We start from the raw sequence: 57,671 nt of genomic DNA, 5'->3' as shown, positions 1-57,671 counted from the left end.
CACCAGTCGCTTACACCAGATCATCCTGAATGGAATTCGTTTTATGAAGCACTGCGCTTGACGTGTGAAGATTTAGCCAAACAAATTGCACGCGACGGTGAAGGAGCAACAAAACTAATTGAAGTAAACGTATCTGGTGCTCATACAAACGAAGAAGCAAATGTGATTGCTAAACAAATTGTGGGCTCGAACCTAGTGAAAACGGCCATGTATGGAGCCGATGCTAATTGGGGACGAATTATTTGTTCAGTTGGATACAGCGGAGTAGCGCTTAATCCAGAAACAGTGAATGTTTCGTTAGGCAATATCCAGATGTTAGAAAACAGTCAGCCTGTTTCATTTAGTGAAGAAGAAGCAAAGGCTTATTTAGAAAATGATACGGTCGAAGTCTATGTGGACTTACAGCAGGGAAGTGGGATCGGCAAAGCGTGGGGCTGCGATTTGACTTACGATTATGTCAAAATCAATGCCAGTTATCGAACGTAAGGAGAGAGTGAAATGAGCAATGAAAAAATCGTCGTTGTAAAATGTGGAGGCAGCATTGTCAACCAGTTAACAAGCGCTTTTTTTGAAAGCATTCAGCAGCTAAAAGCAAATGGATATCAGATCATTGTTGTGCACGGAGGCGGACCTGATATTCAAGATACGCTTACCAAACTTCACATTGAAACGGAATTTGTAGATGGGCTTCGAAAAACGTCCAAAGAAGCATTAGAAGTTGTGACGATGGTATTAGCAGGCAAGGTTAATAAGCAGCTTGTAAAAGATCTACAAAAAGCGAACTTAAAAGCGGTAGGACTATCAGGAATTGATGGATTATTGCTTAAAGCAGAGGCAATTGATGTGGAACGTCTAGGTTACGTTGGAGAAGTAAAAGGCGTAAACGATACATTATTAAAACAACTAACTGACAGTAAGTATATTCCAGTTGTTTCTTCCATTGGAGCAGATGAAGAAGGTAATAGCTATAATATTAATGCTGACGTGGCAGCCGGAGCCGTTGCACAAGCAGTAAATGCTGAAAAGCTGATGTTTGTAACGGATGTAAAAGGTGTGTTAAAGGATGGAGCATTGCTTCCTGAGCTTACAAAGTCAGAGATTGATGCACTTATTGAAGAAAAAGTAATTTATGGCGGAATGATTCCGAAAGTAACATCAGCGGTAAATGCGTTATCTCCTTTGCTTGAAGAAGTTCATATTATTAGCGGAACTGATGGATTTTTAGATAAGGAAGGGAAGCTGATTGGTACAGCAATTAAATATAGTGGAAAAGGTGGAGAAGATAGCGATGAGTTCATTGTTTCCAACATATCAACGGTTTGATATCCATGTGGAAGAGGCGCAAGGAACAAAATTAATAGATAACAAAGGAAATGAGTATTTAGATTTTATTTCAGGTATCGCTGTTTGTAACGTAGGTCATCGTCATCCTGATGTTCAAAAAGCGGTCGAAGAGCAGTTAAATAAAGTGTGGCACGTGTCAAATTTATTTCATCAATCGATTCAAGAAGACGTAGCAGGTAAGCTTGTGGAACACTCAAACGGTGATGCAGTATTTTTCTGTAACAGCGGTGCAGAAGCCAACGAAGCGGCGATTAAATTAGCGCGCAAGTACACACAAAAACACAAAATTATTACGTTTACAAAATCATTTCATGGACGTACATTTGCTACAATGACAGCTACAGGGCAGGCAAAAATTCATGATGGCTTCGGTCCTCTTGTTAATGAGTTTGTTTACGTGCCATACAATGATGAAGAAGCATTAAAACAAGAAGTGGACGACAGCGTAGCAGCCATTATGGTTGAAGTCATTCAAGGAGAAGGCGGAGTGGTTCCAGGAACCGAAGCATTTTTATTAACCATTCAAGAGCTGTGTAAAAAGCACGAAGCACTGTTTATAGTCGATGAAGTGCAAACTGGAATCGGCAGAACAGGAAAACCATTTGCTTATCAGCATTTTAACGTTTCACCAGATATTATTACAGCAGCTAAAGGATTAGGAAGCGGAATGCCGGTTGGTGCGATGATTGGAAAAGGATATCTCAAAGAAGCATTTGGACCTGGTACTCACGGAACAACCTTTGGAGGAAACCCAATTGCACTAGCTTCAGCCAAAGCAACCTTAAACATTATTTTTAATGAAGCATTTTTGGCAGAGGTTACAGAAAAAAGCCTTTATTTTACCAATGCTTTGAAAAATAGCTTAGCAGCTTATTCATTTGTAACCGATGTTCGCGGAAAAGGTTTTATGATTGGAATTGAATGCGGGGAACATCAGTCAGCATTGCTTGCAGCTATGCGTGAAAAAGGATTGCTAGCACTGGGAGCAGGACCGCATGTAGTACGATTGCTGCCGCCTTTAACTGTAACAAAAAAAGAGTTGGACCAAGCGATTCATATCATTGAAGAAGCGTTTAGCCAAACAAAAATTACTTCATAATACAAATTTTTTTGAATATGTTTGTATAAAAATTCTGTTTTATAAATAATTATTCGAAGAGGGATGCACAATGAACGGATATTTACACTTAGCAAACGGCGATTCGTTCGCCGGACACATTGAACATACAGCAACGCACCAGGCAAAAGGAGAAATTGTTTTCTTTACTGGAATGACTGGTTATCAAGAAGTTGTGACTGATCCATCTTACAAAGATCAAATTATCGTCTTTACGTACCCTTTGATTGGGAACTATGGTATCAATGAAAAAGATTATGAAAGCAAAAAGCCTCACGTAGCAGGCGTTGTCGTATACGAATGTTCAGATGAAGGGTTCCATTACGAAGCGATGTACAGCTTTAAACAATATTTAAAGAAATGGAACATTCCGCTTATTACACATGTGGATACGAGAGCGGTCGTAAAACGAATTCGAAAAGAAGGTACGATGCAATCTGCCTTTTCGACATCTGCTGAATCGCCAGCATTTACTGCTGAATGCGATGGATATGTAGTAAAAGAAGTATCAACAAAAGAGCCTGTTACTTACGGAAACGGTGAAAAACACGTTGTATTAATGGACTTTGGGTATAAAAAATCAATTTTACAAGAGCTGTTAAATCGAGAGTGCAAAGTAACAGTTGTTCCTTATTCTACAAGCTCTTCAAAAGTAAAAGAGCTGCAGCCGGATGGCATTGTCTTATCAAACGGACCTGGAGATCCAACTCAAGTGAGCAGTCAGCTGGATGAATTAAAAGAAATTATTTCATCGTATCCAACTTTGGGAATTTGCTTTGGACATCAGTTAATTGGGCTCGCTTTTGGGGCGCAAACCAAAAAGCTGGCGTTCGGTCACCGAGGAGCTAATCAGCCTGTAATTGATTTAACGACTAACAAAGTGTGTATGACTTCTCAAAATCACAGCTATGTCGTAGATGAACAGACGATTACGTCTACGCCATTAAACGTTCGATTTAAAAATGTGAATGACGGATCGGTTGAAGGTTTAATGCATAAAGACCTTCCTGTTATGTCGGTTCAATATCATCCAGAAGCACACCCTGGACCAAGTGACAGCACGTATATCTTTGATGAATTTATGACGAAAGTACAGCAAGTAGGGAGCGGAAAAGTATATGCCTAAAGACCAAACGTTAAAAAAGATTTTAGTAATCGGATCAGGACCAATCGTAATCGGGCAAGCAGCAGAATTTGATTATTCAGGAACTCAGGCATGCTTGTCATTAAAAGAAGAAGGTTATGAAGTTATCTTAATCAATAATAATCCAGCTACAATTATGACGGACACTCACGTAGCAGATCGAATCTATTTTGAACCATTAACAGTAGACTGCGTAGAGAAAATTATTGCAAAAGAAAAGCCCGATGGTTTGTTAGCCACATTAGGCGGACAGACGGGTTTAAACTTAGCCCTTGAGCTTCATGAACAAAACATTTTGCCAAAATATGATGTGAAACTTTTAGGAACGCCGATTGAATCAATTAAAAAAGGTGAAAGCCGTGAAGAGTTCCGCGCATTGATGAATGAACTGAATGAACCGGTGCCGGAAAGTGAAGTTGTTACAAAAGTAGAAGAAGCGTTAGCTTTTGCCAAGAAAATTGGTTTTCCTGTTATTGTACGTCCTGCTTATACGTTAGGCGGAACGGGCGGAGGAATTGCTCATTCTATGGAAGAGCTTGAAAAGCTTTCAGCGTCAGGTTTACGTGAAAGTGCTATTACTCAATGCTTAATTGAAAAAAGCATCGCTGGATTTAAAGAGGTTGAGTACGAGGTTATGCGCGACGTAAACAATACGTGCATCACCATTTGTAATATGGAAAACATTGATCCCGTAGGCGTTCATACTGGAGATTCGGTAGTCGTTGCTCCTTCTCAAACGTTAACAGACGTGGAATATCAAATGCTTCGCTCTGCTTCAGTTAAAATTATTTCATCGCTTGGCATTATTGGCGGTTGCAACATTCAGTTTGCGCTTGATCCAAAAAGCAAGCAGTACTATTTAATTGAAGTAAATCCGCGTGTGAGCCGTTCGTCTGCTCTTGCATCAAAAGCAACTGGCTATCCGATTGCTAAAATTGCTGCAAAGCTATCGGTAGGCTACACGCTTCATGAGTTATTAAATCCTGTGACGGGAGACACGTATGCAAGCTTTGAACCTGCTCTTGACTATGTAGTAGTGAAATTTCCAAGATGGCCGTTTGACAAGTTTTTCTACGCTGAAAGAACGCTTGGCACCCAAATGAAAGCAACTGGAGAAGTAATGGCTATTGACCGTAACTTTACACGTAGCTTCCAAAAGGCATTATCTTCTTTAGAAATTGACTTACAAGGATTAGAAGTAGAAGAACTGCAAGAACTTTCAACAGATGAATTAAAAAGCAAGCTGGGCGAACAAAGCGATGAGCGTATTTTTGTTATCCTTGAGCTTTTACGCCGAGGCACAACGCCTGAGTATATCCATGAAGTAACACAAATTGATTATTTCTATTTAACACACTTTGCACAGCTGATTAAAATGGAAGCCTCTTTAAAAGAAGTGCGTTTTGATTCGATTACAGCTGAACACTTTAAACAAGTAAAGGAGCATGGTTTTACAGATGCGTATCTAGCAAACGTATGGAATGTGCCGGAGCTTGACGTAAGAGCGAAACGTAAAGCACTACATATTACGCCAAGCTATAAAATGGTGGATACATGTGCAGCGGAATTTGAATCTTCAACAGCTTATTTCTACTCTAGTTACTACGGGGAAAGTGAGATTGAACCATCAACGAATAAAAAAGTTGCGATTATCGGTTCTGGACCAATTCGTATCGGGCAAGGAGTAGAGTTCGACTACAGCTCTGTACACGGTGTGCTAGCTCTTGAAAAAGAAGGATACGAAACGATTTTAATTAACAATAATCCAGAAACGGTAAGTACGGATTTTGAAGTAGCAGATCGCTTATATTTCGAACCTGTAACAGTAGAAGACGTATTAAATGTTCTTGATGCTGAAAATGTGACAGATGTAATTGTTCAATACGGAGGTCAAACGGCTATTTCGCTTGTTAAAGGTCTAGAAGAAGCTGGTGTTAATTTATTAGGTATTACAAATGATGTCATTGATGCGCTTGAAGATCGTGACCTGTTTTATAAGCTCTTAGACGACTGCGATATTCCTCATATTCCAGGTGAAATGGCGAAAGACGCGAAAGAACTTGTACAAAAAGCAAAAGATACGGGATTCCCATTACTCATTCGTCCTTCTTACGTGATTGGCGGAAAAGGAATGCTGACAATTCAAAACGAAACGGAGCTTCAGTCTTGTTTACCGGCTATTAAAGCGTCTCATTTCCCAATGCTTATTGATGCTTACTTCCCTGGAAAAGAAGCAGAAGTTGATGTGGTAGCAGACGGAAAAGATGTGTTGATTCCGACAATCGTTGAACATATTGAAAAAGCCGGCGTTCATTCAGGAGACAGCTATGCGCTTTTACCAGCAAAAACAGTAGAAGCAGCACATAAAGAAAAAATGGTGAGCTACGCTCAAAAAATTGTAAACAAACTTCAATATAAAGGGATTATGAATATCCAATATGTTATTTACAACGATGAAGTCTACATGCTGGAAGTTAATCCGCGTGCCAGCCGTACAGTCCCTGTAGTAAGCAAAGTGTGCAACACGCCGCTTGTTTCGCTATCAACTCAAATATTGCTTGGGAAATCATTGTCGGAAATTAGTGAAAAGCTAGGTTTATTGCCGGATCCAGCTTACACAACTATCAAGTTTCCAGTGTTTTCGACAAGTAAATTATCAGGAGTTGATCCACTTGTTGGACCGGAAATGAAGTCAACTGGTGAAGGAATTGCGATTTCTTCAACGATTGAAGAAGCAGCAAAAAAAGTATTCCATCAGTATGTGTTAAGTAAAAAAGGTGCTGCAGAAGTGTATATCAACGGAGAAGCGCAGGGCCTTGAAGAACTTGTGCAAAGCGCGGGCTTAACTCTTGTTAAAGATAAAGAAGTTAGTGAATGGGTGAAAACGAAAGAAGCTTTATTATATGTAAGTTTACAGCCTGAAGATAAAGAAAGCCGTATGTCAGCATTAAAACACGGTTTAATGGTTATGACGGAGGCAGAAACGGCTTCGCTATTTTTCCAATCGTTCCAAGTCGATGAATATCACGTTTCATCACTGCAAGAATGGTTTCAAAAAACTAAAAAGGAAGTGACAGTATCATGAGTACAGTATCGGTAAATACGAATTTAAAAGGAAAAGATTTGCTTACACTTAAAGATTTATCATCAGACGATATTATGTCACTTTTGGAAAGCGCCATTGAGCTGAAAGAAAAGCATAAAAATGGTGAAATCGTAACATCGTTAAAAGGAAAAACGCTGGGGCTCATTTTTGAAAAATCTTCAACAAGAACAAGAGTCTCATTTGAAGCGGGAATGATGCAGCTTGGAGGAAACGCCCTCTTTTTAAGCAGCCAGGATTTACAGATTGGGCGCGGAGAAACGATTGCTGATACAGCACGCGTACTATCTGAATTCATCGATGCTATAATGATTCGTACGTTTGAACACAGCAAGATCGAAGAGCTTGCAGATTACGCATCCATTCCCGTTATTAATGGTTTGACAGATGATTATCATCCTTGTCAGGCTCTAGCTGATTTATTAACGATTTACGAGCACAAGAAATCATTTGAAGGGCTAAAAGTAGCTTATGTTGGAGACGGAAATAATGTAGCGCATTCGTTAATGATTGCCTGTGCAAAAATGGGAATAGATATTTCAATTGGATGCCCTGATGGATATGAGCCAAAAGACTTTGTCACAGCTTATGTTCATGAAATAGCTGCTACAACAGGTGCGAAGGTTACGATTACAAAAGATCCTGTAGAGGCTGTGAAAAATGCCGATGCTATTTATGCAGACGTATGGACAAGTATGGGACAGGAAGAAGAAGCACAGCAGCGTTTGAAAATATTTGCTCCTTATCAAGTAAATGAAGAACTAGCTGCCTATGCTAAGTCAGACTATTTATTTCTGCACTGTTTGCCTGCGCATCGTGAAGAAGAAGTAACAGCAAGCATTATTGACGGACCAAATTCTGTTGTTTTTCAGCAGGCTGGAAATCGTATGCATGTACAAAAAGCTTTGCTGCAAGCCATTTTAGCTTAAGAGAAAAACCCTTTCTGAGAATATCAGAAGGGGTTTTTTGTTTAAAGGGAATTAATTGTGGGAACACCAACTGTATACTAAACAGAACGAAAGGTGATTTATGATGAAAGTATTAGTTGTTGGAGCAAACGGAACAACAGGAAAACAAGTGGTAGAAAAAGTTGCAAACAGCAAGCAGCACGAAGCTTATGCGATGATTCGCGACGAAAAGCAAGCAGACGCGTTAAAGAAGCTGGGTGCCAACGTTGTGCTTGGTGACTTGGAGCAAGATGTTTCAGATGCTTTAAGAGGTATGGACGCTGTCATATTTGCAGCAGGGTCTGGAGGACATACGGGAGACGAAAAAACAATCGCTGTGGATCAAAACGGCGCTAAAAATATCATTGATGAAGCAAAAAATCAAGGTGTAAAGCGCTTTGTTATGTTAAGTTCAATGGGAACAGACGCACCTGAACAAGGACCAGAAGGCTTACAGCTTTACCTGCGTGCAAAAGCGATAGCGGATGAATACTTAAAACAGTCTAATCTACAGTATACAATTGTACGACCAGGAACTTTATCGAATGATCAAGCTACTGGGAAAATTGATATCAATAATGATATTGAAGATAAATCTCAGACGATTCCCCGAGCAGATGTAGCAGCCGTACTTGTAGAATGTCTAAACGAAGAAGCTACGATAGGAAAAACGTTTGAAATGCTAGCTGGAGAAACTGAAATCGAACAAGCTATCAAATTTACTCATTAATATAAAAGGGCGGATCTAAAGGTCTGCTCTTTTTCTCTGCCTAATATGAAAACATCTCCATTATGAAACAGAAATCTTAAGGGAATAGTATAGGAGAACATTTCATTTCAGGAATGAGGAGGCAGGACAATGGGACAAAATCGTCATTTCACACCGGGTCAAAAAGCTCCTAATAACGGAGTGTATATTGAAATTGGTGAAACAGGAAGTAACGTAAATAATCCTCAAAAGGTTAAATTAAAAGCAGGAGAGCGTTTTCCAGAGACGGCCAACGATGATCGCCACTGGACGTACATGCGTAAGCCTTAAATAGTAAAAAATAAAGAAGCCATTCTAAATTGAATGGCTTTACTTGTTTTCCTATTGCTGGGTATAATGAAATAAAGGTCAATAAAGGTCAAATGTATCGAAGGAGGATGTTCAATGGATATAAATAAAATGACCCAAAAATTGCAAGAAGGCGTGATGGAAGCGCAGTCCGAAGCTATTAAACGAAATCAGCAGGAAGTAGATATTGTTCATTTGCTTTATACGCTCATTCATCAGCAAGATGGTATTGCTCCTCGCATACTAGATCATTTACATATCGATCATCAATCTTTTCAGCAGCAGGTAAATCAATTGCTTGCGAAAAAACCAGCCGTTACAGGAAGTGGTGCTGAAGCAGGGAAGGTTTATATTACGAATAAACTTCAGCAGCTGTTTGTTAAAGCTCAAGAAGAAGCATCTCGTTTGCAAGATGATTACGTTTCAGTTGAGCACATCTTTTTAGCATTAGCACAGGAACCGTCTTCTAGTGAATATGGCAAGTTATTTTCAAGTCAAGGTATAACAAAAAAAGCTCTACAAGATGTGCTTACCAGCCTTCGAGGAAATCAGCGAATTACAAGTCAAAATCCCGAAGTCACATATGAAGCGTTAGCTAAATATGGAAGAGACTTAGTAGCAGAAGTACGAGCAGGCAACATTGATCCAGTCATTGGACGAGACGGAGAAATTCGCCGCGTTATCCGCATTTTATCGCGAAAAACAAAAAACAATCCAGTTTTGATCGGAGAACCTGGCGTTGGTAAAACAGCGATTGTTGAAGGTCTAGCACAGCGTATTGTTCGCCGAGATGTGCCTGAAGGATTAAAAGATAAAACCATCTTTTCATTAGATATGGGAGCTTTAGTAGCAGGAGCGAAATTCAGGGGAGAATTTGAAGAGCGTTTAAAAGCTGTTCTTCAAGAAGTTAAGAAAAGCAACGGTCAAATTCTTTTATTCATTGACGAGCTTCATACAATCGTTGGAGCAGGCCGTACGGATGGAGCGATGGATGCAGGGAATATTTTAAAACCAATGCTTGCTAGAGGAGAACTTCACTGTATAGGAGCTACAACTCTTGATGAGTATCGTCAGTATATTGAAAAAGATCCAGCGCTTGAAAGACGCTTTCAACAGGTGCTGGTTGAAGAACCTTCAGTAGAAGATACAATCTCTATTTTACGTGGTTTAAAAGAACGATTTGAAATTCATCACGGGGTGAATATTCACGACCGAGCGATTGTTTCAGCAGCGGTTATGTCTGATCGTTATATCTCAGACCGCTTTTTACCTGATAAAGCAATTGATTTAATTGATGAAGCATGCGCAACTATTCGAACAGAAATTGATTCGATGCCATCAGAATTAGATGAAGTTACACGACGTGTCATGCAGCTTGAAATTGAAGAAGCGGCATTAAGTAAAGAAACAGATCAAGCAAGCATCACAAGGTTAGAGGCAATTCGAAAAGAAGTCTCTGATTTAAGAGAACGTGCAGATATAATGAAGCTGCAGTGGGAAAAAGAAAAGCAGTCGATTCAAACGGTGCAAGATGTCCGGGAGCAGCTTGAAAAAGCGAAGCGAGACCTAGAAGAAGCTGAAGGGAAATATGATTTAAATAAAGCAGCTGAACTTCGCCACGGACGCATTCCAGCTCTTGAAAAAGAACTAAAACAGCTGGAAGAAACAGCTGCTGAAAAAGCACAAGAAAACCGTTTGTTAAGAGAAGAAGTAACAGAAGAAGAAATTGCTGAAATTGTAGGAAGATGGACGGGAATTCCGGTATCAAAACTAGTTGAAGGGGAAAGAGAAAAGCTGTTGAAGCTTGAGTCAATTTTACAGCAGCGTGTGATTGGGCAAGATGAAGCTGTATCCTTAGTGACGGATGCTGTGATTCGCGCACGGGCAGGCATTAAAGACCCGAACCGTCCGATTGGGTCATTTATTTTCCTAGGACCTACCGGAGTAGGAAAAACGGAGCTAGCCAAAACGCTGGCACATTCTTTATTTGACAGTGAAGAACAAATGGTTCGTATTGATATGTCTGAGTACATGGAAAAGCATGCGGTCTCTAGGCTTATAGGAGCGCCTCCTGGCTATGTAGGATACGAAGAAGGCGGCCAGCTAACGGAAGCGGTGAGACGCAAGCCTTATTCAGTCGTTTTGTTAGATGAAATTGAAAAAGCCCATCCCGAAGTATTTAATGTGCTCCTTCAAATACTAGATGATGGAAGAGCAACAGATTCAAAAGGAAAAGTCATTGATTTTAAAAATACAGTTATTATTATGACGTCGAATATCGGTTCTCAATTTTTATTAGACGGTTTAACAAGTGAAGGCGAGATTACTGAAAAAGCCAGAGAGCAAGTGATGGCTCAATTAAGACAGCATTTTCGTCCAGAATTCTTAAATCGAGTAGACGACACGATTTTATTCAAACCGCTAACTGTTCATGAAGTAAAAGGGATTATTGATAAGCTATTGGTTCAGCTTGAAAAGCGTTTATCCGATCGTCATATTTCGTTAACGTTAACAGAAGAAGCAAAAAATTATATTGCAGCCTCCGGATTTGATCCGGTATACGGAGCTCGCCCTTTAAAAAGGTTTATTCAAAAATATATTGAAACAAAAATTGCCAGAGAATTAATTGCAGGGCAAATTGAAGATTATAGTCAAGTGACAGTTGATATAAAAGATGATAAGTTTGTTGTCAGCGTATAAGTTTCCTAAAAAGACCATTCATGATAAATTGAATGGTCTTTTTTTGCTATTAAAAGCAGCTCTTCTTTTAAAATAAATAAAAAGAAATGAAAGAAAATACGTGAGAGCTAAGCGTAAAAACTTATTCAGTTTTAGGTTGTAGAATATATCTAATTCATTTATGATAATACAAAATGGGCAAAGGAGCATGAATGAGCACATGAAGGACCGTATAGAGCTTATATATGACGAAGCATACGATTTTATAGATCAGGCATTAACTAAAATAAGAGCGCTGGATAAAAATGATCTTCAAGCTGAAAATGAAGAAGTGCAGGAAAAGGCAGAACGGACAGAGTTTGCACTTCAAGCTGCACGAGATATTTTAGAAAATATGATTATCCCGGGTAAAAAATTGACTTTTATTTACGAAAAAGGTTCTGTGGTAGTAGAAATTCCCGATAAAAAATAAAAACGACTTCCTTTTATGGAAGTCGTTTTTATTTTGGCAATGCAAAGTGCTCATCAATGGATGCATCACTTTTTCGATACTGCCCGGGTGTCATATTGGTTGTTTTGCGAAATACTTTTGTTAAATAATTGGCATTTGCATAACCGACGTTTTCAGCAATTTCTTCGATTGAGTACTTGGTTTGATGCAATAGCTCGGCCGCTTTTTGAATGCGAAGCTTCGTTAAATATTGAATCGGCGTAATCCCAGTTGTTTGTTTGAATAACCGGCTAAAATGATAGCGAGATAAATGAGCTGCATCTGCCATTTCATCCGGACCGATTTCTTCATGATAATGATTACGGGCAAATAAAATAGAGCTAATGATACTTTCAGGCCAATCTTCTGTAAAACTGTCCATGCTTTTAATATATTGGTACAGCTCCATTACAAAGCGGTAAGATAAGCTTGAGGCATGAAATGGATCTGCTATATGTTTTTCGCTTGCCCGCTTATATATTTGAGCAAGCAGCTGAACAGGTGCTGATTCAGGATGAAACCGTATTACAGGAGAGTGGGTTGACTGAATATAATCCCAGCATTTTTGTACTTCATCTCCGTATAATGTAAGAAAAATAAACTCCCAGTTTTCACTTTCCTTTGGTAAGTAATAGCGATAATTTCCAGGTATATTGACGATGAATGCTTTCCCAGCATCCACTTTATATTCTTGTCCATCTATTTCAATCATTCCGTACCCAGAAACCGTGTATTGAAAAATATATTTCCCTACGTCTTTTCGCTGATTTCCGCTCCAGTTATAAAGGGGAGAGAAAACTTCATCCCACCCAACAGACCATAGCTGCGCAACTTCATTTGTGCGGGATTCTAAAAACCTGTATGCGTACGTTGAATATTCTTGAGCTTGGAAATGTGAGAGCAAATTTTCACCTTCTTTTTGAAATAAAGTAGTACTTAATTCTTACTTTAACGTAATCGCTTTCATTTTTCTATAATTTTTTGAAAATATCGTGATTATTTTTAGGGAATGTCTCTAAATCTATTATTTTCTTATCATTTGCAAGTCAAGGCTCATATAAAGATAACACCTTTTTGGCGCAAGAGTAGTTCATCGTCAATTCAAAAGAATCATTTTTAAAGGGATAAGCAAAAAAGTACCGATTATCGATAGTAATTTTACCATTGAGGCAAGGAAAATTGGACTTTACAATGTACATATGAATCCGTTTCCAAAAAACTACTTAAAATAGGTGATAATAAATGCTGGGAAAATTAATCGAAGAGTTCAAACAAATATTTCATTCGTCAGAAGCTATTCGCTGCTTTTTTGCGCCAGGGCGTGTCAATTTAATTGGAGAACATACTGATTATAATGGAGGGCATGTTTTTCCTTGTTCATTGAGTATAGGAACGTATGCGGTAGTACAAAAACGTCATGATCAAAAAATACGTATGTACTCAAAAAACTTCTCTGAAGCAGGCGTTATTGAATCCTCTTTAGAGCAATTAACGTACAAAACCGAAGATGATTGGGCTAATTATCCAAAAGGAGTAATGGATACCTTTAAAAAGCACGGATATGACCTTCCTTTTGGATTTGATATCTTGTTTTTCGGCAACATTCCTAATGGAGCAGGACTTTCATCGTCGGCATCAATTGAGTTAGTCACATGCGTACTTTTAAATAAAATTCTTGAATTGAATATTGATATGATGGACCTTGTAAAAATGGCGCAGCAAGCTGAAAATGAATTTATCGGCGTAAGCTGCGGGATTATGGATCAGTTTGCAATTGGAATGGGAAAAGAAAATCAAGCCGTATTGTTAAACTGTCAAACTCTTGAATACCAGTATAGCCCGCTGCAGTTAACAGATGCTGTGCTCGTTATTTCTAACACAAATAAGCGAAGAGGGCTGGCAGATTCAAAATATAATGAGCGCCGCATGGAGTGTGAAAGAGCGCTGGCAGATTTACAAACGTCACTTTCCATTAATTCGCTTGGTGATTTAACCAAAGAACAATTTGAAAAGCATAAATTTTTGATACAAAACGAAGTAGATTGTAAGCGCGCTAAACATGCGGTATATGAAAATGAACGCACAAAAGAAGCGGTTGCTAAATTGCAAAACGGTGATTTAGAAGGGTTTGGTCAATTGATGAATGAATCGCACTGCTCACTGCGAGATGACTATGAAGTAAGCGGGAAAGAACTAGATGCTCTTGTAGAAGCAGCTTGGTTGCAAGAAGGTGTGATTGGATCACGCATGACAGGTGCAGGCTTTGGCGGCTGTACAATCAGTATCGTACAAAAAGCACAGGTTGATAGGTTTATTGAGGAAGTAAAAGACGCCTACTATAAGAAAACAAGTTTAGAAGCTGAATTTTATGTGGTTACGGTTGGAGAAGGAGCGCGTGAACTCACATTAGAAGCAGTATAAGAGAAAACAGATAGAGAAAGGAACGAGTGTATGTCAGTCAACATTCATGAAGAAATCACCCGACTTATTCAATATGGTTTACAAAAGAATCTATTAACAAAATGGGATATAGATGTGGTGAGAAATAAACTGCTGGAAGTGTTAAAGCTCGACGAATGTATTATAGTAGAAGTCAAAGAAGAACGTCTAGAACATCCAGCTGCTATTTTAGACAACATGCTTGATTGGGCTGCAGAAAACAATCGAATCGCCGAGAATTCTATCACGTATAGAGATTTATTCGATACCAAAATAATGGGATGCTTTGCAAGCATGCCTTCAGAGGTTAATCGGACATTTTATGATCACTATCAGCAAAGCCCCCAAAAAGCCACAAGCTATTATTATAAGCTGTCAAAAGACATTCACTATATTCGCAGAGATCGAATTGCTAAAAACGAAAGGTGGGTAACAAAAACTGACTTTGGAGAACTTGAAATTACTATCAACTTATCAAAGCCGGAAAAAGATCCAAAAGCAATTGCAGCAAGCAAATCATTGAAGGAAAGCAACTATCCGCTGTGTCTTCTATGTAAAGAAAATGCTGGTTATGCAGGTCGTATTAACCACCCAGCTCGTCAAAATCACCGGATTATTCCTGTGGAATTGCAGGAAGAGCTGTGGTACATGCAGTTTTCACCTTATGTCTATTATAATGAACATGCCATTGTTTTTGCGAGTGAACATACACCCATGCATATTTCAAAGCAAACGTTTAAGCGGCTGCTTGCCTTCGTTGAACAATTTCCACATTATTTTTTAGGGTCAAATGCAGATTTACCCATCGTAGGAGGATCTATTTTAACTCATGACCACTTTCAAGGCGGCTATCATGATTTTCCTATGGCTAAAGCAAAAATAAATAAATTGTTCTCTCTTAAAGCATATCCAAACGTGAAAGCTGGAATTGTTCATTGGCCGATGTCGGTCGTTCGTCTTCAAAGTTCGCACCTTGCACCATTAGTAGAAGCAGCGGATTTCATTTTGAGGAAATGGAAATCGTATAGTGATCAAAGTGCTGATATTTTAGCTTTTACAGATCAAACTCCTCACAACACGGTCACGCCTATTGCTAGGAAAAGAGGGGATTTGTACGAATTAGATTTAGTACTGCGAAACAATCGAACAAACGGCAAACATCCAGATGGCATTTATCATCCCCATGCAGAAGTTCATCATATCAAAAAAGAGAACATAGGTTTAATCGAAGTAATGGGGCTTGCGGTTTTACCCGGTCGTTTGAAAGACGAAATGAGTCTAGTGGCCGAAGGGTTAGTTCAGAATAACCTGAGCGAGTTAGCCAGCAGACATGATCAAGTGCAAAAACACGTGAAGTGGGCGGAACAAATCAAGAAAAAATATCCACATATTGAAGAGCAAAATGTCCAAAGCATTCTCAAACAAGAGCTCGGTTTGGTCTTTGCAACTATTTTAGAACATGCAGGTGTGTTTAAACAAAACACTGAAGGGCAGCTCGCATTCAGTCGTTTTATGAATTCGTTAAATGAAGCGTAAATCATTAATAAAAACAGGCAGCTCGTAATGAGCTGCCTGTTTTTATACAGTTAGGGCATGCTGTTTTAAAAGGGTGTACAGAGCCTGTGTCCCTTTACTATCATCGCCTTGTTTTTCGAGCTGTTCATAAAGCGATTTTGCTAACTTTAGCCCTGGTGTATACAACTCCATTTCTTCAGCTGACTCAATGGCAATTTTCATATCTTTAATAAAGTGTTTAATATAAAAACCTGGTTCGAAGTCTCCTTTAATCATGCGAGGAGCTAAATTGCTTAACGACCAGCTTCCAGCTGCTCCTGTTTCAATACTTTTTAAAACGGTGTTTGGATCTAACCCAGCTCTTTCAGCATAGAGTATCGCTTCACACACGCCCATCATATTAGAGGCAATAGCAATTTGATTGCACATTTTTGTATGTTGACCAGCACCAGCGCTTCCTTGAAGAACGATATTTGTCCCCATTTTTTCAAGTATAGGCGTAACGGCAGAGAATGCTTCAGAATCGCCTCCTACCATAATCGCTAATGTTGCTTTCTGAGCCCCAATATCGCCTCCTGAAACAGGAGCGTCAAGCGCATGAATGTGCTTCTCTTTTGCTGCTTGATAAATCTCACGAGCAAGTATAGGGCTTGATGTCGTCATATCAATTGTATAGCAGCCTTTCTTTGCATTATGTATAATGCCGTCTTTTCCTAAATAAATCTCTTTTACATCGTGAGGGTAGCCTACCATGGTGATAATAACATCAGATTGTTCTGCCACTTCTTGAACGGTTTCTTTCCAGTTGGCCCCTTTTTCAAGTAGTGCTTGAGCACGAGTTTTTGTTCGCGTATAAACAAGGACTTCATATCCTGCGTCAATTAAATGCCCGGCCATGCTTTGACCCATAACGCCTGTTCCGATAAAACCAATTTTTTCTTTAGTCACAGCAGTATTCACTCCTAAAATTAATAGTTTGATTATTCTAAAATTATATAGTTAAAGGTTGGGATAATCAATGATTATGAATGTATATAAATGTAAAAAACAGCTTCAGTCATTTGTTTTGAATACGAGTTAACGAAAGAAATTGCTGAGAAGAGCTTATGCCAAAAGATAAAAAAAGCGCTGGCTTTACAGCCAACACTTTTTAGTGATGATTATTTGCTGGTTTATTCGGTACACCCAGTTCTCCAATCAAAATTACAACTAGCGTGAAAACTACTCCAAGGATGGAAGCGGTTGCGAAACTGTAAGTACCGCCCGTCATTGCAGAGATTACGTACACTGCCATATTCATTAGTAAAAAGCCCCAAACAAAAGCCATTACGACACGCATTCTATTCACCTCGTTTACAGTACAGTTTGATTTCATTTTAGCATATAGCAGTCAAATAAGAAATTGAATTTTTTATGAATAAATAAGGGGCGTGTTCCCATGCAGAAACAAAAGAGCAATAAGTCAGAAATAGGCATTATTCTAGTGCGCTTTTTGATGGTTCTATCATACACTGTATGGAACAACTAGTAAGTTACGGAGGAAGAGCTATGATACATCGACGCTTTTTTAGCTTAGATACGCAATGGAATGTCGTACATGTCCCTGAACGACCGAATGGTTTCGGTGTGTTAGTATTGGGTGATAAAGATCATTTTGTTGAAAGTTCAACTAGCTTATGGATTCAGCATGGCGGAAGGTCACAGCTGTTGCAATGTTTACAAGATGAAGGATACACAGTATTTTATTCCAATTTATATGGGCGGCATTGGGGGTCTCCTGAAGCATATCACCTTGCAAAACAACTTTATCATTTAGTAATGAAACAAGAAATTTTAAATAAACGAATTCATATTTTAGCTGAAGGAATGGGGGCTCTGTTAGCGCTGCAGCTAATGGAAAATGACGGGAATACGTTCGTTCGATCAGCTGGTTTACTAAATCCATGTATTGATCTTCATACGCATGCAGAACATGAAAAAAACAATAAATTCTTTTATAAACAATTCACGAAGGACTTGACTCAAGCTTATAAAGTGGAGCGGAAGCAAGTATCAAAGTTAATTAAGGAGTACCCTTCTGTTACAGAATTAAAATCAGCGCTGCCCGTGAAGATATGGACGGCGCCTAATGCCTCTACTCATTATCCAATTGCACACAGTAAAAAATATGAACTACATCGTGAAGAACTTCACTCTCCGATTATGCTTTCACTTTATTTACCGGAAAAAAACTATTTGTTTGAACGGTCCCTTCTCCAATTTTATAAACAGCATGAAAAAGTGTTATAAGCAAAGCTTCTATGATTATACATATCATAGGGGCTTTTTGTATAAGAGATAAAATGAAAAAAGAGTTCATGATGCTTTTACAGATGAACCTCTTTGAAATAAGGAATGAGTGCCCTCTATAACTATAGGGATTTAAGCTTTTTGTTGAATAAATGATGAATGAAGAATTGGAGGAAGCGATATGGGAAATGTAGTAGTAATAGGGGCAAACCGCTTTATTGGTTTTCATTTATGTATGGCTTTTTTAGACGAAGGTACAGAAGTAAAAGGGTATACGCATTCTGCTCATAAAGAAGAAGATGATTTGCAGGAAGAGATGAAATTTTTCTTAGGGAGAAACGCTAATTATGCATCGACTGAAGTTGGAGAGTCATTAGATATGATTACCTCAGAAACGGATGTTGTCTACTTTACGTATTTCGATGGAGGAGATTTTTATCATCCTGATTTTTTAAGACAAGAAATGCAAAAAGCACAGCAAGTGCTCATTCAAGCGCTTAACAAATGCCGTCAATTCAACATTCGGTTTGTGTTTGTTTCTACCATGCGCGTATTTGGAGACCAGCAGCGAAAAATTGAAGAAACAACGATTCCAGAACCGGACAGTAGTGAAGGAAGGCTATACGTTCATTTTGAGCGAATGATAGAGAAATATAAAGATGATGGATGGCCCATTATAATTGTCAGAACGCCGACTCTTTACGGACCTTGGCAGCCTTTGTCAATGTGCTATTCCAAAAATATTGCCGGGTACGAAGAGGCTTTTGACATTATGGAAGGCACGGATTTTATTATTTATATTGAAGATGCCGTCAGTGCACTTAGACGCTGTAAAACTGCTGCATATTCATATGAAGTCGTTCATTTAGTTGAAGAAAAGTTACAGCCTTGGAGCGCAGGAGCAAACATTACTCATATGGAGGTGAAGGAAGAAGCGGCTCAAGAAAAATATGAAATCAGCAGGAAAGCGAAAGAACTGCTGCATTTTTCTTCAAAAGTAACGGCTAAAGAAGGCATTTATCTGCAAAAAAAACATATGAGAACATTCTTTTTACCTCTTCATTAAAAGGAGAAAGTTGTACTTATAGAATAGATTCGCTAATATAAGGAGGAATAAATGTTTTTAATAAAGGAGATTTCACTATGGAAGAGCAAAATATGCAATTCATGCAAATTGCAATGAAGTACTTGCCAGAAGCAAAACAGATCTTAGATGAAACAGGCGTTGAGTTATCAATGGAACACGTACAGCCGGTATTGACATTACTAACAAAAGTAATGAACGATGCCTATGAGCTTGGCAAGCAAGATGCATTAGCTGAAAATGAAAACAACTAAAGAAAACAGCTCGGTAGAATCCGAGCTGTTATTTTTGTTTGGAAAATAAATCGACTAAAGGGGCAAACTGTTTAAGAAGAGGAGCTAGTTCTTCGACGGCGAGTACAATTTCATCGATTTGTTTAAATAATCGTTCCCACTCCTCTCGCTCTCTTTCTTCTTTTGATTTTCTGCGCCCAGCTCCAAACATAAAATCAGAAAAACCTTCATTTCTTTGTCTTCTTGCCATGATACTCATTCCTTTCACTATTTTAATGGTGGGTAAGTTCTTACCTAATGTCCCATACTAGAGTAAGAGGGTCCCGTATCATTACTATATGTAGCATGATAGATACCTGAGTAGGACGAACACCTATATAGACAAAAAATAAAAAATGAAGTAAAATTAGTACCAACTCATAATAATTGATTATATAATCGATAAATGAAATGACGGATATAGGTTTTATAGGAATATAAGCCTTTTATTTAAAGGAGAGGTTGATATGAACGCTGGTGTTCTAGGAATTGGACGTTATGTACCAGAGAAAGTTGTAACAAATTTAGATCTTGAAAAAGTAATGGATACATCAGATGAGTGGATTCGTACGCGCACAGGTATTCAAGAGCGCCGAATTGCAGCCGATAACGAGGACACATCTGATTTAGCTTATAAAGCAGCAGTTGAAGCTTTACATAAAGCTAACGTCGAGGCAGAAGATATTGACATGATCATTGTTGCTACGGTAACGCCAGATCAACCGTTTCCTACAGTATCATGTATGCTACAAGAAAAATTGGGAGCAAAAAAAGCAGCTTCTTACGATGTGAGTGCCGCATGTGCAGGGTTTATGTACGGCATGATTACAGCTAAGCAATTTATTGAAACCAATGCTTACAAGCATATATTAGTGGTCGGTGTAGAAAAGCTTTCTAAGATTACAGATTGGGACGACCGTAACACGGCTGTTTTATTCGGAGACGGAGCAGGTGCAGTTGTAATGGGACCTGTATCAGAAGGACGAGGTATTTTATCCTTTGAACTAGGGTCCGACGGTACGGGAGGTAAGCACTTGTATCAAAACGAGCTTGATCATATTGTCATGAACGGACGTGAAGTATTTAAGTTTGCTGTTCGACAAATGGGGGAATCTGCTGTTAATGTAATTGAAAAAGCAGGTTTAACAAAAGAGGATGTTGATTTTCTCGTACCTCATCAAGCGAATATTCGTATTATGGAAGCTGCAAGACAGCGATTAGACTTGCCTGAAGAAAAAATGTCTAAAACAATCCAGTACTACGGCAATACATCAGCAGCATCGATTCCAATTTCAATTGTTCATGAGCTTGAAGCAGGGAAAATTCAAGATGATGATTTAATTGTAATGGTTGGCTTCGGAGGCGGCTTAACATGGGGAGCTATTGCTATTAGATGGGGAAAATAACACTACATTTTTAAAGCAACTGAAGGAGATGAATGTACGATGAATAAAAAACGTGTAGTTGTAACAGGACTTGGTGGGCTTACACCAATTGGAAATGACGTAGAAACAGCTTGGAAAAACGCAGTAGCAGGCGTGTCTGGCGTTGGTCCTTTAACAAGACTAGATGCAGATGAATTCCCGGCTAAAGTAGCGGCTGAAGTAAAAGATTTTAACGTGGAAGATTTTATTGACCGCAAAGAGGCTCGTAAGATGGATCGCTTTACTCAATATGCAATGGTAGCTGCATTGGCGGCTGTTAAAGATGCGGATTTGACTATTACAGAAGAAATTGCTCCAAACGTCGGCGTTTGGATTGGTTCTGGAATTGGCGGTATGGAAACGTTTGAAAACCAATATTCAACGTTATTAGAAAAAGGTGCCCGCCGCGTAAGTCCATTCTTCATTCCGATGATGATTCCTGATATGGCAACAGGACAAGTTTCTATTGCTTTAGGGGCCAAAGGCGTGAACTCTTGTACGGTAACGGCATGTGCAACAGGTACAAACTCTATTGGTGATGCGTTTAAAGTCATTCAACGCGGAGATGCAGACGTGATGGTGACGGGCGGTACGGAAGCGCCAATCACGCGTTTATCTATTGCTGGTTTCTGTGCGAATAAAGCACTTTCTACAAATCCAGATCCTGCAACAGCATCTCGTCCGTTTGATAAAGACCGCGACGGCTTCGTTATGGGAGAAGGTGCGGGTGTTATTGTGCTTGAAGAGCTTGAACATGCACTAGCGCGCGGTGCACGTATTTATGCTGAAATTGTGGGTTATGGTTCAACAGGAGATGCTCACCATATCACAGCGCCAGCTCCAGGAGGAGAAGGCGGCGTTCGTGCAATGCGTCATGCCATTGAAGATGCAGGCCTACAGCCAAGTGATATTGATTACATCAATGCTCACGGTACAAGTACAGGATACAATGATAAATTTGAAACAATGGCCATTAAAGAAGTATTTGGCGACCACGCTCAAAAAGTAGCAATTAGTTCAACAAAGTCAATGACTGGACACTTGTTAGGAGCTGCTGGCGGAGTAGAAGCTATTTTTAGTGTGAAGGCAATTCAAGACGGTATTCTTCCTCCAACAATTAACTATCAAACACCTGATGAAGAGTGTGATTTAGACTACATTCCAAACAAAGCGCGTAAGCAAGAAGTAAAAGCGGTGCTAAGCAACTCACTTGGATTTGGCGGTCACAATGCAACAATCATCTTTAAAAAATACGAAGCATAATGAAAAATTCTAGGCTGATGCCTAGAATTTTTTTTATTTTTAATAACCAAAAGAGTAGCTGTGAACATATCATGAAACAAAAGGAAGAAGAAAGTGAGGGGAAAACATGCCGATTGTTTCAACTTCTACTTGGACGGAGCCGAAAGAAATAAGCCGTTATCTTGCGCGCTATTTTAAGAAATTAAAAGAAAAAGAATATATGGAATTACTTTTTAACTATGGAATGTGTCCGCCTTCTTTAATGTTTATAAAAGAATTAGAAGAAATGAAGAAAAGACAGGTTTGGAAGAAAGTTAAAGCACATTATGAGAAGCTTAAAAAAGCATGGAATGGGCCCGATGTAGCGGTGCTAGTGCTTCCAAGCAATCCTAGAAATCGAAAAATGCAGCGTGAATTTAATGGAAGAGCAGGTGTCGCTTTTACCGATAAATTATTTGTGTTTATGACAAGTCATACATCCGATGAAGAAATGTTAGCGGTGCTTACCCATGAATACCATCACGTTTGCAGGCTAAAAGCCATTAATAAATCTGATGAAACGATTACTTTGTTAGACGCTATGATGATGGAAGGGTTAGCTGAAAGAGCTGTAGAGGAGTATTGTGGTAAAAAATATTTAGCTCCGTGGACAAATTATTATACCATTGAAGAAGCTAAAAAAATGTGGGAAAAGCATGTTAAACCTTATTACAATCTCCGCGCCGACGAAAAGAAATATGATCAACTGTTATTCGGCCAAAATTGGTATCCAGAAATGATGGGCTACAATATTGGTTATCACCTTGTTACTTCATGTATGAAGCCTCACACTTTAACTACTACCGAGCTGCTTCCTCTTAGCACCAATACTATCTTAAAAAAATCTGCGTTCCAACTGTAAAAAAACAAGTTCTATATACCTAAAGTTAAAAATAGTAAATTTTATCCTATTTTCAACAAAAAATTAGGAGGTTTATGCGTTAAAGTGCCGAAGAGATATTCAGAAATCATTATTTTAAAAATAAAAAATATAATTAATTTTCAAAATATATTGATTTTGTAATGAAATTGTAATAATATCTTATTCAAATATAACAATTTTTAGAAAAATGAGGTGTGCATTATAAATGGATAAAAAGCCCGTCGAATCAACACCTTTACTAGAAGTGAAAAATTTACAAACTGCTTTTTCCATTAATGATTCCTGGCATAATGCTGTGGACGACGTGTCGTTTCAAGTCGGACGAAAGCGAATTATAGGGGTTGTAGGAGAATCTGGCTGTGGAAAAAGCGTATTGTCTTTATCCGTCATTGGGCTATTACCTAAAGTAAATAGTCAAATTAGAAGCGGAAGCGTTTTATTTAACGGAAAGAATCTTACGCACTTATCAGAAGATGAGATGAATGACGTTCGGGGGAAAGACATCTCAATGATTTTCCAAGAACCGATGACATCCCTTAATCCTGTGTTAACCATTGGGTATCAGCTGCAGGAAGTATTGTTTAACCATATGAATATATCGAAAGCGGAAGCGCGTGAAAAAAGCATTGCGCTTTTAAAAAGCGTTGGTATTTCGAGATCCGAAAAGCTCATCGATGAATATCCGCATCAGCTGTCAGGAGGAATGAGGCAGCGTGTCATGATTGCCATGGCGGTAGCTTGTCAGCCTAAACTTTTAATTGCTGATGAGCCGACAACGGCCCTAGATGTTACGGTTCAAGCTCAAATTTTAGAATTGCTAAAAGAAATTCAAGAAAGCAATGATATGTCTATTATTATGATTACACATGATTTAGGAGTAGTTGCTGAGATGTGTGATGAAGTGATTGTCATGTATGGCGGGAAAATTGTGGAGCATACAGATGTTGATACGTTATTTTATGCGCCAAAACATCCGTACACGAAAGCGCTTCTTCACTCAATTCCACGCATGGAAGATGATGTAGAAGTATTAAATACGATCAAAGGAATTGTGCCTTCTCTTGTAAACATGCCGCGGACAGGCTGTCGTTTCGTTAACCGATGTCCTCATGCAATGGAAGACTGCAGTTCCGTTACGCCTGTTCTTCGCCAGGATTCACAGGGGCATGATGTCGCATGTCTGCTGTATAAAAATAGCTATCCGTCAAAAGGAGTGAAGACAAGCTAATGACTAAAGCAGTGAAAGATGTATTGCTAGAAGTTCAGCATTTAAAAACCTACTATCCTATTCACGGCGGATTTTTCCGAAAGAAAATTGGTGATGTAAAAGCAGTTGACGGTATTTCTTTTGCTATTCGAAAAGGAGAAACGCTCGGTCTAGTAGGAGAATCTGGCTGTGGAAAATCCACGGCAGGAAGAACAATTCTAAGACTGTTGGAACCAACTAGCGGAAAAATTATTTTCGATGGTAAAGATATCACAGAAGCAAAAGGAACTTCTCTCCGTAAAATTAGACAAGATTTTCAAATGGTTTTTCAAGATCCTTATGCTTCCCTCAATCCAATGCAAATGGTTGGAGATGTTATTTCTGAACCAATTCGGAATTTTACAGGAAAATCAACCAATCAATTAAAATCAGAAGTTATGAATCTACTTACAAAAGTAGGGTTACCGGAAGATGCATACTATAAATATCCTCACGAATTTTCCGGTGGACAGCGTCAGCGGATTGGAATTGCACGTGCACTTGCACTTCGTCCAAAACTTATTATTGCTGATGAACCGGTATCGGCACTCGACGTTTCTGTCCAATCACAAGTTTTAAACCTTCTAAAAGAACTTCAACAAGAATTCGACCTAACCTTTTTATTTATTGCCCATGATTTGAGTGTTGTTAAACATATGAGTGACCGTATCGGTGTTATGTACCTAGGCGGTTTAGTGGAAATTGCTGATAAGAAAAGTCTGTACGCAGAGCCATTGCACCCTTATACGCAAGCGCTTGTATCGGCTATACCTGAACCAGATCCGCGAAAGAAAAAACAGCGTATTATTTTACAGGGAGATGTACCAAGTCCAATTGATCCGCCAAAAGGCTGTGCGTTTCATCCTCGCTGTATACATGCAATGGCGGAGTGCAGCCAAACGAAACCTGCCTTAAAGGAGGTGAGACCTGGCCATCAAGTAGCTTGCCATTTATATAACTCGTAAAAGCTACATACGAACAGATTATTAGTTAAATAGGGGGAACGTCATGATGAAAAAGAAATCGTTTTTATCACTTGTTTCCATTTTGCTTGTGCTATCGCTTTTTCTAGCGGCATGCAGCGGTGGAAGCAGTTCTTCATCTTCTAGTAATAAAGAAGGCGGAGAAACAAAAACTGAAGGTGCAAAAACAGACAAGCCAAAAGATGGCGGAACGATTACGTATGGGATTGACGGAGCGCCGGAAGGGCTTTTTGAGTACGCATTGTATGGTAGTGCATATGATAGCCAAATATTGGAATTTATCAATGGAGGTCTCTTTACTTATGATAAGAAATTAAAAATTAAATCTGACTTAGCTACTTGGGACGTGAGTGGTGATAAACTAACTTACACGTTTAAATTAAAAAAGGGGATTAAGTGGCATAACGGAGATCCATTAACTGCAGATGATTTTAAATATACGTATGAAACGATTGCCGATAAAGACTATACAGGTCCACGCTATGTAAACGTTGAGCACATTAAAGGCGCTCAAGAATATCACGACGGCAAAGCGGATTCTATTTCCGGAGTTGAAGTAGTAGATCCACAAACATTTAAAGTAACGTTTAAAGAAGTTCGTGTAAATAACTTAGACAATCTATGGCCGTATCCAATGCCGAAAAAGTATTACGAAGGAATTGCTGTAAAAGATCTTGCAGAGTCCAAACAAGTTCGTAAAGAGCCTATTGGTGTTGGACCGTTTAAAGTGAAAAAAGTAGTAGCAAGTGAATATGTCCAAATGGAACGTAATGATGATTATTGGAAAGGTAAACCTCACCTTGATGGTGTTGTTGTAAAAGTACTGGATCCATCTGTTTCCGCCGGAGCATTGAAAAAAGGCGATGTCGACATTATGGATGTTCGCCCAGCTGATCTAGGGCAAGTTGAAAAAGCAGAAAACTTAGACTTTTTGGAAGGGAAATCAACTAGTTATTCGTATATTGGTCTACGATTTGGACATCGTGATCAAAAAGCTGGTAAAAACGTAGATGATTACGAAAAGTTCAAAGATCTAAAACTTCGTCAAGCATTGCTTTATGCAATAGATAGAAAAGCAATGGTAAAAGCATTTATGAACGACAAAGCGGTTGTTTCTAACACAGTTATTCCGTCTGTATTCTGGATTGCTGCTGACCAAAAAGATTTAACAAAGTACAAGTATAGTCCTGAAAAAGCTAAAAAATTATTAGCTGAAGCTGGTTATAAAGACAAGAATAATGACGGTTTTGTAGAAGATCCAAACGGAAAACCATTTACGATTTCATTCGGTCACTATGCTGGTCCAGCCAACTTCGAGGGTCGTGCGAAGGCTATTATGCAAGCATGGAATGATATTGGTATTAAAACAAAATTAGCAACGGGTTCACTTGTTGAATTTAACTTGTACAATGAAATGAAAGATAACGATGATAAGGCGTTAGAAGCATTCTTTGGTTCTTGGGACACTGGTTCCGATCCAGATCCTACAGGATTATGGAGCTCTGATGCTGAATGGAACTATGGCCGTTGGGTAAATAAGGAATCTGATGAAATGCTTAAAGACGGTTTGAGTGAAAAATCATTTGATGATAAATACCGTAAAGATGTATATGTAAAATGGCAAAAATTCTTTAATGAGCAGCTGCCAGCACTTCCTTTATGGGAAAATATCAATATTTATGCTGTGAATAAGCGTGTGAAAAACGTAACTCTAGATCCATCAACGGTAGTTGTAGATCCGGAGAAATGGTCTGTAACGGAATAAGTATTTTACATGTAAAGGAGAGTCAACGATGCTGCAATACTCACTAAGACGTATTTTAGGGATGATTCCAATGTTGATTCTGATCTCCTTTGTTGTGTTTTCCCTGGCAAAAATGATGCCAGGGGACCCTTTTGGGGGAGAAATCAACCCTAGTAATACAGATCCAAAATACATTGAGGAAATGCGTGATAAGCTAGGATATAACGATCCTATCTACGTTCAATATTGGAACTGGGTAAAGGGAGTGGCACAAGGAGATTTAGGAAAGTCAACAACTCATAAGTTACCGACATTAGATATTATTTTAGAGCGTATGCCTAATACTATCTTTTTAGCTTTGACTTCGCTTTTGATTACGTATGTGTTTGCATTTATTTTAGGTATGTATGCAGGAAGAAAACCGTATACCTTAGCAGATAACTTTATTGCAGGATATAATTACTTTGCATTAGCGGTTCCATCGTTTATCGCAGGGATCGTAGGCATTTATTTATTTTCCTTTCAGTTAGGTTGGTTTCCGTTTAGCGGTTCTGTTGAAGTAGGATTGAAAGAGGGATCATGGGAATTTATTCAAAGTAGAATTCATCACGTTATATTACCCGCGCTGATTCTTGGCTTGATGTCGACCGCGCAGTATACCCAGTTTTTGCGCAATGATATTATTGAAAACAGTCGCAAAGATTTTGTGCGCACTGCTAGAGCAAAAGGGACAAAAGAATCTAAAATTTATAATGTTCATATCTTACGCAACTCAATGATTCCGCTTATTACGTTTTTAGGATTTGATCTTGTAACAATCATTAGCGGTTCTATCATTACAGAGACGATCTTTACGTATCCAGGAATTGGAAAATTGTTTGTTGACTCTGTAGCAACTCGTGACTACTCAGTTATGATGTCGCTTACAATGTTGTTTTCAATATTAACACTGGTTGGGAATCTGGTTGCTGATTTGTTATACGGCGTAGCAGATCCGCGTATTCGTTTGGATTAGGAGGAGAAAGTATGGAAATTGTAACGAAAAAAGATGTACAGCCAGAAGTGAATATGAAAGCTCCTAAAAACCTTTCTCCATGGGCGATTGCGCGAAAGAAGTTTGTTAAAAATAAACTAGCCATGATAAGTTTAGCTTTCATGATTGTGATTACGCTTCTTGCCATTTTTGCACCGCTGCTTACAAAAGCAGATATTACACGTATCGACTATATGGCGATGAATGCAGCGCCTTCTAGTGAGCATTGGTTTGGAACGGATACAAATGGACGAGACGTATTTGCACGTACATTGTATGGAGGAAGAACTTCGTTACTGATTGGAGTTGCTTGTACAACACTCGTTATTTTAATCGGAACTTTTATTGGTTCGATTGCGGGTTATTACGGAGGCAAAGTGGATCAATTCTTAATGCGTTTTACAGACTTTGTATTAAACTTTCCGTTAATTGTTTTCGTTGTAGTGTTAAATACAATCCTAATTGGAAAGATCTCAGGCGTTTGGACGCTCATCCTAGTTGTTAGTTTCTTAAGCTGGGGAAGTACGGCCCGGCTGGTTCGAAGCAAAATCTTGGCTGAAAAAGAAAATGAATATGTGCTTTCAGCCGTTTCCATTGGGTGCAGCCCGTTTAAAATCATCTTTAAACATTTGCTGCCAAATGTGTTTTCAACAATTGTGGTTCAAGCCAGTTTGCAGATGGCGATCCTTATTGTGTTTGAGTCAGCGATTAGCTTTATCGGTTTTGGCGTGCCGGCTGATACGCCAAGCTGGGGGAATATGCTGACAGAAGCAAGGGAATCAGATGTGCTGCAGAATAAGCCTTGGATGTGGGTTCCGCCAGGTTTAGCTATTACATTTACGATCCTAGCTATCAACTTCATTGGTGAAGGATTAAAAGATGCTTTGAATCCCAAATCTCTTCGTTAAAAATCTATCACAAAAGTGTGATAGATTTTTTTAGGTTTGTCAGACCTCCTGACAAACCTATTACTATAGAAGAAACTCGGATTTTTTTTGCTTATAGGTGTGGATATAGCTCATGAAGCCTTTAGCAATCATTAGCACTGGCGTTATATCTGAGCTTCGAAACAAGTGCATTTGAATAATAGCCAAAAACGAAGGCATTTTACAATTAATTTTTAGAAAAATAACATCATTTGGAATAAAAATTCCTTTCTCTGCCTATACTGATGGATAACAAACAGATAGTAAGTGAGGGGTAAATTATGCTATATCTTCATGATGTATGGGTTAATTGGTTTGAAGGCGAAGAAAACGGTTATAATGTGTGTCATTTCCATGAGTGGAGAAAAGACGATTGTGTAGAACTGCTCGATCAAGCACCGTTATTAAAAGTAAATCCGCTTTTATTTCATTACATTGAAAATGATCTTTCCGAGCTACCTCAACAACTACTACAAGATGTCTATCAGAAAGCATACATTCGGAAAAATCATGAACGCACGCAGGTTGAATATTGTTTTATTGTTACAGATGGAACGAATATTTTAGCAATTGATACGATGGGATATCATATTCCAATTCGAAAAAGCCGCTTAATTCCAAGACAGGAACAGTTAGTCTATGAGATGATTGCGGATCAAGAAGAGCTAGAATATAAGTTCAGTGAAGACGAGCTGAATAAAAAAGAGCATCATATTCTTTCACCGTCTCCTGAAACGATGAGAGGACTAACACGTAAAGAACGTCAGCTAAAACAGCTGTTATTTATGGCACTTGATCAGCTACATACAACAAAAAATACAGCTCAAATCCGCTACTGGTACACGGAGTGGAATCCAACGAAGTACGAAGACATTCAAGAGATGCCGTTTCAAGACGTGTGGAGTCAGCTATACGATGAAACGAAGTCAGGGTGGTCACCGAAGCATAAATTATTATGCGAGCGCTTAGTAAAAGGACAACCTTTCTTTGAAAAACTTTGGGAAATTGAACAAGAGCCAAAAGTTAATTAAAAAAAACGACTGCATAGCAGTCGTTTTTTTTAACGTTTACGGCCAATTCCCATTGCGTTTCGCATTTTGCGAAGCATTTTATTAGCCGTTGCATTTGCTTTATCGGCACCTTGATCTAAAATATCATCTAGCTCGCTAGAATCAACTAATTCATAATATCTTTTTTGAATTGGAGCAAGTGCTTCAGCTACCACTTTGGCTGTGTCAGCTTTAAAGTCACCATAACCTTTGCCTTCGTACATCGCTTCAATGTCTTCGATCGATTTATTGGCTAGGATTGAATAAATACTTAATAAGTTTGAAATACCTGGCTTATTTTCTTTATCGTAGCGAACAATACCTTCTGAATCCGTTACGGCACTTTTGATTTTCTTTTCAATTGTTTTAGCGTCATCCAAAAGCGTAATGAAAGCTTTTTGGTTTGGATCGGACTTGCTCATTTTTTTCGTAGGATCTTGAAGAGACATGACGCGTGCGCCCACTTTTGGAATACGTACTTCAGGGATAGTGAAGATATCATTGTATTTTTTGTTAAAGCGCTCAGCTAAGTCACGCGTTAATTCTAAATGCTGCTTTTGATCTTCACCAACTGGAACCAAATCGGTGTTGTATAAAAGAATATCCGCTGCCATTAATGGAGGATAAGTTAGTAATCCTGCTGATACTGCTTCTTTTCCAGCGGACTTATCTTTAAACTGAGTCATACGTTCAAGTTCACCGATATACGCTACGCACTGTAACATCCATCCCGCTTCTGTGTGGGCAGGCACTTCCGATTGAATAAATAAAGTCGATTTTGCTGGATCAATTCCTACCGCTACATACAGAGCAGCAAGGCCTCGAATGTTTTTACGAAGTGCTAAACGATCTTGAGGCGTTGTAATTGCATGCTGATCTACAATACAAAAATGACAGTTATAGTCATGTTGAAGTTCAACAAATTGCTTCATCGCTCCAATGTAGTTACCTAAAGTGATTGTACCGCTTGGTTGAATACCTGAAAAAATTGTTTTCATCAAATCTTCCTTTCATCTGCACATATATGATGCTAATTTACGGATACAACATAAAAAGGCCCATCCGCTCCTAGCATAAGCTAGGGGCGAATGGACCGCGTTGCCACCCTAATTAGCACACATAATTGTGAACTATCTTTATTCATGTAACGTTGAGGTCAACGTTCAAGCTTTGCACTTGAAAGCTCCAAAGTCCATTCTGCAGGTTTCAATGTTTGTTCTCACCAGCCACAAACTCTCTAAAAATGAAAATTCTGCATACTACTCTTTTTCACAGCTTTAATTATATAGTTATTCGTTATTATAACGCGAAAAAGCAGGAATTTAAACATCTTATCGCTAAAAAGTTTTATAAGACAATTTACTGGAATTTTTCAGCGGCAAAAAAAGACAAGAACCTTTTAATTAAAGCATTTCTTAATGAAAATTTGGTGGAGGATTTGGTAAAAATCTTTTATTTAATATTTCTAATGGCTTTGTAATACTATCGTAATACCTATACTACAAAAAAGATTTTAGAAGTCTGACAAGTAGGCACAATCCTTATAAGATAAGGTTTTTTCCCTCATGACAAAAAAATACCATTAAATAATAGTATTGCAATAAATTTTTAAAATATTTATAATAGGCGTAACAAACATATTTTTTACAAAGGTATTACAATTTCTTAATTTTTCAGAAAACACAAAATAGACAATGTTTTGTTTCAATTAGCGAATTTTGTAATGAATGAGTCTTCTACATATTAAGCGCATACATTGGATTTACAGCATGTAAACAATTGATGACAGTTTCATAGAGTAGAAGAATAATTTTGCAGTGAGGTCTTTAATGCTCTACTACGTGAAAAAATAACTGATTATTTTGTATTGAAAGAGGATTAAGAAATTAGTACATATCAAAAAAATATGGTTGCCACACAAACAAAATTTAATAGGGGGTAACACGCAATGAAGAAAAGGTTGTCGATTCTTTTCAGTTTGCTGCTTGTAATGAGCTTGTTTTTAGCTGCATGTGGATTTAACAAAGAATCTGGTGGCAGTGAAAATGCTAGCAGTGATGGCGGCGAAAAGAAAAAAGAGCAAGAGCTTCGCGTAAACATTAAAACTGAGCCTTTTTCATTAAACCCAGGCTTAGCTAATGATTCAACGTCATCAAACGTATTATTACAAACATTTGAGGGTTTAACTCGTATCGGTAAAGATGGAAAACCTGAAAATGCAATGGCGAAAGATGTGAAGGTCAGCGATGATCAAACTAAATATACGTTTACAATTCGCGACGATGCAAAATGGTCAAATGGTGACCCTGTAACAGCAAAAGATTTCGAATATGCATGGAAATGGGCGTTAGATCCTAAAAACGAATCTCAATATGCATATCAATTATACTATGTTAAAAATGCACAAGCTGCTAATGAAGGAAAAGGTTCATTAGATGATGTTGCGGTTAAAGCAACAGATGATAAAACGCTTGAAGTAACATTAGAAAACCCAACGCCATATTTCTTAGAATTAACAGCTTTCTATACGTACTTCCCAGTGAATACGAAAATTGCTGAATCAAATGAAAAATGGTACACAAATGCAGGCGAAAACTATACGTCAAACGGTCCTTTCAAGCTTAAAGCTTGGAAACATAATGACAAAATCGAGTTAGTTCCTAATGAAAACTATTGGGATAAAGATGCTGTAAAACTTAAAAAAGTTGAAATGTACATGATCAATGATAACAACACTGAACTTTCAATGTTCAAAAACGGTGAATTAGACTGGGCGGGTATGCCTACTGGTCAATTACCAGCTGATGCACTTCCTGAATTAAAGAAAGACGGTTCATTAAACATTCAAGAGATTGCAGGTACTTACTGGTACAAGTTTAATACAGAACAAAAACCTTTAGACAACGTGAACATTCGTAAAGCATTAGCTTATGCAATTGATCGTAAAGGTATTACAGAACAAATTACAAAAGACGGTTCAGTTCCAGCGATGGCGGCTGTACCACCAACAATGTTTGAAGATAACAAAAAAGGTTACTTCAAAGACAATGATGTGAAAAAAGCAAAAGAATATTTAGAAAAAGGCTTGAAAGAAATGGGCCTTAAAGATGCTTCAGAACTACCAGCAATTAAGGTTTCATACAACACGGATGAAAAACATGCAAAAATTGCACAAGCTGTTCAAGATATGTGGAAGAAAAACCTTGGCATTAAAGTACAGTTAGACAACTCTGAGTGGGCTGTTTACATTGAAAAGTTACACCAAGGAGATTATCAAGTTGGACGTATGGGCTGGTTAGGAGATTTTAACGACCCAATCAACTTCTTAGAATTGTTCCGTGATAAAAAAGGCGGAAATAATGATACAAACTGGGAAAACCCAGAATATAAAAAGTTATTAATTGACTCTCAAAAAGAAACAGACCCTAAAAAACGTCTGGAAATGTTGAAAAAAGCAGAAGGTATCTTTATGGATGAAATGCCAGTGGCACCAATCTACTTCTACACAAACGCTTGGGTACAAGACAAGCAGCTGAAAGATGTTGTGATGTCTGGACTTGGAGACATTCAGATTAAGTGGGCTCATTTTGAGTAAGTAACATCAATTGTGACAAAGGGTATATGGGGCCTGGTGCTCCATATACTTTTCTTTCTTGTGCGCGAATTTTGTAAAAATATGGAGGTGTGTCAGGGTGTTCAAATATATAGGAAAACGACTTATTTATATGTTTCTATCATTATGGCTGATCGTAACAGCGACCTTTTTCTTAATGCGTGCTGTTCCAGGAGGTCCATTCACATCAGAAAAGCAGCTTCCCCCTGAAATTCAAAAAAATCTAAATCAGTATTACGGTTTAGACCAGCCTTGGTACCATCAGTACTTTGATTATTTAACATCAATTTTAAAGTGGGATTTTGGTCCATCTTTCAAATATAAAGGCCAAACGGTAAATGATTTGATTAACGGCGGATTCCCTGTTTCATTCATGCTAGGGATGGAAGCTATTTTAATAGCAATTGCTATTGGTGTAGTACTTGGTGTTATTGCTGCTTTAAAACATAATAAGTGGCAAGATTATACGGCGATGGTTATTGCAGTTCTAGGAATCTCAGTTCCGAGTTTTATCATGGCAGCGGTATTACAATACGTTCTGGCTATGAAACTACAAATTTTTCCGGTTGCACGCTGGGAATCTTGGGCACACACGGTGTTACCAGCTCTCGCGCTTGCTTCAACCCCTATGGCGTTTATCGCACGATTAACTCGTTCGAGTATGCTTGAAGTATTAAGCAATGATTATATTCGTACAGCGAAAGCAAAAGGTTTAAGCAGAGGCGTGATTACAGTTAAGCACGCCATGCGAAATGCGATGCTTCCAGTCGTATCCTATATGGGACCTTTAGTAGCAGGGATTTTAACAGGTAGCTTTGTTATTGAAAAAATATTTGGTATCCCGGGATTAGGTTCACACTTTGTACTCAGTATCTCAAACCGAGATTATACAACGATTATGGGCGTAACGGTGTTCTACAGTATTTTACTACTTTTTTGTATCTTGCTTGTAGATATTGCATACGGATTCATTGACCCTCGAATTAAACTTACAGGTGCTAAGAAAGGAGAGTAACTATGCAGCAACTTCCAAAAATTCCTAAAGAAATGTTTGAAACAGCAGGGATTGACCGCGCTCAGGCAGAAAAGATTGAAAAACCGAGTCTTTCATTCTGGCAAGATGTTTTTATTCGTTTTCGCAAAAACAAGCTTGCTATGTTTGGGGTAGTACTAATGGTTCTCCTTGTTTTTATGGCTATATTTGGTCCATTGATGGTGAAATATGATTATGCAACCAATGATTTATTGAATGCTAATCAGGCTCCATCTTCTGAGCACTGGTTCGGTACAGATGAATTAGGGCGTGATGTTTTTGCTCGTACGTGGGAAGGCGCTCGTATTTCATTATTTATCGGGTTAGCAGCAGCTTTAATTGATTTATTCATCGGCGTAGTTTGGGGAAGCATCTCTGGATACCGCGGTGGCCGTACGGATGAAACAATGATGCGTGTTGCGGATATCTTATATGGTGTTCCTTACCTTTTACTCGTTATTATTTTAATGGTTATGCTTGGCCAAGGGTTAGGCACGATGATTTTGGCGATGACTATTACCGGCTGGATTAACATGGCCCGTATTGTACGTGGACAAGTATTGCAGTTAAAAAACCAAGAGTACGTAATGGCTTCACAAACATTAGGAGCAACAACAAAACGTATTTTATTTAAACATCTTATTCCTAATGCAACAGGTCCAATTTTAGTAACAATGACACTAACGATTCCTTCAGCAATCTTTACAGAAGCATTTTTAAGCTACTTGGGACTAGGCGTTCCGGCACCGCTTGCAAGTTGGGGAACAATGGCTTCAGAAGGCTTACCTGCTTTGGAATACTATCCTTGGCGCTTATTTTTCCCAGGTTTGTTTATCTGTTTAACAATCTTAGCGTTCAACGTAATTGGTGATGGATTACGAGATGCGTTAGATCCAAAACTACGTAAGTAAGGAAGTGGACTCATATGTCACGTTTATTAGAAGTAAAAAATTTAGCTGTATCATTTAAAACATATGGCGGAGAAGTTCAAGCTGTTCGCGGCGTTAACTTCCACTTAAATAAAGGTGAAACTTTAGCAATTGTTGGTGAGTCAGGATCTGGTAAAAGTGTAACTTCACAAACGATCATGCGCCTTATTCCGATGCCTCCTGGCCGAATCAAAAGCGGTGAAATGCTGTTTGACGGCATTGATTTAGCTAAGAAAACGGATAAAGAAATGGAAGCTATTCGCGGTAAAGATATCGGTATGATCTTCCAAGATCCGATGACTTCCTTGAATCCAACGATGAAAGTTGGGGCTCAAATTGGCGAAGTCGTAATTAAGCATTCCAAAGTGTCTAAAGCAGAAGCGAAAAAACGGGCAGTCGAGTTATTAACGCTTGTAGGAATTCCTTTTCCAGAACAGCGTGTGAATCAATATCCGCATGAATTCAGCGGCGGGATGAGACAGCGTGTTGTCATTGCGATGGCTCTTGCTTCTAATCCGAAGCTATTGATCGCTGATGAACCAACAACGGCGCTTGATGTAACAATTCAAGCCCAAATTTTAGAGCTGATGAAAGACATTCAGAAAAAAACGGATACCTCTATTATCTTTATTACCCATGATCTTGGTGTAGTAGCAAATGTAGCAGATCGAGTAGCCGTTATGTACGCTGGTCAAATTGTTGAAATGGGCACAGTGGATGAAGTGTTTTACGATCCAAAACATCCGTATACGTGGGGACTGCTAGCTTCTATGCCAAGCTTAGATAACGAGGCAGAAGAAGAGCTGGCTGCTATTCCTGGAACGCCGCCAGATTTAACGAATCCTCCAAAAGGAGATGCATTTGCAGCGCGAAATCCATACGCAATGAAAATTGATTTTGAGCAAGAACCTCCAATGTTCAAAATATCTGATACGCACTATGCGAAAACATGGCTGTTACATCCCGATGCACCAAAAGTAGAGCCGCCTGCTTCAGTTCAGCGCCGCATGCGTAAAGTTGACAATGTATACAGTACACCTGTACTCGTAGCGAAGGATGGTGAATAACATGACAGATAAATTATTAGAGATTAAAGACTTAAAACAACATTTTTTCACAAGTAAAGGAACAATTAAAGCAGTTGATGGTCTGACGTTTGACATCTTCCGCGGAGAAACATTAGGGCTTGTAGGTGAATCCGGTTGCGGAAAGTCAACGACAGGGAGAACGATTATTCGTTTATATGACGCTACTAGCGGTGAGGTACTATTTAATGGCGAAAATGTACATGGTCGCAAATCTCGCTCAGAGCTTAAAAAATTTAATCGTAAAATGCAAATGATTTTCCAGGATCCATATGCGTCGCTTAACCCTCGTATGACCGTAGCAGATATCATAGCAGAAGGCATTGATATTCACGGTTTAGCTAAGACGAGAAAGGAGCGTATGGCAAAAGTTCACGAGCTTCTTGAAACAGTGGGGCTTAACAAAGAACATGCAAATCGCTATCCACATGAGTTTAGTGGCGGCCAGCGTCAGCGTATCGGTATCGCAAGAGCACTGGCAGTAGAACCTGATTTTATCATCGCAGATGAACCAATCTCAGCGTTGGACGTGTCTATACAAGCTCAAGTTGTTAACTTAATGAAGAAGTTACAGCGTGAACGTGGACTCACATATTTATTTATCGCCCATGATTTGTCAATGGTAAAATACATCAGTGACCGTATCGGCGTTATGTACAGAGGTAAGATTGTAGAGCTTGCACCAAGTGATGAACTTTATCGAAACCCTGTGCATCCATATACAAAAGCGTTACTTTCAGCTATTCCGCTTCCCGATCCTGACAGTGAAAAAACGCGTCAGCGCAAAATTTATGATCCAAGTATCCATGACTATAACGGTGAAGAACCGGAGCTTAGAGAAGTATCTCCCGGTCACTACGTGTCTTGTTCTCAAGCAGAATTTGCCACATATACAACATAACAAAAACGATCTCACAACGAGGTCGTTTTTTATTTAGTTATCAAAGAACACTAAGCTTCAAGTTGCAAAAAACATGTAAGAACAAGTAACATTAGCGCTTTACAGGTATTATACAGTAAAGGATTGAAAAATACTATTGAAAATTTTCAGAATTTTATATTTAAGACAAAATATCTATGCTTAAACCTTATAACTAAAGGAATATAAGTGATTAATAATGTTTTTTATTGAATAATAATTCAAGATTTATAAAAAGAAGGTAGACATGCGTCTACCTTCTTTTTATAAATCTGCTAAGATATCGCCGTCTTTACGATTTTTGTCAATTTTTAATACTTGATCTGCCGGCTGATAAGACGCACCATATATTTCTTTGTCTTTGTACGTATGAATTAACTCGTACGTTTTTTTCATTTTATTTAAAATGCTTTCCTCTGTTTCAGAAGTAGGAGACCAATATAGAATTTCCATCTGGTTAATTTCATTTGTGGCTAATGACCGGCGGTTATAGCCAATTGTTTGAGCATGCTTAAAGTCTGCACGTTTATAAAAATGCAGTCGTTTTGCCGAGTCTGAATCTTTATAGTCTACAGGCTCTACTTCTAAGATAATTGGTTTGTTATGCTGTTTTAACTCATCAATTAATTTACCGCCAAGCCCTTGACCTCGAGCGTCTTTTGAAACAAAGAGGTAATCAATAAAGATAAATTGGTCTGTTTCCACGTACATTAATACGTGATGAGGTCCTTCGTTTTTATGATAAATATCGCTGCGTTCTTGTAAAAGCGTTTCGATATGCTTCTTTGATTTCATTTCTTCAATGGGAAAATATTGACTTAGTTTTTCATACCAATTCATAGCACCCTCCTACTGATCTTTTCATGATGATGTTCATAATAGTGTTTAAACAGTTATCTTATCTTTACCCTTTTTAGGGAAAAGTAAGCATCTATAATTGAAAATATAGAAGAATAATAGATTGATTATTCTTAATAGTTAGATAACTATAGTGAAATAAGAACATATAATGTAAAAAATGGTTTTTATTATATTTAGATCGTAAGTTTATTTGTGAAAATCACAAAAAACTATCGCATTTTTTGTGATTTTTGATAAAATGAACAAAGTGAAGTTTTTTTAATATTGTATTTTATAGATGTGAGAACGGTAAAAGTGTAGGTGTGAAACTTGCAATATCAGATTTTTAGTACATACACTGTTTAGAATTATTTAGCTGAAAAATAAGTTAATACTATACACGTAGCCGCTATCGCTATTAAATGAAATGGATATGTTAGGAGAGAGAATTATGCAAGGGAACACGCAAGAAAAAGAATTAAGCCGTGGACTTGAGGAAAGACATATTAGCTTAATGTCTTTAGGTGCAGCTATCGGAGTTGGACTGTTTTTAGGTTCTGCATCCGCTATTCGGTTAGCGGGTCCTGGTATTCTTATCATGTATGGAATCAGTGGTCTTATTATGTTTTTTATTATGAGAGCGCTAGGTGAAATGGCAGTACAAAATCCAGTAGCCGGTTCTTTTAGTAAGTATGCTAACGATTATTTAGGACCACTTGCTGGTTATTTAACAGGCTGGAACTACTGGTTTATGTGGATTATTACATGTATGGCTGAAATTACAGCTGTGGGAGTATATATGGAGTTTTGGTTCCCAGGTGTACCTCAGTGGATATGGGCACTTGCAGCACTCGTTATCATGACAGGGGTTAACTTTTTAGCTGTAAAAGCATATGGCGAACTAGAGTTTTGGTTTTCTCTTATTAAAGTAGTAACGATTATCCTTATGATTGTGCTGGGCCTAGGCATGATTATCTTTGGAATTGGAAATGGCGGTATTGCAACAGGAATCAGTAATTTATGGAGTCACGGGGGCTTTTTCCCGAATGGCATGAAAGGTGTTCTTTTATCACTTCAAATGGTTATGTTTGCTTACCTTGGTATTGAAATGATTGGGGTAACAGCAGGAGAGGTGAAAAATCCGGAAAAAACACTAACAAAAGCAATTGATAATGTACTGTGGAGAATTTTGATTTTTTACATCGGAGCTTTGTTTGTTATTATGTCTATTTATCCTTGGCCAGAGATTGGAACACAAGGAAGTCCATTTGTTTTAACATTTGATAAAGCTGGAATTCCCGCTGCAGCAGGGATTATAAACTTTGTAGTGTTAACAGCGGCTTTATCTTCTTGTAACAGTGGAATTTTTAGTACAGGCCGTATGTTATTTAATTTAGCTCAGCACGGGGAAGCTCCAAAACGCTATGCTAACTTAACAAAAGGCGGCGTGCCTGGTGCAGCAGTTATTGCTTCAGCTGTTGTACTGCTAATCGGAGTTGGCTTAAACTATGTTGTTCCTGATAAGGTGTTCACATGGGTGACGAGTATTGCCACTATTGGAGCAATTTGGACATGGGGAATTATTTTACTTTCTCAAATTCGCTTCCGCAAGGGATTAAACGATCAGCAAGTAAGTGATTTAAAATATAAGCTTCCGTTTTTCCCGTATACGTCATATCTCTCTCTTGCTTTCTTAGCGGGAGTAGTAGTGGTGATGGGTTTTTCCTCTGATACAAGAATAGCCCTTATTGTAGGTCCGGTATGGTTTGTTTTATTGGTTGTTGTCTACTATTCAAAAGGTTTTCATAAAAGATAAAAAATAAGGCTCGGACAAAAGTAGTTTCATTGAAGGAAGATCCGAACGAGTTAAATTCTTGATTAAGAATTCAACTCGTTCGGATTTTTTTATGGTGAACATAGGTTTACTGTATGTAGGGCTTCTAGCTATTGAATTGGAGGGCAAGGGGGAGACTCTCAACAGCGATGTAACAAGCGGGATCCATACGAACTCATATATCCCATTTGTTCATCTTTAGATTGATGTAGTTGTGTCCCACCCGCATTTTTTTCCAAAAGAAAATGAAGGATTTATTATTTCACTTTTCGCTTTAGTGTGCTAATATATTATATTGTTAAACAAATGAAGAGATGAATGAAGAAACAAATAATTTTTACGTGTTAATAGATTAGCATCGAGCTTTCTATCTCAAAAGTTTAAGCTTTTAGAAAGCAAAAGGAGACACAGCAAATGAAAGATAAAAAATGGGGACTTTGGTTTTTAACAGCCTTTGTAGTTGGTAATATGGTAGGCGGCGGAGTATTTATGCTTCCTTCTAATTTAGCAAACGTATCAAGTCCAGTCGGTTCAACACTTGCTTGGATTGCAACAGGTCTGGGCGTGTTCATGATTGCTCTTGTATTTGGAAACTTAGTCATGCGAAAGCCCGAATTAAAAGGAGGGCCTCAAAGTTATGCGGCGAATCTTTTTTCATCGCCTAAAGCAGGTAAAGTAGCAGGGTATAGCATGGCTTGGGGCTATTGGGCAGCTAACTGGGCTGCAACAGCATCTGTCATCATATCGTTTGCTGGATATTTAACAACGTTCTTTCCAGTAATGGAGAGCAAGGATATTTTATTTTCAGTCGGAGATTTTCAATTAGAAGCTGGAAAATTTATTACGTTTTTAGTATGTTCTATTGTACTTTGGGGAATTCAAGCTATTTTACAGCGAGATATTAACAGCGCCGGTAATATTAACTTCATCACAACAGCAGCTAAAATTATTGGATTCGGTTTATTTATTGTTGTGGCGCTGTCGCTATTTAGCGCATCCAACCTCGTTAGTACAGAATTTGTTAATTCAAAGGGTATAAATGTAGGATTGGGAAGTCAGGTCAATGGGGCAGCTATTGCTACACTGTGGGCGTTTATCGGAATTGAATCGGCTGTACTGTTATCTAACCGTGCAAAATCACAAAAAGTAGTGAAGAAAGCAACGCTGCTTGGATTATTGATCTCAATGGTTATCTATGTGGGGATTACGCTTCTAGCTATGGGGATTCTTTCAACAGCTCAGCTTCAGCAGTCTCAAAAACCTTTGGTAGATACGTTAGAAATGGTGATTGGACATAAAGGTGCTTACGTAATGGCCATTTTAGCACTTATTTCTTTATTAGGCTCTACTGTTGGATGGATTGTTGTTAGTGCAGAAGTTCCTTATCAAGCAGCGAAATCAGGGTTGTTTCCACAGTGGTTTGCTAAAACAAATCAGAACAATAGTCCAGCCCGCTCACTAACATTAACAAATGGCTTAACACAGTTGTTTTTGTTTGCGACTATTTCAGGTACAGTTTCGCAAGCCTATAATTTCGCTATTGTTGTAGCTACTCTCGCTTATTTAGTTCCTTATTTCGTGACGACAGTTTATCAATTAAAGCTTATTGTGACGGGTGAGACGTACGACACGATTAAAGGGTCGCGAGTAAAAGACGGAATCATTGCCTCGTTAGCACTTATTTATTCACTTTGGGTGATTAAGACAGGGACAGCTGATTTAAAAACATTTTTCTTAGGTATTGGCTTATTTGTAATCGGGCTGTTACTGTATCCTATCTTAATGAGACGAGGAAAAAGCACATCAGCTATTAAATAAATAAAAGGTTATTTCAAAAGCTTTGCAGAATGTCAGTTCTTCTGCAAGGCTTTTTTAGTGACTGAAAAATTTGAGGAATTTGTAAAAGAAAAAAATAATAAAAAAAATGAAACTAATCTACAGGTTTATTCGTAATAGTAGTGTGGTAAATAAATAATGAAGAAAATCGGCAATGAAAATAATGACAGTGAAGGAACGAACTAATGTACTAGTTCACTTCAAAAAGTATATCATTCCGATGAAGTTTATAGTATAATGCAAATAGATATTATTTTTTAAAAGTAATTATAAAGTAGTATCGATTTTCATTATCAGTCATTAAATATTTACACTCGTTGAAGTTTGTATAAAACAACATGATTTACAGTTCATGTTTTAAATGTTATGACCGATTATGATAGAAGGAGTGAAGGAGTAAATGGTTACATTATATACATCACCAAGTTGTACATCTTGTCGTAAAGCGAAAGCTTGGTTAGAGGAAAATGATATTGGATATACAGAGCGTAATATCTTTTCAGAGCCGTTATCAATCGACGAGATTAAAGAAATTTTACGTATGACAGAAGATGGAACAGATGAAATCATTTCAACACGTTCGAAAACTTTCCAAAAACTAGACGTTCAGGTAGACGCTATGCCTCTGCAAGATTTGTATGAATTAATTCAGCAAAATCCTGGCTTATTGCGCCGTCCGATTATCATTGATGAAAAACGTCTACAAGTTGGTTACAATGAAGACGAGATCCGTCGTTTCTTACCACGTAAAGTGCGTACTTTCCAACTTCGCGAAGCTCAAAGACTTGTGAATGGTTAATTTTTATATTTGTCTGTTTAAGATTTAAATAAGAAACCAACCAAGTAACGTTTGCTTGAAGTTGGTATATAAAAAATAAGCAGCAGGGAGCCAAAGGGCCTCTGCTGCTTATTTTTTGTCGAAATAGCAGGGAAAATGAAGTATATATGTAATTAGTAAAGAAAGAGAGTATTTAAACATATAAAAGTGGTGGTGAACGGATTGGAGCTTTTACAGCTAAAATATTTCCAAGTAGTTGCTAGACTAGAACATATAAGTAAAGCGGCCGAAGAGCTATACGTATCTCAGCCTGCGCTCAGCAAAACGATTTCACAGTTAGAAAAAGAGCTAGGCATTCGTTTGTTTGATCGAAACGGTAAATACATTAAATTAAATCGATATGGCAAAGCATTCTGTGCCAAAGTAGAACTTGCTTTAAAAACATTGGAAAACGCAAAGCACGAGCTAAAGGATATGTCGAACGACCCATGTGAAGAAATTCGCCTTGTTGTATTAGCTAGTTCACATTTGCTTCCAGAGCTATTAAGCAGGTTTCGTGAACAATATCCTCAGGTGCGTTTTCGACTGATGCAGCATTTGACTAATAGCAATTCACAGCCTGATTTCGATTTATGCATTTCAGCTTTTCCATTAACAACCCGTCAGATCGAACATACTCCTTTGCTTCGTGAATCGATTTTGCTTGCAGTGCCTCTTGATCATCCTTTAGCCAAGCAATCACGTGTAAAGTTAAATGAACTTAAAAATGAGAAATTCATTGTGCTGAAGAAAGGGAAAGAGCTAAGGAAAATAACGGATGTAATTTGTAAGGAACAGAATTTTGTACCTCAAATTACGTTTGAAAGCGATGATCCAGCAACAGTAAGAGGTTTGATTAGAGCGAAGCAAGGAATAGGTTTTATTCCTGAAGTAACTTGGGGAGGTTCTACAGGAAAAGATGTAAAACTGCTGAAAATTGAAGAGGAAACATTTGAACGTACTATCTTTTTAGCTTGGAACAATGGAGGCTATGTGACGGATTTACAACAAATCTTCAGGCAGTTTGTGATTGATTATTTTAAACATTTACGCTCCGGTATGCCTCATGAATACGTATAAGAATCATGACTAAATGTCATGATTTTTATTTCTTTTTCGAATAAATCTAAAGTTAACAGTAGAGAAAAACTGTATTATATCACTTTTGATATAAGTATATAACTAAAAATGCATAGGTTATTCAACTTTTTTCCTTTACACTATTTTTAAACCATAAAGTAAACGCTTTCGAAAATAGGTTGGGGAGGAAGTAATATGATAATCTTCGGTGTAGCGCTGCTATCTATTTGCATGTTGATAGGGGTAATTGTAGGGGACGCATTAGGAGGGCTGATGGGAGTAGAAGCCAACGTTGGAGGAGTAGGGGTATCCATGCTTCTTCTTGTACTAGCGGTGGATTATTTAAAGAAGAAAAATAAGCTCCAAGTAAAATCCGAAGAAGGCATTGCTTTTTGGGGAGGTATTTATATTCCTATCGTGGTAGCAATGTCTGCACAGCAAAATGTTGTAGCTGCTCTTGATGGAGGAGGCATGGCGCTTCTTGCAGGGGTGGTAGTAGTCGTAGGAGGCTTTTTATCCATACCATTTATCAGCAGAATAGGAGAGAAAGCGAAGGTGAAAGAACAAGAAATAGAGCTTTCTATTTTACCTAAGGAGCAGATCAAATGATGAATATGATCAAAGAAGGATTAGAAAATAACGGGCTGATTACGGCATTTGCTATTATTGGGATTGTCATGTATATTGCTTATTTTTTATCAGATAAATTAACAAAAGGAAGAGTTCACGGATCTGCTATTGCTATTATGTTTGGGTTAATCCTTGCTTATATCGGTGGAGTGAACACAGGAGGAGAGAAAGGAATTTCTGATATACAGTTATTTTCAGGAATTGGTTTAATGGGCGGAGGGATGCTGCGAGATTTTGCCATTATTGCTACTGCGTTCGGCGCCAATTTTAGTGAAATGAAAAAAACGGGAATCAGCGGAATTACGGCCTTGTTTTTTGGGGTTTTCTATTCTTTTGTAATAGGTGTAATTATTGCTCTTTGTTTTGGATATAGAGATCCCGTTGCTTTGACCACAATCGGAGGAGGAGCCGTAACCTATATTGTGGGGCCGGTCTCTGGAACTGCGATTGGAGCCTCTTCTGATATTATCGCGTTAAGTATAGCTGTAGGATTAATTAAATCCATTTCAGTTATGATTTTGACACCGATATTTGCTAAGAAAATCAAATTAAACAACCCTCGTACAGCAATGATCTATGGAGGGGTTATGGGGACGACGAGCGGTGTAGCAGCTGGTTTAGCCGCGACAGATGTAAAACTTGTACCTTACGGAGCCATGACAGCTACATTTTATACAGGTCTTGGTTGCTTACTCGTACCATCTATTCTTTTTTTACTCACAGAGATTATTTTTTAAGTGTACAAAGTGTTTTATGAATAAAAGACTGCTGTGCTCATTAAACTAAAGAAAAGGCCATACTAAATAAAAATGTTTAGTATGGCCTTTTCTTTATCATTTAGTTGAACGAAAGCTATTAACAACCATGCCGCTTATCAGCACAACAGCAATTGTTATAAACGGAATAAATGTTCCTAGAGATGTATGGGCTGCAAAGAATGAATGTAAGTTCTTTTCATGTCCAATCATATTTCCAGCAGTATAAGCTAAAATAGCTGCTCCCCCATAAACGAGCAGGGGAAATCGTTCCATCAAATATAAAATAAGCTTGCTTCCCCAAACAATAATGGGGACGGATACGAGTAATCCGGTAACGACCAAGATAATATTTCCATGAGCTGCGCCTGCTACAGCTATTACATTATCTAGTCCCATTACAATATCAGCAAATACGATCGTTCTTACAGCGGCGCCTAATGTCACGCCTGCACGGATTGAAGATGCATCATCACCTTCTGATACAAGAAGCTTAAAGGCAATGATCACTAATAAAAAACCGCCGATGAGCTGCAAGTAAGGAATAGTTAGTAAATAAACAGCTAAAATAGTAAGTACAATCCGAACGATCACAGCTAAGCCAGTCCCTAAAAAAATAGCTTTATTTCGCTGATATTCAGGTAAGTTGCGGCTTGCTAAGGCAATAACAATAGCGTTGTCTCCACCTAATACAATATCGATACCGATAATAAGAAGAATGGAGGTTATTAATTCTAAATCCAATAGTCTTCCCTCCCAATATGTAAGGATAAGTAGCTCATATTGCTTTATCTGTGTTCATTTTTAACAAAAAGCGTTCATAGGGTAAAGAGATTATGTATATAACAAAGTAAGGTGTAAGGTGGCTATGAGTTGTCAGAGTATTTTTTATTTCCTTTCTTTCGCATTTTGTCATAAAATAGATATACAAGGTTCACTCAAATAGTGTATGCTTGTATATCCCAAGTTAGAATGCTTTACAAAGTGAGAAAGTACATGTAATATTGCTTTAACACGGGGGTAAAATAGTCCCTTCATCGTTTAGGGGTAATGTTCGAAATGGCCGGATTACCTTCACTGATTTTTCCGAAGGGAGAGATGATAATGGAAATCGAACGCATTAATGAAAACACAGTAAAATTCTTTGTCACTTACGTAGATATTGAAGAACGTGGATTTGATCGCAATGAAATTTGGTTTAGCCGTGAGCGCAGTGAAGAGCTATTCTGGGAGATGATGGACGAAATTCATCAAGAAGAAGAGTTTGTAGCAGAAGGTCCTCTTTGGATTCAAGTACATGCGCTTGAGAAGGGGCTAGAGGTTATTGTAACAAGAGCACAAGTTTCAAAAGACGGTCAAAAGTTCGAAGTACCTGTTGGTGAAAATGATAAAATCGATATCCCTGTAGATGGAAAAATTGAAGCGTTGCTTGATCATCAAGCGAATCAAAATAAAAAAGCTGATTTTGAAGAAGAAATTATAGAAGACGAAGGGCTACAGTTCGTCGCACGCTTTCAAGACTTAGAACATTTAATTTCCTTAAGTCACCATTTAGAGTTAGATGATATCATCAACAGCATGTACGTGTTTGAAGGAAAATATTATTTATACGTTGAGTTTACAGATGATGAAGACTTTGTAGCTGAAATTGATAACATTTTAAGTATCATTTTAGAATATGCAAATGAATCAAATGTAACAGTTCATCGTTTAATGGAATATGGAAAAGAATTAATCAGTGAAAATGCACTTGAACAAGTAAAGCAGTATTTTCCTTTACGATAATAGCAGCCGATTTCATGTATATGAAATCGGTCTTTGTTTTGCCCTCTTTTTTGGAAATGCCCTCCGCTCATATCGAACAATTTAGGTGGAAAAAGCAGGCGGCTGGTTCCTACACGGGAAAGTGTAGTGTTAAAATAACAAGTTTGAGGATAATAACGGTATAGAGACCTGTTATTAATGATGAAAGATTGGTTTTAGGATAGGTGAAAACAAGTTGAAAAATAGATTACAGCTTTTAATTTTTGTTATTGGTATTATTGCTTTGCTTTATTTTACAAAAGGATATTGGGACGGTAAATTTATTGGCGTGCTAAGTATCTTAATTACGATTAGTGTTGTTTTCATCGGTCTTGTTATTTCATTAGAAAACCGTCATCCAACTCAAACGCTAACGTGGCTCGTAGTATTAGGCGGTTTCCCGGTAATAGGGTTCTTTTTTTATTTATTATTTGGACGCAATACGCGAAAACGGCGTTTATTTGCTAAAAAAGCAAAGCTGGATGAACAGGTGCTTTTAAAGATGGAAAGAGATTCCGGTATATTAGAAAATCACTTTGAACAGTTGGGTACCAGTAGAAAGCAAATGCTGAAGCTAGCCGTCAGGCTTGGCAAGAGTCCAATTTCTTTTTCATCAGATACGCGCGCATTGACGAATGGAAAAGAGACGTTTCACGAAATTATGGAATCATTAAAGCATGCAAGGCATCATATCCACTTAGAGTATTACATCGTACGACATGATCACTTAGGAGAACAAATTAAAGATATTTTAATTCAGAAGGTACAAGAAGGAGTTTATGTACGTTTCTTGTACGATGCCGTGGGCAGTTTTCAGCTTTCACCGCATTATATTCACGAGTTAAGAAACGCGGGCGTAGAAATGATTCCATTCTTGCCGGTCAGACTGCCATTTCTCAATAATAAAATCAACTTCCGTAATCATCGTAAAATTGTAGTCATTGATGGAACAATTGGATTTGTAGGAGGTTTGAACATTGGTGATGAATATCTCGGGAAAAGTCGGCATTTTGGCTTTTGGAGAGATACCCATTTGATGGTGAAGGGTGAGGCAGTTCGTTCATTGCAGCTTATTTTTTTGCAGGACTGGTATTATATGACGGGTCAGACGATGCTTACTCAAACGTATCTATCACCGGATTTAATTGACATTGATATGGAAAAGTGCGGCGGTGTTCAAATGATTGCCGGCGGACCAGACCGTGAGTGGGAAATTATCAAACACTTATTTTTTTCGATGATTACGTCTGCGAAAGAGTCCATTTGGATTGCTTCTCCCTACTTCATACCTGATGAAGATATTTTTACTTCCCTCAAAGTAGCTGCTCTAAGCGGTATAGATGTAAGGCTTCTTGTACCTCAGAAGCCCGATAAAAAAATTGTTTTTCATGCATCACGCTCTTATTTTCCGGAGCTGCTAGAAGCAGGTGTGAAAATTTACGAGTATAAAAAAGGATTTATGCACAGCAAGATTGTGATTGTTGATAGAGAAATTGCCTCTATTGGAACAGCTAACATGGATATGAGAAGCTTTCATTTGAATTTTGAAGTAAATGCTTTTTTATATCGCACAGCTAGTACTCAAAAGCTCGTATATGAATATATGCAAGATTTAGAAGAAACGAGTGAGCTTCACTTTAAAGACTTTGAAAAGCGGCCATTTATACAGCGGCTATTTGAGTCAACAGCTCGTTTGCTTTCACCGCTATTATAATCGCTGTAAACCACATTGCGTACGGTGCAATGTGGTTTTTTTCTGAAAGAAAAGGGTTTAGTAGAAAGGTGTCGAATACAAGAATATAGCTCGCTATTATAGGAAGGAGAAATGTACGATTGTTAGTTGCCCAAACAGAAGAAGGCCTCATTTCACTAGCTCAGCGCTTTTCGCTTGAACAGCTTAAGCTGTGGAAAAAAGAAAAGCAGTTCTACTGTCCCTCTTGTCAATCCCCTGTACAGTTAAAGGTAGGTACAAAAAAAATCCCTCATTTTGCGCACCTGAAAAAAACGTGCGTCGCTCAGCATGAAGGTGAAACAGATTATCATCTCGACGGAAAACGAAAGCTGTTTCACTGGTTTAGTTCTCATCTTGAAGTCGAGTTAGAAAGTTATCTTCCTGACATTATGCAGCGTCCAGATCTTCTTGTAGATACGCCCTCGCAAAAATATGCAATCGAATTTCAATGTGCTTCCTTATCTTCCTCAGCGCTAACCAAACGTTCTATTCATTATGAGAAAGGAAATTATATGCCCCTTTGGATTATGGGGGCAAAAAGAATGAAGCGCTTATCCACTTATATGTATCAACTTTCTTTTCAAGAGTGGCAGTTTCTTACTCTTTCCGATTATACGCCCACACTTCTTTATTTTTCACCTTCTACTAATCAACTGTTGAAACTTGAACATCTTATTCCTTTTTCATCTCAGATTTGTTATGCACAGCTTGTCGTGCTCTCTCCTTACGAGCATACCTTTCATGATCTTTTTTCTACACATACACAACCTCAATTTTTCTCTTCGTGGATAAAGAAAAAGAAGGCATGGAGAACGCATTATATCCTTTATCCTAATCAGAAGCTTCAGCCTTTTTTACACGCTCTTTATGAAAAAAATATTCCTCCCTCCCATATTCCAGCAGAAGCAGGCATGCCGCTGCCTTCTTTATACATGGTTGAAACGTCTGCTACTGTATGGCAAACGTGGCTGCTTCTCGATTTAATGCAGCACAAGCAAGTAGGGGATTTAGTTACAGAAAAAGAGTTAGGCCGGCTATGGCTCAACAGAATTCATAAGAGGCATATTGTATTTCGGTCTTTGCCAATGGCCCCTGTTGCTGTGGAACAGCCCCTGTTTGAGTATATAGAGGTATTATGCCGGCTAGGGATGCTAACGTATATAACTTCTGGGTTATACAAAATCAGAAGGCCCTACACGATTCCAAAGCAAACATCTGATGCTTTTTTAGAAGATGGACAAATGATGAAAAGGTGGTTAAATCAAGCAAAAGAAGTGACATAATCACTGAAAATCAGTACGCTTAAGAAAGAATCCTTTTTTCAAAAGCGTACTGACTTTTGATTAATTCTTTTAAAACAACATACAATAACGAAAGAAATAAAAAGGATTCGCCTTAGAAAAAGCGAACAGTTATAGACAGGTAGAAAAAGATGGAGGGATGACCATGAGTGAACAATCAAAAGTAAAAAAGTTACCAAGTAGAAGCGAGATAAAAGTAGAAGATACGTGGAAACTAGAGGATATTTTTGCTTCAGATGACGCATGGGAAAAAGAATTTGAAGAAGTAAAAGCTCTTATTCCCCAAATGGAAAAATTCAAAGGGAAACTTGGAGAGTCCGCTCAAACTTTATACGACGCTCTTCAAGAGCAAGACGAGCTCACAATGCGCGTTAGTAAACTTTATACATATGCTCATATGCGCTACGATCAAGATACCACTAACTCTTTTTATCAAGGGTTAAATGATCGTATCAAAACACTTTATACCCAAATTGCAAGTGCACTATCGTATGTAACACCAGAAATTTTGTCTATTGAAGAATCAAAAATTAAACAATACATGGCGGAACATAAAGAGCTAAAGTTATATGCTCATGCATTAGATGAAATTACTCGCGAGCGTCCGCACATTTTATCAGAAAGCGAAGAAGCGCTTCTTGCTCAGGCTTCTGAAGTGCTAGGATCTTCAAGCAACACGTTTGGAATGCTAAACAACGCAGATTTAGAATTCCCTTCCATTAAAGATGAAAATGGAGAAGAAGTAGAAATTACGCACGGGCGCTATATTCGTTTCCTAGAAAGCAGCGATCGCCGCGTAAGAGAAGAAGCGTTTAAAGCGGTGTACGAAACGTACGGTAAATTTAAAAATACGTTTGCAAGTACGTTAAGCGGTACGGTGAAGAAAGATAATTTTAGTGCCCGCGTTCGTCACTATAATTCAGCTCGTCACTCAGCTCTTAGCACAAATAACATTCCAGAAGAAGTATACGATAACTTAGTTAAAACAGTGAACGATAATTTGCATTTATTGCATCGATATATTGATTTACGTAAGAAAGTATTGGGAATTGAAGAGCTTCATATGTATGATCTCTATACGCCTTTAGTAAAAGACGTAAAAATGGAAGTAACCTATGAAGAAGCAAAAGATTATATTTTAAAAGGCCTGAAACCGCTAGGTGAAGACTACCTTAACGTGTTAAAAGAAGGATTTGAAAACCGTTGGGTAGACGTTCATGAGAACAAAGGCAAGCGAAGCGGTGCTTATTCTTCAGGAACGTATGGCACCAATCCTTATATCTTAATGAACTGGCAGGATAATGTAAATAACTTGTTTACACTAGCCCATGAATTTGGCCATTCTGTACACAGTTATTACACAAGAAAAACGCAGCCATATCCTTACGGAGATTATTCAATCTTTGTGGCAGAAGTAGCTTCAACGTGTAATGAAGCGCTTCTAAACGATTATTTACTAAAAACGATTGATGATGAAAAGCAGCGCTTGTACTTACTTAATCATTATCTGGAAGGATTCCGCGGTACGGTATTCCGTCAAACGATGTTTGCTGAATTTGAGCACGATGTGCACGTGCGCGCTCAAAACGGAGAGCCGCTTACACCTGAATTATTAACAAAATTATATTATGACTTAAATAAAAAGTATTTTGGAGACAACTTAGTGATTGACGAAGAGATTGGATTAGAATGGGCTCGTATTCCGCATTTCTACTACAATTACTACGTTTATCAATATGCTACAGGATTCAGTGCAGCAGCGGCATTAAGCAAGCAAATCCTTGAAGAAGGAGATGCAGCTGTTGAGCGCTATGTAGGTTTCTTAAAGTCAGGAAGCTCTGATTATCCAATTGAAGTGTTGAAAAAAGCAGGAGTTGACATGACAACATCTCAGCCTATTGAAGAAGCGCTAGCTGTATTTGAAGAGAAATTAACGGAAATGGAACGTTTATTAAATCAATAAAATTAAAATGAAGCAGGAGCTGTATCCTGCTTCATTTTTTAAATCCTCGAAATTTGTTGTGATTGTTAAGCAATGTAAAAATAATAAGGATAGCTAAAAATAAGAGAGGGCCTGCGATAATGAGAGGGACAAGCTGCATAAGAGATAAAATATAGAATAAAAAAGAAACCAAAAGAATAACAACCCCTAGAGTAATTCCAGCAATTTTCATAGTTAACACCTCTATTAAAAGCATAATTGGTTGTACTATATGAGTGAATCTGGCTGTTTATGAAGTTTTTTTATAAAAAAGTGAATAAAATTAAAAAAAGGGGTTGCCAAAAGTCGACATAATTTGCTATAGTATTAATCGTGAAGTTTATCACAAAACAAACATATACCCCTTTGTTTGACCGTGAAAAATTTCTCCCATCCCCTTGTTGTCTTAAGACAAACGAAAAGACTTGGCGAAAGCCAAGTCTTTTTTGTTTAGTTAATGCTTAGGATAAGCATCAACATTTAATGATTAACAGCTCTTTTCAGTACTTCTCCAAAAGGTGCCGTATTTGACAGGAACTCTCTCAACCACTTGCTGAAGCTGAAGTTTTTTCAATTCCTTTTCAGCCTCTTCTAATGATAAACCATACACAACTGCAACTTCTTTTGAAGCAACAAATTGAAAATAGCTTAAAAATGAACGAAGAGGCGGAAGACAAGCTGGATCTGGGTCAATTTCTAACATCTCTTTAATGATGTGTACATATGTTTCGTACGAATAGTATCCTGATATCTTAATGCCTTCTTCTTCAACTTTTTCGTTGAAGAACACAAGAGTTGGAATCTCATCGACATCCATTTCCGATGTGATTTTTAAATCACATTGAAAGGCCTTCGCAGCATAATCTGAATGCAAATCTTTTACAAATTCATCAACATCTAGCCCCACATGTTTTGCACATTGTATTAAGACAGATTCTTCTGTAACATTTTGTTTTTCTAAAAATACTACTTCTTGAAGTCTTCTCAAAAAGCGAATGCCCTGTTTCTTTCCTTGCAGACCGGCCGCTTTAATCGCAATTGATGCAGCGTAAGGAGTATCGATTGGGTTTTCAAGCCACAGATTGCCGTCACATGACATACCTGATCGGCTTCCAGTTTTCTCCCACGATTTTGCAATATGTTCAAATTTCTGCTGTGCTCCAATATTTAATTGCTGTAAGTTTCCGCCAAGCACATGCTTGAGGGATAACAGCTGACCATATTCTATTTGTAACTTCTTTAGAATAGGCTCGAGTGCCCAGCATTCCGGGCAAAGAGGGTCAACAAATACATAGATTTCAAGCGGTTTTTTATTTGAACCTTGACAAAGCTGATGCAAGGATGGGTATTGGCTATTTAGGTTACTCAATGTGAAAATCCTTTCTCATCTGTCTGTTCCGGTGAATTAATCATGTGTTGGGCAGTTAAAATAAGACGATGATAAAGTGCATCTCTCTCAGGGCCTTCTAAATTAATTTCGTCCATTGCTTCATGCATACACGTCAGCCAGGCTTTGGCTCTTGACGGTGTAATTTCAAAAGGAAGATGCCTAGCTCGCAGCATAGGGTGACCATGCTCTTCAGTGTATAACGAAGGCCCTCCTAAATATTGTGTCAGAAATTGCTTTTGCTTTCGTGCTGTTTCTGTTAAATCATCAGGAAAAATTGGCGCGAGCTCAGGATGTTTTCCAACGCGTGTATAAAAAGCATCAACAAGTTTTGAAATCGTATGTTCACCGCCTAATAATTCGTAAGGGGAGTGGATTTTTTCTCTCATGTTGATAACTCCTTTGTTATAAGAAATATACGTCTTAACTCTTTGGTGTTTTTTACTTTCCTTAATTTTAGCAGTGTCATTTCGTTAACTCAAACTATCCGCTTACTTCTTCTACTGGAAAAGAGATAAAGTGGAATTTTACATAAGAAAAGTCTATGATGCTGTGGCGAATCACTAATTATGAGAAACAAAGGAATACTTTCACAAACGTTTCCTTCTATTTATATAGTGTAACCTCGGCAAACTACAGCCATTCCATGTTCAAGTGGCGAATGATTTGGCTCTTTTACACAAGATAAGAAGACATAATTTTATTTACATATTTTTGCGTTTCTTGAAAAGGAGGTACTCCGCCGTATTTATCAACATTACCTGGTCCAGCATTATAGGCCGCCAACGCTAATTTCACGTTTCCATTGTATTTATCTAACATTTGTCGAAGATATTTGGCTCCTCCAAATACATTTTGCTTGGAGTCGTACGGATCTTCTACACCAAGAGCTTTAGCGGTTGCTGGCATTAGCTGCATAAGCCCAGCCGCTCCTACAGAACTTTTGGCAGATGGATTAAAGTTTGATTCTTGTTTAATAACAGAACGAATAAGTTTAGGATCCAGCTGGTAGCGTGCAGCTGCTTCTGTAATGATCGTTTGTACATCCTGAGAACTGGCCTTTGCCGCTTCGTTTTTTTGTGCCGGTAAGGCAGCATTTGAAGCCGCTGCCTCACCTGAAGAAAAAACAGATGGCTCGGACTGCATTTGAACCGCCGTAGATGGAAACAACTGCGCTGCTTTCAAGTAAAGATTGGTACTCATTTGAGGCTCTTGATTGACATAGTCTTGAAAAAGCTGAGCAAATACAGAGAGTAAAGTTGTACCAAGCATCACGTTAGCTGTTGGCAGCTGGTTGTTAACTGAAAATGGCTGCGTTCCAGGAAATTGAACGGAAGACATGTACTTGTTAATATTCATGCTCATAAATTTATTCTCCATCCATTAACGTATACTTTCGCTTGTAAAACCGTCGAATTTTGTTTTCCGTTGGTTTCTTTTTAATATCAAGCTCCGTAAGCAATTGCTCAAAATGTTTTGCTCCTTCATTGGCCTCGGTTACTTCGTATTCAAGTTCATAATCTTCAGCACCTAGATAAAAGCTATGATCGAGTACAAGTAACCCGTTTTTATATGGAATTTCTGCTCGACTTGTACGCAAAGTGCCAAAATAAGTTAGCGCATGGCTATCGACTTGTAAATCAGTAATAAGCTGTTGAATTGTTGACGGAATCTTGGCGCTGCCATCTCGCAATTCTTTAGCTTGTTCATTTGTTAATGCTTCATGTGTTTCTAAAAGACCCTCTTGATGAGGCTGTTTGAGCGTGAGAACGGACTTATCTTTTTTGTTTCGAATTCGCAGGGCAGCCCCGCAGTCTTTTAATGAGAAAGCAGGTGTATCAAAATAGTGGTTTTCTTGAGAAACAAACTGATCTTCAGTTAGTTGAAAGTGTGAGCGGAGACGATCAAACTCTTCTTTCGTTACTATATTTTTAAATTCAATTTCAATTTCTTGTTTCAATGAAATCATCCTTTTAATTTAGGTCTTTTGGTAAGGCACTTTCCATCTTAATTTATCACACTTTTTGAGACAGTCAAACTACATTTCCTAACAGGAATATCCATATGGGGAACTTGGAAAATGAAGAAATACGGATTGTTTAGGTTTTACCTTTATTAAACGTTCCTGGAATGTGTTAAAATAGTAACGAATTGTATAGTTGGAAGGAGTTTATTTATGCACAATCGAATTGACATCACTACCTGTGTGATGAAATCAAATGAATTACACTTAAAAGCAGACCCTATTGAGACAAAAATTGAACAATTGGAAGATACAAAACAAATGCTTGTTGACTCAGATAACATGTCATTTGTATATGTTGTAGATATTAATGATCAATTTATGTATGTTGGCCTTAGTGACAATATTTGGGCGAATTTAAAGCACGTCTTACATAAAGATATGAAAGTATTTTTAGAAATTAATAAGGAAGTAATTGAGCTATCAGCCGTTAAAGAAGAGCTATCTTATCTCATCAGTAACATCGAAGGAAATGTGAATTATGGAGACGAGATGGTAGCAAGAGTAGAGGAAGTTTTTTTAGATAAAGAAAATAAGTAACAGAGAGAAAAGAGGGGGGTGTTATTAATGATCAGGCATTGGGATTTATTTTTAGCACCGTATAAACAAGCCGTTGAAGAACTTAAGGTGAAGTTAAAAGGAATTCGTTCACAGTATGATATGAAGTCTACGCATTCACCTATTGAGTTCGTGACGGGACGAGTAAAGCCTGTCGCCAGTATTTTGGATAAAGCGACTCGAAAAGGAATTTCTCTCGATCGCTTAGAGGAAGAGATGCAGGACATTGCGGGACTCCGTATGATGTGTCAATTTACGGACGATATTAAAGCGGTCGTAGAGCTCCTGCGTCAGCGCACAGACTTTGAATTGATTGAAGAAAGAGATTATATTCTTCATAAAAAAGAAAGCGGCTATCGTTCATATCATGTGGTCGTATGTTATCCTGTTCAAACAATTAAAGGTGAAAAGAAAATTTTAGTGGAAATTCAAATTCGTACACTGGCTATGAATTTTTGGGCTACAATTGAGCATTCTTTAAATTATAAGTACAGCGGGAAATTTCCTGAGAATATCAAAAAGCGACTTCAGCGTGCTTCTGAAGCGGCTACTCAGCTCGATGAAGAAATGTCTCAAATACGAGGTGAGATTCAAGAAGCTCAGGCTATTTTCTCACGAAAAAAAGAATCGGCGGAAGAATCTTAGGTATGACTCAGCAACAGCTTTGTACATTGGATGGATAGGGGGAGAGAATTAGGTGGAGAAAATAAAATTTGCTATTACATCAAAAGGCAACCAAATATCAAATACGCTTATGCAAAAAATGAAAACGTATTTATTAGATTTTCATTTAGAATATGATGAAAACCAGCCTGATATTGTAGTGTCAGTAGGAGGGGATGGAACGCTTCTCTACGCGTTTCACCGCTATCGAAACCGACTTGACAAGACGGCTTTTATTGGGGTTCATACCGGCCATTTAGGCTTTTACGCAGATTGGACACCTGATGAGATTGAGAAGCTGGTGATTGCTATTGCAAAGACACCCTATCAGACTGTAGAGTATCCACTGCTCGAAGTGATTATTCGCTACACCAACGGTGGACGCGAAGCTCGATACTTAGCTCTGAATGAATGTACGGTAAAAAGTGTAGAAGGTTCTTTAGTAATGGACGTGGAAATTAAAGGGCAGCGATTTGAAACCTTCCGAGGAGACGGCCTTTGCGTATCCACTCCCTCGGGAAGTACAGCTTACAACAAATCCCTTGGAGGCGCGATTTTACATCCTTCGCTTCAAGCTATTCAAATTGCTGAAATGGCTTCTATTAACAATCGAGTGTTCCGTACGATAGGTTCTCCATTGGTTCTTCCTGGACATCATACAGCGCTGTTAAAGCCTGTCAACGACGCAGACTTTCAAATTACCATTGATCATTTAACTCTTTTACATAAAGATGTAAAGTCGATTCAATTTCGGGTAGCAAGCGAAAAAATTCGATTTGCTCGCTTTCGTGCGTTTCCTTTCT

53 protein-coding genes and 1 other annotated feature (2 of these 54 cut by a window edge) are annotated in these 57,671 nt (G+C 38.2%); of the genes, 42 read left to right on the top strand and 11 right to left on the bottom strand.

Annotated elements, in window-relative coordinates; translation table 11 throughout:
* From argJ to ACFX4R_RS09640, 10 genes are all read left to right on the top strand, one after another.
* Nucleotides 1–486, top strand: partial view of a bifunctional ornithine acetyltransferase/N-acetylglutamate synthase gene (argJ, locus tag ACFX4R_RS09685; RefSeq protein ID WP_162213615.1) — the 3' portion only. 750 nt of this gene lie to the left of the window's left edge; the window shows 486 of its 1,236 coding nt (coding positions 751–1,236); its start codon lies beyond the left edge, outside the window; the stop codon is at nucleotides 484–486.
* Between the two features lie 12 nt (nucleotides 487–498).
* Nucleotides 499–1,323 (top strand): acetylglutamate kinase, encoded by an 825-nt coding sequence (gene argB / locus ACFX4R_RS09680; RefSeq protein WP_165575567.1) that lies wholly within the window; start codon nucleotides 499–501, stop codon nucleotides 1,321–1,323.
* Nucleotides 1,289–2,443, top strand: coding sequence for an acetylornithine transaminase (locus ACFX4R_RS09675; protein ID WP_043980513.1), 1,155 nt, complete (start codon nucleotides 1,289–1,291; stop codon nucleotides 2,441–2,443). The genes argB and ACFX4R_RS09675 overlap by 35 nt, the downstream gene beginning before the upstream one ends.
* Before the next feature lie 70 nt (nucleotides 2,444–2,513).
* Nucleotides 2,514–3,587 carry a carbamoyl phosphate synthase small subunit gene (locus ACFX4R_RS09670; RefSeq protein WP_043980511.1) on the top strand — a complete coding sequence of 358 codons (1,074 nt, stop codon included), beginning with the start codon at nucleotides 2,514–2,516 and terminating at the stop codon, nucleotides 3,585–3,587.
* Complete coding sequence (locus ACFX4R_RS09665; protein WP_237074505.1) at nucleotides 3,580–6,690, top strand: carbamoyl-phosphate synthase (glutamine-hydrolyzing) large subunit; 3,111 nt, start codon at nucleotides 3,580–3,582, stop codon at nucleotides 6,688–6,690. Before ACFX4R_RS09670 ends, ACFX4R_RS09665 begins: the two co-directional genes overlap by 8 nt.
* On the top strand, nucleotides 6,687–7,637 hold the full coding sequence (gene argF, locus ACFX4R_RS09660; RefSeq protein ID WP_013081737.1) for an ornithine carbamoyltransferase: 951 nt from the start codon (nucleotides 6,687–6,689) through the stop codon (nucleotides 7,635–7,637). The genes ACFX4R_RS09665 and argF overlap by 4 nt, the downstream gene beginning before the upstream one ends.
* Before the next feature lie 103 nt (nucleotides 7,638–7,740).
* Complete coding sequence (locus ACFX4R_RS09655; RefSeq protein ID WP_097824328.1) at nucleotides 7,741–8,385, top strand: SDR family oxidoreductase; 645 nt, start codon at nucleotides 7,741–7,743, stop codon at nucleotides 8,383–8,385.
* Between the two features lie 129 nt (nucleotides 8,386–8,514).
* Nucleotides 8,515–8,694: a YjzC family protein gene (locus ACFX4R_RS09650; protein ID WP_013055394.1), complete on the top strand. Its 180-nt coding sequence runs from the start codon at nucleotides 8,515–8,517 to the stop codon at nucleotides 8,692–8,694.
* 114 nt (nucleotides 8,695–8,808) lie between these two features.
* Entirely contained in the window at nucleotides 8,809–11,412 is a 2,604-nt protein-coding gene (gene clpB / locus ACFX4R_RS09645; protein WP_377569432.1) for an ATP-dependent chaperone ClpB, read from the top strand.
* A 199-nt stretch (nucleotides 11,413–11,611) separates the two neighbouring features.
* Entirely contained in the window at nucleotides 11,612–11,863 is a 252-nt protein-coding gene (locus ACFX4R_RS09640; protein WP_014461601.1) for a hypothetical protein, read from the top strand.
* A 28-nt stretch (nucleotides 11,864–11,891) separates the two neighbouring features.
* On the opposite strand, the gene ACFX4R_RS09635 is transcribed toward ACFX4R_RS09640, so the two are convergent.
* Nucleotides 11,892–12,785, bottom strand: coding sequence for a helix-turn-helix domain-containing protein (locus ACFX4R_RS09635; protein ID WP_013081740.1), 894 nt, complete (start codon nucleotides 12,783–12,785; stop codon nucleotides 11,892–11,894).
* A gap of 338 nt (nucleotides 12,786–13,123) precedes the next feature.
* Here ACFX4R_RS09635 and ACFX4R_RS09630 point away from each other — a divergent pair, with 338 nt between their 5' ends.
* Both ACFX4R_RS09630 and galT read left to right on the top strand, forming a co-directional pair.
* Nucleotides 13,124–14,302, top strand: a complete 1,179-nt coding sequence (locus ACFX4R_RS09630; protein WP_043980494.1) for a galactokinase — start codon at nucleotides 13,124–13,126, stop codon at nucleotides 14,300–14,302.
* A gap of 30 nt (nucleotides 14,303–14,332) precedes the next feature.
* Nucleotides 14,333–15,856: a UDP-glucose--hexose-1-phosphate uridylyltransferase gene (gene galT / locus ACFX4R_RS09625; RefSeq protein ID WP_377569429.1), complete on the top strand. Its 1,524-nt coding sequence runs from the start codon at nucleotides 14,333–14,335 to the stop codon at nucleotides 15,854–15,856.
* 42 nt (nucleotides 15,857–15,898) lie between these two features.
* Here galT and ACFX4R_RS09620 read toward each other — a convergent pair whose 3' ends face one another.
* Together ACFX4R_RS09620 and ACFX4R_RS09615 are read right to left on the bottom strand one after the other, a co-directional pair.
* Nucleotides 15,899–16,783: an NAD(P)-dependent oxidoreductase gene (locus ACFX4R_RS09620; protein ID WP_237074507.1), complete on the bottom strand. Its 885-nt coding sequence runs from the start codon at nucleotides 16,781–16,783 to the stop codon at nucleotides 15,899–15,901.
* Nucleotides 16,784–16,985: 202 nt separating this feature from the next.
* Entirely contained in the window at nucleotides 16,986–17,174 is a 189-nt protein-coding gene (locus ACFX4R_RS09615; RefSeq protein WP_013055400.1) for a YjzD family protein, read from the bottom strand.
* A 209-nt stretch (nucleotides 17,175–17,383) separates the two neighbouring features.
* On the opposite strand from ACFX4R_RS09615, the gene ACFX4R_RS09610 reads away from it, so the two are divergent.
* From ACFX4R_RS09610 to ACFX4R_RS09600, 3 genes are all read left to right on the top strand, one after another.
* Entirely contained in the window at nucleotides 17,384–18,124 is a 741-nt protein-coding gene (locus tag ACFX4R_RS09610; RefSeq protein ID WP_043980490.1) for a hypothetical protein, read from the top strand.
* Between the two features lie 181 nt (nucleotides 18,125–18,305).
* On the top strand, nucleotides 18,306–19,190 hold the full coding sequence (locus ACFX4R_RS09605; RefSeq protein WP_016763037.1) for an NAD-dependent epimerase/dehydratase family protein: 885 nt from the start codon (nucleotides 18,306–18,308) through the stop codon (nucleotides 19,188–19,190).
* 77 nt (nucleotides 19,191–19,267) lie between these two features.
* On the top strand, nucleotides 19,268–19,462 hold the full coding sequence (locus tag ACFX4R_RS09600) for a ComZ family protein (protein ID WP_013081746.1): 195 nt from the start codon (nucleotides 19,268–19,270) through the stop codon (nucleotides 19,460–19,462).
* Nucleotides 19,463–19,490: 28 nt separating this feature from the next.
* Here ACFX4R_RS09600 and ACFX4R_RS09595 read toward each other — a convergent pair whose 3' ends face one another.
* Nucleotides 19,491–19,691 (bottom strand): hypothetical protein, encoded by a 201-nt coding sequence (locus tag ACFX4R_RS09595; protein WP_016763038.1) that lies wholly within the window; start codon nucleotides 19,689–19,691, stop codon nucleotides 19,491–19,493.
* Between the two features lie 256 nt (nucleotides 19,692–19,947).
* On the opposite strand from ACFX4R_RS09595, the gene ACFX4R_RS09590 reads away from it, so the two are divergent.
* The 9 genes from ACFX4R_RS09590 (at nucleotide 19,948) to ACFX4R_RS09550 (ending at nucleotide 30,031) form a co-directional block, all read left to right on the top strand.
* Entirely contained in the window at nucleotides 19,948–20,886 is a 939-nt protein-coding gene (locus tag ACFX4R_RS09590) for a beta-ketoacyl-ACP synthase III (RefSeq protein WP_013081747.1), read from the top strand.
* Nucleotides 20,887–20,925: 39 nt separating this feature from the next.
* Nucleotides 20,926–22,167 carry a beta-ketoacyl-ACP synthase II gene (gene fabF / locus ACFX4R_RS09585; RefSeq protein WP_013055405.1) on the top strand — a complete coding sequence of 414 codons (1,242 nt, stop codon included), beginning with the start codon at nucleotides 20,926–20,928 and terminating at the stop codon, nucleotides 22,165–22,167.
* Between the two features lie 106 nt (nucleotides 22,168–22,273).
* Entirely contained in the window at nucleotides 22,274–23,047 is a 774-nt protein-coding gene (locus ACFX4R_RS09580) for a DUF2268 domain-containing putative Zn-dependent protease (RefSeq protein ID WP_060746425.1), read from the top strand.
* Between the two features lie 226 nt (nucleotides 23,048–23,273).
* Nucleotides 23,274–24,296: an ABC transporter ATP-binding protein gene (locus ACFX4R_RS09575; protein ID WP_028407466.1), complete on the top strand. Its 1,023-nt coding sequence runs from the start codon at nucleotides 23,274–23,276 to the stop codon at nucleotides 24,294–24,296.
* A complete protein-coding gene (locus ACFX4R_RS09570) occupies nucleotides 24,296–25,279 on the top strand; it encodes an ABC transporter ATP-binding protein (RefSeq protein ID WP_016763042.1) in 984 nt (327 codons plus the stop codon). Before ACFX4R_RS09575 ends, ACFX4R_RS09570 begins: the two co-directional genes overlap by 1 nt.
* 43 nt (nucleotides 25,280–25,322) lie before the next feature.
* Nucleotides 25,323–27,062, top strand: a complete 1,740-nt coding sequence (gene opp4A / locus ACFX4R_RS09565) for an oligopeptide ABC transporter substrate-binding protein (RefSeq protein ID WP_377569426.1) — start codon at nucleotides 25,323–25,325, stop codon at nucleotides 27,060–27,062.
* 28 nt (nucleotides 27,063–27,090) lie between these two features.
* Nucleotides 27,091–28,056 (top strand): oligopeptide ABC transporter permease, encoded by a 966-nt coding sequence (gene opp4B / locus ACFX4R_RS09560; protein WP_013055410.1) that lies wholly within the window; start codon nucleotides 27,091–27,093, stop codon nucleotides 28,054–28,056.
* A gap of 11 nt (nucleotides 28,057–28,067) precedes the next feature.
* Nucleotides 28,068–28,982 carry an oligopeptide ABC transporter permease gene (gene opp4C, locus ACFX4R_RS09555; protein ID WP_043980484.1) on the top strand — a complete coding sequence of 305 codons (915 nt, stop codon included), beginning with the start codon at nucleotides 28,068–28,070 and terminating at the stop codon, nucleotides 28,980–28,982.
* A 299-nt stretch (nucleotides 28,983–29,281) separates the two neighbouring features.
* Nucleotides 29,282–30,031: a YjbA family protein gene (locus ACFX4R_RS09550; RefSeq protein ID WP_016763046.1), complete on the top strand. Its 750-nt coding sequence runs from the start codon at nucleotides 29,282–29,284 to the stop codon at nucleotides 30,029–30,031.
* 29 nt (nucleotides 30,032–30,060) lie between these two features.
* On the opposite strand, the gene trpS is transcribed toward ACFX4R_RS09550, so the two are convergent.
* A complete protein-coding gene (gene trpS / locus ACFX4R_RS09545) occupies nucleotides 30,061–31,050 on the bottom strand; it encodes a tryptophan--tRNA ligase (protein WP_116733220.1) in 990 nt (329 codons plus the stop codon).
* Between the two features lie 76 nt (nucleotides 31,051–31,126).
* Nucleotides 31,127–31,331, bottom strand: a binding site (T-box leader).
* A gap of 666 nt (nucleotides 31,332–31,997) precedes the next feature.
* Here trpS and ACFX4R_RS09540 point away from each other — a divergent pair.
* The 5 genes from ACFX4R_RS09540 to ACFX4R_RS09520 all read left to right on the top strand — a co-directional run bounded on the left by ACFX4R_RS09540 (nucleotide 31,998) and on the right by ACFX4R_RS09520 (nucleotide 37,610).
* A complete protein-coding gene (locus tag ACFX4R_RS09540; RefSeq protein ID WP_043980478.1) occupies nucleotides 31,998–33,644 on the top strand; it encodes a peptide ABC transporter substrate-binding protein in 1,647 nt (548 codons plus the stop codon).
* Between the two features lie 97 nt (nucleotides 33,645–33,741).
* Nucleotides 33,742–34,677, top strand: a complete 936-nt coding sequence (locus ACFX4R_RS09535; RefSeq protein ID WP_013055415.1) for an ABC transporter permease — start codon at nucleotides 33,742–33,744, stop codon at nucleotides 34,675–34,677.
* A 2-nt stretch (nucleotides 34,678–34,679) separates the two neighbouring features.
* Nucleotides 34,680–35,606, top strand: coding sequence for an ABC transporter permease (locus ACFX4R_RS09530; protein WP_013055416.1), 927 nt, complete (start codon nucleotides 34,680–34,682; stop codon nucleotides 35,604–35,606).
* Between the two features lie 14 nt (nucleotides 35,607–35,620).
* Nucleotides 35,621–36,691: an ABC transporter ATP-binding protein gene (locus ACFX4R_RS09525; protein ID WP_016763049.1), complete on the top strand. Its 1,071-nt coding sequence runs from the start codon at nucleotides 35,621–35,623 to the stop codon at nucleotides 36,689–36,691.
* A 1-nt stretch (nucleotide 36,692) separates the two neighbouring features.
* The gene (locus ACFX4R_RS09520; protein WP_020465427.1) at nucleotides 36,693–37,610 is read left to right on the top strand and encodes an ABC transporter ATP-binding protein; all 918 of its coding nucleotides are present in this window, start codon (nucleotides 36,693–36,695) and stop codon (nucleotides 37,608–37,610) included.
* 282 nt (nucleotides 37,611–37,892) lie between these two features.
* Here ACFX4R_RS09520 and ACFX4R_RS09515 read toward each other — a convergent pair whose 3' ends face one another.
* Nucleotides 37,893–38,468 carry a GNAT family N-acetyltransferase gene (locus ACFX4R_RS09515; protein WP_013055419.1) on the bottom strand — a complete coding sequence of 192 codons (576 nt, stop codon included), beginning with the start codon at nucleotides 38,466–38,468 and terminating at the stop codon, nucleotides 37,893–37,895.
* Between the two features lie 451 nt (nucleotides 38,469–38,919).
* Between ACFX4R_RS09515 and ACFX4R_RS09510 the strand changes: the two genes are divergently transcribed.
* The 6 genes from ACFX4R_RS09510 to madM all read left to right on the top strand — a co-directional run bounded on the left by ACFX4R_RS09510 (nucleotide 38,920) and on the right by madM (nucleotide 45,402).
* Complete coding sequence (locus ACFX4R_RS09510) at nucleotides 38,920–40,284, top strand: amino acid permease (protein ID WP_043980476.1); 1,365 nt, start codon at nucleotides 38,920–38,922, stop codon at nucleotides 40,282–40,284.
* Nucleotides 40,285–40,716: 432 nt separating this feature from the next.
* Nucleotides 40,717–42,120, top strand: a complete 1,404-nt coding sequence (locus ACFX4R_RS09505) for an amino acid permease (RefSeq protein WP_043980475.1) — start codon at nucleotides 40,717–40,719, stop codon at nucleotides 42,118–42,120.
* Between the two features lie 418 nt (nucleotides 42,121–42,538).
* Complete coding sequence (gene spxA / locus ACFX4R_RS09500; RefSeq protein ID WP_013055422.1) at nucleotides 42,539–42,937, top strand: transcriptional regulator SpxA; 399 nt, start codon at nucleotides 42,539–42,541, stop codon at nucleotides 42,935–42,937.
* Between the two features lie 201 nt (nucleotides 42,938–43,138).
* Nucleotides 43,139–44,035 (top strand): LysR substrate-binding domain-containing protein, encoded by an 897-nt coding sequence (locus ACFX4R_RS09495; protein WP_162213625.1) that lies wholly within the window; start codon nucleotides 43,139–43,141, stop codon nucleotides 44,033–44,035.
* A gap of 195 nt (nucleotides 44,036–44,230) precedes the next feature.
* Nucleotides 44,231–44,644: a malonate transporter subunit MadL gene (gene madL / locus ACFX4R_RS09490; RefSeq protein ID WP_043980473.1), complete on the top strand. Its 414-nt coding sequence runs from the start codon at nucleotides 44,231–44,233 to the stop codon at nucleotides 44,642–44,644.
* The gene (gene madM / locus ACFX4R_RS09485; RefSeq protein WP_043980472.1) at nucleotides 44,641–45,402 is read left to right on the top strand and encodes a malonate transporter subunit MadM; all 762 of its coding nucleotides are present in this window, start codon (nucleotides 44,641–44,643) and stop codon (nucleotides 45,400–45,402) included. The genes madL and madM overlap by 4 nt, the downstream gene beginning before the upstream one ends.
* A gap of 96 nt (nucleotides 45,403–45,498) precedes the next feature.
* On the opposite strand, the gene ACFX4R_RS09480 is transcribed toward madM, so the two are convergent.
* On the bottom strand, nucleotides 45,499–46,164 hold the full coding sequence (locus ACFX4R_RS09480; protein ID WP_043980471.1) for a TerC family protein: 666 nt from the start codon (nucleotides 46,162–46,164) through the stop codon (nucleotides 45,499–45,501).
* 360 nt (nucleotides 46,165–46,524) lie between these two features.
* Between ACFX4R_RS09480 and mecA the strand changes: the two genes are divergently transcribed.
* The 4 genes from mecA to pepF all read left to right on the top strand — a co-directional run bounded on the left by mecA (nucleotide 46,525) and on the right by pepF (nucleotide 52,219).
* Complete coding sequence (mecA, locus tag ACFX4R_RS09475; RefSeq protein ID WP_013055427.1) at nucleotides 46,525–47,205, top strand: adaptor protein MecA; 681 nt, start codon at nucleotides 46,525–46,527, stop codon at nucleotides 47,203–47,205.
* Nucleotides 47,206–47,419: 214 nt separating this feature from the next.
* Nucleotides 47,420–48,937 (top strand): cardiolipin synthase, encoded by a 1,518-nt coding sequence (gene cls / locus ACFX4R_RS09470; RefSeq protein WP_013081764.1) that lies wholly within the window; start codon nucleotides 47,420–47,422, stop codon nucleotides 48,935–48,937.
* Nucleotides 48,938–49,056: 119 nt separating this feature from the next.
* On the top strand, nucleotides 49,057–50,238 hold the full coding sequence (locus ACFX4R_RS09465; RefSeq protein ID WP_043980469.1) for a competence protein CoiA: 1,182 nt from the start codon (nucleotides 49,057–49,059) through the stop codon (nucleotides 50,236–50,238).
* A gap of 163 nt (nucleotides 50,239–50,401) precedes the next feature.
* Nucleotides 50,402–52,219 (top strand): oligoendopeptidase F, encoded by a 1,818-nt coding sequence (gene pepF / locus ACFX4R_RS09460; RefSeq protein WP_028407481.1) that lies wholly within the window; start codon nucleotides 50,402–50,404, stop codon nucleotides 52,217–52,219.
* Between the two features lie 505 nt (nucleotides 52,220–52,724).
* Here the strand turns inward: pepF and ACFX4R_RS09455 are convergent.
* The 4 genes from ACFX4R_RS09455 to ACFX4R_RS09440 form a co-directional block, all read right to left on the bottom strand.
* Complete coding sequence (locus tag ACFX4R_RS09455) at nucleotides 52,725–53,576, bottom strand: ClpXP adapter SpxH family protein (RefSeq protein WP_013081767.1); 852 nt, start codon at nucleotides 53,574–53,576, stop codon at nucleotides 52,725–52,727.
* Nucleotides 53,577–53,602: 26 nt separating this feature from the next.
* Nucleotides 53,603–54,013 carry a globin domain-containing protein gene (locus tag ACFX4R_RS09450; protein WP_043980467.1) on the bottom strand — a complete coding sequence of 137 codons (411 nt, stop codon included), beginning with the start codon at nucleotides 54,011–54,013 and terminating at the stop codon, nucleotides 53,603–53,605.
* A 286-nt stretch (nucleotides 54,014–54,299) separates the two neighbouring features.
* Nucleotides 54,300–54,989, bottom strand: a complete 690-nt coding sequence (locus ACFX4R_RS09445) for a lytic transglycosylase domain-containing protein (protein WP_028407483.1) — start codon at nucleotides 54,987–54,989, stop codon at nucleotides 54,300–54,302.
* A 4-nt stretch (nucleotides 54,990–54,993) separates the two neighbouring features.
* Nucleotides 54,994–55,584 (bottom strand): CYTH domain-containing protein, encoded by a 591-nt coding sequence (locus tag ACFX4R_RS09440; protein ID WP_377569422.1) that lies wholly within the window; start codon nucleotides 55,582–55,584, stop codon nucleotides 54,994–54,996.
* Between the two features lie 216 nt (nucleotides 55,585–55,800).
* Between ACFX4R_RS09440 and ACFX4R_RS09435 the strand changes: the two genes are divergently transcribed.
* The 3 genes from ACFX4R_RS09435 to ACFX4R_RS09425 all read left to right on the top strand — a co-directional run.
* Nucleotides 55,801–56,187, top strand: coding sequence for a UPF0738 family protein (locus ACFX4R_RS09435; protein WP_028407485.1), 387 nt, complete (start codon nucleotides 55,801–55,803; stop codon nucleotides 56,185–56,187).
* Nucleotides 56,188–56,214: 27 nt separating this feature from the next.
* On the top strand, nucleotides 56,215–56,850 hold the full coding sequence (gene yjbM / locus ACFX4R_RS09430) for a GTP diphosphokinase (RefSeq protein WP_028407486.1): 636 nt from the start codon (nucleotides 56,215–56,217) through the stop codon (nucleotides 56,848–56,850).
* Nucleotides 56,851–56,911: 61 nt separating this feature from the next.
* Nucleotides 56,912–57,671 carry the 5' portion of an NAD kinase gene (locus ACFX4R_RS09425; protein WP_025749877.1) on the top strand. Its footprint extends 38 nt past the window's final position, so the window shows 760 of its 798 coding nt (coding positions 1–760); the start codon lies at nucleotides 56,912–56,914; the stop codon falls past the right edge of the window.

The organism is Priestia sp. YIM B13490 (assembly GCF_042787735.1).
Taxonomy (GTDB): domain Bacteria; phylum Bacillota; class Bacilli; order Bacillales; family Bacillaceae_H; genus Priestia; species Priestia megaterium.
The sequence above is the reverse complement of the archived record's forward strand: the minus strand, read 5'-3'. Positions and strand labels throughout refer to the sequence as shown.

Excerpts from the sequence above, each read along its gene's own strand:
- argB (WP_165575567.1), top strand. The coding sequence starts at position 499 with ATGAGCAATGAAAAAATCGTCGTTGTAAAATGTGGAGGCAGCATTGTC.
- ACFX4R_RS09675 (WP_043980513.1), top strand. The coding sequence starts at position 1,289 with ATGAGTTCATTGTTTCCAACATATCAACGGTTTGATATCCATGTGGAA.
- ACFX4R_RS09670 (WP_043980511.1), top strand. The coding sequence starts at position 2,514 with ATGAACGGATATTTACACTTAGCAAACGGCGATTCGTTCGCCGGACAC.
- ACFX4R_RS09665 (WP_237074505.1), top strand. The coding sequence starts at position 3,580 with ATGCCTAAAGACCAAACGTTAAAAAAGATTTTAGTAATCGGATCAGGA.
- argF (WP_013081737.1), top strand. The coding sequence starts at position 6,687 with ATGAGTACAGTATCGGTAAATACGAATTTAAAAGGAAAAGATTTGCTT.
- ACFX4R_RS09655 (WP_097824328.1), top strand. The coding sequence starts at position 7,741 with ATGAAAGTATTAGTTGTTGGAGCAAACGGAACAACAGGAAAACAAGTG.
- ACFX4R_RS09650 (WP_013055394.1), top strand. The coding sequence starts at position 8,515 with ATGGGACAAAATCGTCATTTCACACCGGGTCAAAAAGCTCCTAATAAC.
- clpB (WP_377569432.1), top strand. The coding sequence starts at position 8,809 with ATGGATATAAATAAAATGACCCAAAAATTGCAAGAAGGCGTGATGGAA.
- ACFX4R_RS09640 (WP_014461601.1), top strand. The coding sequence starts at position 11,612 with ATGAAGGACCGTATAGAGCTTATATATGACGAAGCATACGATTTTATA.
- ACFX4R_RS09630 (WP_043980494.1), top strand. The coding sequence starts at position 13,124 with ATGCTGGGAAAATTAATCGAAGAGTTCAAACAAATATTTCATTCGTCA.
- galT (WP_377569429.1), top strand. The coding sequence starts at position 14,333 with ATGTCAGTCAACATTCATGAAGAAATCACCCGACTTATTCAATATGGT.
- ACFX4R_RS09615 (WP_013055400.1), bottom strand. The coding sequence starts at position 17,174 with ATGCGTGTCGTAATGGCTTTTGTTTGGGGCTTTTTACTAATGAATATG.
- ACFX4R_RS09610 (WP_043980490.1), top strand. The coding sequence starts at position 17,384 with ATGATACATCGACGCTTTTTTAGCTTAGATACGCAATGGAATGTCGTA.
- ACFX4R_RS09605 (WP_016763037.1), top strand. The coding sequence starts at position 18,306 with ATGGGAAATGTAGTAGTAATAGGGGCAAACCGCTTTATTGGTTTTCAT.
- ACFX4R_RS09600 (WP_013081746.1), top strand. The coding sequence starts at position 19,268 with ATGGAAGAGCAAAATATGCAATTCATGCAAATTGCAATGAAGTACTTG.
- ACFX4R_RS09595 (WP_016763038.1), bottom strand. The coding sequence starts at position 19,691 with ATGGCAAGAAGACAAAGAAATGAAGGTTTTTCTGATTTTATGTTTGGA.
- ACFX4R_RS09590 (WP_013081747.1), top strand. The coding sequence starts at position 19,948 with ATGAACGCTGGTGTTCTAGGAATTGGACGTTATGTACCAGAGAAAGTT.
- fabF (WP_013055405.1), top strand. The coding sequence starts at position 20,926 with ATGAATAAAAAACGTGTAGTTGTAACAGGACTTGGTGGGCTTACACCA.
- ACFX4R_RS09580 (WP_060746425.1), top strand. The coding sequence starts at position 22,274 with ATGCCGATTGTTTCAACTTCTACTTGGACGGAGCCGAAAGAAATAAGC.
- ACFX4R_RS09575 (WP_028407466.1), top strand. The coding sequence starts at position 23,274 with ATGGATAAAAAGCCCGTCGAATCAACACCTTTACTAGAAGTGAAAAAT.
- ACFX4R_RS09570 (WP_016763042.1), top strand. The coding sequence starts at position 24,296 with ATGACTAAAGCAGTGAAAGATGTATTGCTAGAAGTTCAGCATTTAAAA.
- opp4A (WP_377569426.1), top strand. The coding sequence starts at position 25,323 with ATGATGAAAAAGAAATCGTTTTTATCACTTGTTTCCATTTTGCTTGTG.
- opp4B (WP_013055410.1), top strand. The coding sequence starts at position 27,091 with ATGCTGCAATACTCACTAAGACGTATTTTAGGGATGATTCCAATGTTG.
- opp4C (WP_043980484.1), top strand. The coding sequence starts at position 28,068 with ATGGAAATTGTAACGAAAAAAGATGTACAGCCAGAAGTGAATATGAAA.
- ACFX4R_RS09550 (WP_016763046.1), top strand. The coding sequence starts at position 29,282 with ATGCTATATCTTCATGATGTATGGGTTAATTGGTTTGAAGGCGAAGAA.
- ACFX4R_RS09540 (WP_043980478.1), top strand. The coding sequence starts at position 31,998 with ATGAAGAAAAGGTTGTCGATTCTTTTCAGTTTGCTGCTTGTAATGAGC.
- ACFX4R_RS09530 (WP_013055416.1), top strand. The coding sequence starts at position 34,680 with ATGCAGCAACTTCCAAAAATTCCTAAAGAAATGTTTGAAACAGCAGGG.
- ACFX4R_RS09525 (WP_016763049.1), top strand. The coding sequence starts at position 35,621 with ATGTCACGTTTATTAGAAGTAAAAAATTTAGCTGTATCATTTAAAACA.
- ACFX4R_RS09520 (WP_020465427.1), top strand. The coding sequence starts at position 36,693 with ATGACAGATAAATTATTAGAGATTAAAGACTTAAAACAACATTTTTTC.
- ACFX4R_RS09515 (WP_013055419.1), bottom strand. The coding sequence starts at position 38,468 with ATGAATTGGTATGAAAAACTAAGTCAATATTTTCCCATTGAAGAAATG.
- ACFX4R_RS09510 (WP_043980476.1), top strand. The coding sequence starts at position 38,920 with ATGCAAGGGAACACGCAAGAAAAAGAATTAAGCCGTGGACTTGAGGAA.
- ACFX4R_RS09505 (WP_043980475.1), top strand. The coding sequence starts at position 40,717 with ATGAAAGATAAAAAATGGGGACTTTGGTTTTTAACAGCCTTTGTAGTT.
- spxA (WP_013055422.1), top strand. The coding sequence starts at position 42,539 with ATGGTTACATTATATACATCACCAAGTTGTACATCTTGTCGTAAAGCG.
- madL (WP_043980473.1), top strand. The coding sequence starts at position 44,231 with ATGATAATCTTCGGTGTAGCGCTGCTATCTATTTGCATGTTGATAGGG.
- madM (WP_043980472.1), top strand. The coding sequence starts at position 44,641 with ATGATGAATATGATCAAAGAAGGATTAGAAAATAACGGGCTGATTACG.
- mecA (WP_013055427.1), top strand. The coding sequence starts at position 46,525 with ATGGAAATCGAACGCATTAATGAAAACACAGTAAAATTCTTTGTCACT.
- pepF (WP_028407481.1), top strand. The coding sequence starts at position 50,402 with ATGAGTGAACAATCAAAAGTAAAAAAGTTACCAAGTAGAAGCGAGATA.
- ACFX4R_RS09450 (WP_043980467.1), bottom strand. The coding sequence starts at position 54,013 with ATGAGAGAAAAAATCCACTCCCCTTACGAATTATTAGGCGGTGAACAT.
- ACFX4R_RS09445 (WP_028407483.1), bottom strand. The coding sequence starts at position 54,989 with ATGAGCATGAATATTAACAAGTACATGTCTTCCGTTCAATTTCCTGGA.
- ACFX4R_RS09435 (WP_028407485.1), top strand. The coding sequence starts at position 55,801 with ATGCACAATCGAATTGACATCACTACCTGTGTGATGAAATCAAATGAA.
- yjbM (WP_028407486.1), top strand. The coding sequence starts at position 56,215 with ATGATCAGGCATTGGGATTTATTTTTAGCACCGTATAAACAAGCCGTT.